This window comes from Halomonas sp. KAO, assembly GCF_015595025.1.
Lineage (GTDB): Bacteria > Pseudomonadota > Gammaproteobacteria > Pseudomonadales > Halomonadaceae > Halomonas.
This window is the reverse complement of sequence record NZ_JADNRL010000008.1, coordinates 1-55521: the sequence shown is the minus strand read 5'-3', so window position 1 is coordinate 55521 and position 55521 is coordinate 1. Positions and strand designations below refer to the sequence as shown.

General features: G+C 61.5%; 57 protein-coding genes and 3 tRNA genes (1 of these 60 only partly in view). 6 read left to right on the top strand and 54 right to left on the bottom strand.

Annotation, left to right across the window (positions count from 1 at the left end; all coding sequences use genetic code 11):
- From IOC61_RS03070 to IOC61_RS03035, 8 genes are all read right to left on the bottom strand, one after another.
- Positions 1-2016, bottom strand: the 5' portion of a protein-coding gene (locus IOC61_RS03070) for a site-specific DNA-methyltransferase (protein ID WP_195687398.1). It extends 1335 nt beyond the left edge of the window; only the first 2016 of its 3351 coding nucleotides appear in the window; the start codon lies at positions 2014-2016; its stop codon lies off the left edge, out of view.
- 166 nt (positions 2017-2182) lie between these two features.
- On the bottom strand, positions 2183-5062 hold the full coding sequence (locus IOC61_RS03065; protein WP_195687397.1) for an SNF2-related protein: 2880 nt from the start codon (positions 5060-5062) through the stop codon (positions 2183-2185).
- Positions 5063-5227: 165 nt separating this feature from the next.
- Complete coding sequence (locus IOC61_RS03060) at positions 5228-5893, bottom strand: HAD family hydrolase (RefSeq protein WP_229332890.1); 666 nt, start codon at positions 5891-5893, stop codon at positions 5228-5230.
- Positions 5894-5895: 2 nt separating this feature from the next.
- Positions 5896-7047 carry an ABC transporter ATP-binding protein gene (locus tag IOC61_RS03055; protein WP_195687396.1) on the bottom strand — a complete coding sequence of 384 codons (1152 nt, stop codon included), beginning with the start codon at positions 7045-7047 and terminating at the stop codon, positions 5896-5898.
- Entirely contained in the window at positions 7044-7904 is an 861-nt protein-coding gene (locus tag IOC61_RS03050) for an ABC transporter permease (protein WP_195687395.1), read from the bottom strand. Before IOC61_RS03050 ends, IOC61_RS03055 begins: the two co-directional genes overlap by 4 nt.
- Positions 7888-8721 (bottom strand): ABC transporter permease, encoded by an 834-nt coding sequence (locus IOC61_RS03045; RefSeq protein ID WP_023006926.1) that lies wholly within the window; start codon positions 8719-8721, stop codon positions 7888-7890. The genes IOC61_RS03050 and IOC61_RS03045 overlap by 17 nt, the downstream gene beginning before the upstream one ends.
- On the bottom strand, positions 8718-9542 hold the full coding sequence (locus tag IOC61_RS03040) for an alkaline phosphatase family protein (protein ID WP_161423996.1): 825 nt from the start codon (positions 9540-9542) through the stop codon (positions 8718-8720). The genes IOC61_RS03045 and IOC61_RS03040 overlap by 4 nt, the downstream gene beginning before the upstream one ends.
- Positions 9543-9597: 55 nt before the next feature.
- Entirely contained in the window at positions 9598-10677 is a 1080-nt protein-coding gene (locus tag IOC61_RS03035; RefSeq protein WP_324254675.1) for an extracellular solute-binding protein, read from the bottom strand.
- Positions 10678-10957: 280 nt separating this feature from the next.
- Here IOC61_RS03035 and IOC61_RS03030 point away from each other — a divergent pair, with 280 nt between their 5' ends.
- From IOC61_RS03030 to IOC61_RS03010, 5 genes are all read left to right on the top strand, one after another.
- A complete protein-coding gene (locus tag IOC61_RS03030; RefSeq protein ID WP_195687425.1) occupies positions 10958-11725 on the top strand; it encodes a UTRA domain-containing protein in 768 nt (255 codons plus the stop codon).
- Positions 11726-11954: 229 nt separating this feature from the next.
- The gene (locus tag IOC61_RS03025; protein ID WP_195687394.1) at positions 11955-12386 is read left to right on the top strand and encodes a hypothetical protein; all 432 of its coding nucleotides are present in this window, start codon (positions 11955-11957) and stop codon (positions 12384-12386) included.
- A gap of 242 nt (positions 12387-12628) precedes the next feature.
- Positions 12629-13387, top strand: coding sequence for a hypothetical protein (locus IOC61_RS03020; RefSeq protein ID WP_195687393.1), 759 nt, complete (start codon positions 12629-12631; stop codon positions 13385-13387).
- Positions 13388-14062: 675 nt separating this feature from the next.
- A complete protein-coding gene (locus IOC61_RS03015) occupies positions 14063-14743 on the top strand; it encodes a hypothetical protein (RefSeq protein ID WP_195687392.1) in 681 nt (226 codons plus the stop codon).
- Complete coding sequence (locus IOC61_RS03010; RefSeq protein ID WP_195687391.1) at positions 14727-15146, top strand: DUF5615 family PIN-like protein; 420 nt, start codon at positions 14727-14729, stop codon at positions 15144-15146. Before IOC61_RS03015 ends, IOC61_RS03010 begins: the two co-directional genes overlap by 17 nt.
- 17 nt (positions 15147-15163) lie before the next feature.
- Here the strand turns inward: IOC61_RS03010 and IOC61_RS03005 are convergent, their stop codons facing one another.
- From IOC61_RS03005 to IOC61_RS02985, 5 genes are read right to left on the bottom strand one after another with little or no spacing between them, the layout of a single operon-like run.
- Entirely contained in the window at positions 15164-16711 is a 1548-nt protein-coding gene (locus IOC61_RS03005; protein ID WP_195687390.1) for a conjugal transfer protein TraG N-terminal domain-containing protein, read from the bottom strand.
- The gene (locus tag IOC61_RS03000) at positions 16711-17091 is read right to left on the bottom strand and encodes a hypothetical protein (protein WP_195687389.1); all 381 of its coding nucleotides are present in this window, start codon (positions 17089-17091) and stop codon (positions 16711-16713) included. The genes IOC61_RS03005 and IOC61_RS03000 overlap by 1 nt, the downstream gene beginning before the upstream one ends.
- Positions 17091-18590 carry an integrating conjugative element protein gene (locus IOC61_RS02995; protein ID WP_195687388.1) on the bottom strand — a complete coding sequence of 500 codons (1500 nt, stop codon included), beginning with the start codon at positions 18588-18590 and terminating at the stop codon, positions 17091-17093. The genes IOC61_RS03000 and IOC61_RS02995 overlap by 1 nt, the downstream gene beginning before the upstream one ends.
- A 12-nt stretch (positions 18591-18602) precedes the next feature.
- Positions 18603-19553 carry a TIGR03756 family integrating conjugative element protein gene (locus tag IOC61_RS02990; protein WP_229332889.1) on the bottom strand — a complete coding sequence of 317 codons (951 nt, stop codon included), beginning with the start codon at positions 19551-19553 and terminating at the stop codon, positions 18603-18605.
- Positions 19550-19984, bottom strand: coding sequence for a TIGR03757 family integrating conjugative element protein (locus IOC61_RS02985; protein WP_195687387.1), 435 nt, complete (start codon positions 19982-19984; stop codon positions 19550-19552). The genes IOC61_RS02990 and IOC61_RS02985 overlap by 4 nt, the downstream gene beginning before the upstream one ends.
- Positions 19985-20219: 235 nt before the next feature.
- On the opposite strand from IOC61_RS02985, the gene IOC61_RS02980 reads away from it, so the two are divergent.
- Complete coding sequence (locus tag IOC61_RS02980) at positions 20220-20591, top strand: histone-like nucleoid-structuring protein, MvaT/MvaU family (RefSeq protein ID WP_195687386.1); 372 nt, start codon at positions 20220-20222, stop codon at positions 20589-20591.
- A gap of 82 nt (positions 20592-20673) precedes the next feature.
- On the opposite strand, the gene IOC61_RS02975 is transcribed toward IOC61_RS02980, so the two are convergent.
- From IOC61_RS02975 to IOC61_RS02775, 41 genes are all read right to left on the bottom strand, one after another.
- Positions 20674-21186, bottom strand: a complete 513-nt coding sequence (locus tag IOC61_RS02975; RefSeq protein WP_195687385.1) for a hypothetical protein — start codon at positions 21184-21186, stop codon at positions 20674-20676.
- Positions 21179-22555 (bottom strand): NUDIX hydrolase, encoded by a 1377-nt coding sequence (locus IOC61_RS02970; protein ID WP_195687384.1) that lies wholly within the window; start codon positions 22553-22555, stop codon positions 21179-21181. Before IOC61_RS02970 ends, IOC61_RS02975 begins: the two co-directional genes overlap by 8 nt.
- Before the next feature lie 6 nt (positions 22556-22561).
- Positions 22562-23095 carry an ImmA/IrrE family metallo-endopeptidase gene (locus IOC61_RS02965; RefSeq protein WP_195687383.1) on the bottom strand — a complete coding sequence of 178 codons (534 nt, stop codon included), beginning with the start codon at positions 23093-23095 and terminating at the stop codon, positions 22562-22564.
- A 107-nt stretch (positions 23096-23202) separates the two neighbouring features.
- Entirely contained in the window at positions 23203-26091 is a 2889-nt protein-coding gene (locus tag IOC61_RS02960; protein ID WP_195687382.1) for a conjugative transfer ATPase, read from the bottom strand.
- A complete protein-coding gene (locus tag IOC61_RS02955; RefSeq protein ID WP_420706324.1) occupies positions 26091-26558 on the bottom strand; it encodes a TIGR03751 family conjugal transfer lipoprotein in 468 nt (155 codons plus the stop codon). Before IOC61_RS02955 ends, IOC61_RS02960 begins: the two co-directional genes overlap by 1 nt.
- The gene (locus IOC61_RS02950) at positions 26521-27963 is read right to left on the bottom strand and encodes a TIGR03752 family integrating conjugative element protein (protein ID WP_195687381.1); all 1443 of its coding nucleotides are present in this window, start codon (positions 27961-27963) and stop codon (positions 26521-26523) included. The genes IOC61_RS02955 and IOC61_RS02950 overlap by 38 nt, the downstream gene beginning before the upstream one ends.
- Positions 27960-28832 carry a TIGR03749 family integrating conjugative element protein gene (locus IOC61_RS02945; RefSeq protein WP_195687380.1) on the bottom strand — a complete coding sequence of 291 codons (873 nt, stop codon included), beginning with the start codon at positions 28830-28832 and terminating at the stop codon, positions 27960-27962. The genes IOC61_RS02950 and IOC61_RS02945 overlap by 4 nt, the downstream gene beginning before the upstream one ends.
- Positions 28829-29476, bottom strand: a complete 648-nt coding sequence (locus IOC61_RS02940) for a PFL_4703 family integrating conjugative element protein (protein ID WP_195687379.1) — start codon at positions 29474-29476, stop codon at positions 28829-28831. The genes IOC61_RS02945 and IOC61_RS02940 overlap by 4 nt, the downstream gene beginning before the upstream one ends.
- Positions 29473-29856 carry a TIGR03750 family conjugal transfer protein gene (locus IOC61_RS02935; RefSeq protein WP_195687378.1) on the bottom strand — a complete coding sequence of 128 codons (384 nt, stop codon included), beginning with the start codon at positions 29854-29856 and terminating at the stop codon, positions 29473-29475. Before IOC61_RS02935 ends, IOC61_RS02940 begins: the two co-directional genes overlap by 4 nt.
- Positions 29856-30215: a TIGR03745 family integrating conjugative element membrane protein gene (locus IOC61_RS02930; RefSeq protein WP_229332888.1), complete on the bottom strand. Its 360-nt coding sequence runs from the start codon at positions 30213-30215 to the stop codon at positions 29856-29858. Before IOC61_RS02930 ends, IOC61_RS02935 begins: the two co-directional genes overlap by 1 nt.
- A 42-nt stretch (positions 30216-30257) precedes the next feature.
- Entirely contained in the window at positions 30258-30473 is a 216-nt protein-coding gene (locus IOC61_RS02925; RefSeq protein ID WP_195687377.1) for a TIGR03758 family integrating conjugative element protein, read from the bottom strand.
- Complete coding sequence (locus IOC61_RS02920; RefSeq protein ID WP_195687376.1) at positions 30473-30826, bottom strand: RAQPRD family integrative conjugative element protein; 354 nt, start codon at positions 30824-30826, stop codon at positions 30473-30475. The genes IOC61_RS02925 and IOC61_RS02920 overlap by 1 nt, the downstream gene beginning before the upstream one ends.
- 181 nt (positions 30827-31007) lie before the next feature.
- On the bottom strand, positions 31008-31700 hold the full coding sequence (locus tag IOC61_RS02915; RefSeq protein ID WP_324254674.1) for a TIGR03747 family integrating conjugative element membrane protein: 693 nt from the start codon (positions 31698-31700) through the stop codon (positions 31008-31010).
- Position 31701: 1 nt separating this feature from the next.
- A complete protein-coding gene (locus tag IOC61_RS02910) occupies positions 31702-31992 on the bottom strand; it encodes a hypothetical protein (RefSeq protein ID WP_156940892.1) in 291 nt (96 codons plus the stop codon).
- Positions 31961-34228: a type IV conjugative transfer system coupling protein TraD gene (gene traD / locus IOC61_RS02905; protein WP_195687375.1), complete on the bottom strand. Its 2268-nt coding sequence runs from the start codon at positions 34226-34228 to the stop codon at positions 31961-31963. The genes IOC61_RS02910 and traD overlap by 32 nt, the downstream gene beginning before the upstream one ends.
- 10 nt (positions 34229-34238) lie before the next feature.
- Positions 34239-34814, bottom strand: a complete 576-nt coding sequence (locus IOC61_RS02900; protein ID WP_229332887.1) for an integrating conjugative element protein — start codon at positions 34812-34814, stop codon at positions 34239-34241.
- Entirely contained in the window at positions 34801-34977 is a 177-nt protein-coding gene (locus IOC61_RS02895; protein ID WP_156940893.1) for a hypothetical protein, read from the bottom strand. Before IOC61_RS02895 ends, IOC61_RS02900 begins: the two co-directional genes overlap by 14 nt.
- 14 nt (positions 34978-34991) lie before the next feature.
- Positions 34992-35576, bottom strand: coding sequence for a transglycosylase SLT domain-containing protein (locus IOC61_RS02890; RefSeq protein WP_229332886.1), 585 nt, complete (start codon positions 35574-35576; stop codon positions 34992-34994).
- A 14-nt stretch (positions 35577-35590) separates the two neighbouring features.
- The gene (locus tag IOC61_RS02885) at positions 35591-36334 is read right to left on the bottom strand and encodes a TIGR03759 family integrating conjugative element protein (RefSeq protein ID WP_195687374.1); all 744 of its coding nucleotides are present in this window, start codon (positions 36332-36334) and stop codon (positions 35591-35593) included.
- A gap of 18 nt (positions 36335-36352) precedes the next feature.
- Entirely contained in the window at positions 36353-37111 is a 759-nt protein-coding gene (locus tag IOC61_RS02880; RefSeq protein ID WP_195687373.1) for a hypothetical protein, read from the bottom strand.
- A complete protein-coding gene (locus tag IOC61_RS02875; protein ID WP_051530316.1) occupies positions 37104-37748 on the bottom strand; it encodes a PilL N-terminal domain-containing protein in 645 nt (214 codons plus the stop codon). Before IOC61_RS02875 ends, IOC61_RS02880 begins: the two co-directional genes overlap by 8 nt.
- A gap of 141 nt (positions 37749-37889) precedes the next feature.
- Positions 37890-38426, bottom strand: a complete 537-nt coding sequence (locus IOC61_RS02870; protein WP_027962005.1) for a hypothetical protein — start codon at positions 38424-38426, stop codon at positions 37890-37892.
- A 92-nt stretch (positions 38427-38518) separates the two neighbouring features.
- Complete coding sequence (locus IOC61_RS02865) at positions 38519-39052, bottom strand: STY4534 family ICE replication protein (RefSeq protein ID WP_027962006.1); 534 nt, start codon at positions 39050-39052, stop codon at positions 38519-38521.
- Between the two features lie 106 nt (positions 39053-39158).
- Positions 39159-39434, bottom strand: a complete 276-nt coding sequence (locus IOC61_RS02860) for a hypothetical protein (RefSeq protein ID WP_043488123.1) — start codon at positions 39432-39434, stop codon at positions 39159-39161.
- Between the two features lie 812 nt (positions 39435-40246).
- A complete protein-coding gene (locus IOC61_RS02855; protein WP_195687372.1) occupies positions 40247-42244 on the bottom strand; it encodes a DNA topoisomerase III in 1998 nt (665 codons plus the stop codon).
- Positions 42245-42318: 74 nt separating this feature from the next.
- A complete protein-coding gene (locus tag IOC61_RS02850) occupies positions 42319-42735 on the bottom strand; it encodes a single-stranded DNA-binding protein (RefSeq protein ID WP_027962008.1) in 417 nt (138 codons plus the stop codon).
- An 18-nt stretch (positions 42736-42753) separates the two neighbouring features.
- A complete protein-coding gene (locus IOC61_RS02845; protein ID WP_195687371.1) occupies positions 42754-43212 on the bottom strand; it encodes a DUF3158 family protein in 459 nt (152 codons plus the stop codon).
- Between the two features lie 249 nt (positions 43213-43461).
- Positions 43462-44190: a PFL_4669 family integrating conjugative element protein gene (locus IOC61_RS02840; RefSeq protein ID WP_195687370.1), complete on the bottom strand. Its 729-nt coding sequence runs from the start codon at positions 44188-44190 to the stop codon at positions 43462-43464.
- A gap of 82 nt (positions 44191-44272) precedes the next feature.
- Positions 44273-45640, bottom strand: a complete 1368-nt coding sequence (locus tag IOC61_RS02835) for an STY4528 family pathogenicity island replication protein (protein ID WP_195687369.1) — start codon at positions 45638-45640, stop codon at positions 44273-44275.
- Positions 45640-46242: a DUF2857 domain-containing protein gene (locus IOC61_RS02830; RefSeq protein WP_051530318.1), complete on the bottom strand. Its 603-nt coding sequence runs from the start codon at positions 46240-46242 to the stop codon at positions 45640-45642. The genes IOC61_RS02835 and IOC61_RS02830 overlap by 1 nt, the downstream gene beginning before the upstream one ends.
- A complete protein-coding gene (locus tag IOC61_RS02825; RefSeq protein ID WP_195687368.1) occupies positions 46239-48125 on the bottom strand; it encodes a ParB family protein in 1887 nt (628 codons plus the stop codon). The genes IOC61_RS02830 and IOC61_RS02825 overlap by 4 nt, the downstream gene beginning before the upstream one ends.
- A gap of 75 nt (positions 48126-48200) precedes the next feature.
- Positions 48201-48437 carry a hypothetical protein gene (locus IOC61_RS02820; protein ID WP_027962012.1) on the bottom strand — a complete coding sequence of 79 codons (237 nt, stop codon included), beginning with the start codon at positions 48435-48437 and terminating at the stop codon, positions 48201-48203.
- The gene (locus IOC61_RS02815) at positions 48430-48810 is read right to left on the bottom strand and encodes a DUF7673 family protein (RefSeq protein ID WP_051530319.1); all 381 of its coding nucleotides are present in this window, start codon (positions 48808-48810) and stop codon (positions 48430-48432) included. Before IOC61_RS02815 ends, IOC61_RS02820 begins: the two co-directional genes overlap by 8 nt.
- A complete protein-coding gene (dnaB, locus tag IOC61_RS02810) occupies positions 48807-50210 on the bottom strand; it encodes a replicative DNA helicase (RefSeq protein ID WP_195687367.1) in 1404 nt (467 codons plus the stop codon). Before dnaB ends, IOC61_RS02815 begins: the two co-directional genes overlap by 4 nt.
- A complete protein-coding gene (locus IOC61_RS02805) occupies positions 50197-51063 on the bottom strand; it encodes a ParA family protein (protein WP_195687366.1) in 867 nt (288 codons plus the stop codon). Before IOC61_RS02805 ends, dnaB begins: the two co-directional genes overlap by 14 nt.
- A gap of 137 nt (positions 51064-51200) precedes the next feature.
- Positions 51201-51276 (bottom strand) — tRNA-Thr (locus IOC61_RS02800).
- 94 nt (positions 51277-51370) lie between these two features.
- Positions 51371-51445: transfer RNA gene (locus IOC61_RS02795), tRNA-Gln, on the bottom strand.
- 6 nt (positions 51446-51451) lie between these two features.
- Positions 51452-51527: transfer RNA gene (locus IOC61_RS02790), tRNA-Phe, on the bottom strand.
- Positions 51528-51587: 60 nt separating this feature from the next.
- Positions 51588-51860: an oxidative damage protection protein gene (locus IOC61_RS02785; RefSeq protein WP_195687365.1), complete on the bottom strand. Its 273-nt coding sequence runs from the start codon at positions 51858-51860 to the stop codon at positions 51588-51590.
- Positions 51861-51886: 26 nt separating this feature from the next.
- Positions 51887-52978 (bottom strand): A/G-specific adenine glycosylase, encoded by a 1092-nt coding sequence (gene mutY, locus IOC61_RS02780; RefSeq protein WP_195687364.1) that lies wholly within the window; start codon positions 52976-52978, stop codon positions 51887-51889.
- Positions 52979-53030: 52 nt separating this feature from the next.
- A complete protein-coding gene (locus IOC61_RS02775; RefSeq protein ID WP_195687363.1) occupies positions 53031-55373 on the bottom strand; it encodes an AsmA family protein in 2343 nt (780 codons plus the stop codon).
- Between the last annotated feature and the right edge of the window lie 148 nt (positions 55374-55521).

Below are 55521 nucleotides of genomic sequence, written 5' to 3'. Positions count from 1 at the left end.
TGTTTCCGGGTCTTTAATCGACGAAACGAACAACTTCCATTCTTCATGGATACCCCCCAAGTTATTCCCAACCCTTTTTTTTATTCTCTCAAACTCGACTTTCGCCTCATCCACCCCCGTCTTAAGCTCTCTGAGTTTTTTTCCTGATTTATCCAAAGCTTCCTTATCTAAGCAGTAAACCGCCATATATTCATGGCCAACCGAAAAATACTTTGCATCATTTTTCCTGTTTCTGTCCCAAACCAACCTAGCAAGGCGGTTGCTTGAGCCAAAAATCTCATCTGCCAAGAGACCAAAATTCTGAATCTCTACATCATCAAAGCTAACAACGACAAAAGCATCTTTAGTCATCAAGTGCAAGCTAGACGAAATCCTGTTATAAAGCATCGTGAGCCAGCTTGAATCTTTATAGCTATCCTTGTAAACAAACCCGTCATCGCCAGTATTGTAAGGCGGGTCGATATAGCACATCGGAAAAGATTTCTCGAATGTTCTTTCCGCCATCCTTATTGCCTGAAAGTTATCGGACTGAACGAGTATGCCATCCAAGCTGGAAAATGAAATACCAGAACGAGACAGTACGTCCATTTTGAGTTCTTTCGAAAGAAGCCCCGTATCTACCATCAGGAACTTTAACTTACTACTCAGCAAGACTCCTGCGGGGCCTTCACAATCTAAAATCTCATCCAGCTCATTTAAATCAACAGAACAGTACTCTTCCCATTGCCTCCTTTGCACCTCATTATTTACAATATCGGAGACAAGATCTTCGCAACCATTTAAATGATCTAAAGAAACACAATAATCAGAGCTTAAAACAAATTTCTTCTTAAGCCAAAGATTTCGCTGAAAATTCTCTAGCTGCGCCAAGAAAGCGATAACTTGCTTGGCAATTTTACGCAGCACCTGAATTTTCTTTAGCTGCTGCTCAACGATCAGAACATCGGCATTATCGATATCATCTAGTCGCAGGATTTCATTCTTGATATAGAAATCCAGCTCGCGGGAGAGAAAGCCGCCCAAGTCCTTGTGGATAAAGTAGTCCATAGTGTTGCGGGCGGTGTACTGCTGCAGATACTTTCCCAGCAGGGTGCGCTCTTTCTGCTTGTCTGTCGGCGCCCGGGTAGCCAGCCCATCTCGGTAGGCGGCGACGCCATCGGTGGTACGAAGCGCCGTCATAATGACATCTTCCGCTTCCTCGAGGCGCTTCTTTTGCCAGGTGCCGCTCTGACCGGTCTTGTCGGGGTCGGGACGATACTCGAACTGCAGCACCAGGTCGGCACCTTCCAGGCGCGCCGGCTCGTCGTGGTGGATGATGAAGAAGCGCTCGGTACTCTCCTTCACATCGTTATGCTCGCCTTCGGTAGCGTCGACCACGCGGCAGTGAACCTTGAGCGCTGCATCCACCGAGTCGAAACCCAGGCCACCCTGGGCAGCCGAGCCCTGCAGCTTCTTCAGGGCCTCGTTGAGGTTGAAGGTGAAGTTGGCTAGTGTTTCGGAGGACTTGACGTAGTACTGGTCCTTGTTGGCCCAGTGGAGGTAGACCTCGCGCCCATCATAGGGTACCGCATAGGGGGCGGCGCGGCTGTCGTTCTCGGCAACGTGGTGGCGGCGACTCATGAAGTCGCCCTTGTCGTAGTAACGGGAGAAGAAACGGTAGAGGTGGTCGTAGATGTCTGCCGATGCGCTCTGCTCCCGCTTGGCGACATCGTAGGCGGCCCGCGCCTGCTTCACCGCCGGGGCGCTCTCCGGGTCCGGGGCTCCCAGTTCTTCGGCCTGCCGGCGCTTCTCCTCGATCTCCTGGCGCATTGCTGCCAGCTGCTGCTCACCCTGCTCGGCAAAGGCTTCCTCAATGGCATGAGCCAGGTCTTCACGGATAAACCGGGAGAGCTGGTCGCTCTTGGCGTGCATGATGCGGTAGAGCCCGAAATCCAGCTCTGGCTTGTCGAGCTGGAAGAGCTCGTGAAGCAGCTTGATAAAGCGTTCCTTGCGATCGTCCGCGGTGCTAGCAGCCATTGACCCGTTCCCATCAGCTCATGCAATTGGCGAGAAAGGCCCGCCAATTCAGATAATTAGAAAACAATGCGACCAGGCAAGGAGGCCTGGCCGATGGTGATTTGTATGGTGATGATGATACCCGGTGGCTAGGCCGGGCGGCCACACCAATGCGCCGCCGGCCCTTTCATGCCAGCTCCCAGCGGATCCGAAACAGCAGATGGGTCTGGCTCTTGCGATGCATCTGCCGCTCCAGGGCATCGATGAGCGCATCGCGCTTCTCCTCGATCTCATCCTGGACGTCGAAGATCGACTGACGGTCGCGGCGCTGCTGACGCTCAAGCGTCTTGAGCGCTTCCTGCGCGGCCTTCTGCTCCTCAAGGGTCTCGGCGGTGCGTGATCGGCGCTTGGCATCCTTGATCTTGGCTCGGGTGTCCTCCAGTTGCGCTTCACTGGAAGCCACCTGATCATCGGCCCAGGCCTCCAGCTTGTCGCGCTCGCGCTGGAAGTAGCTGTGATTCTCCTCAAGCACACGGCTGAGGGTCGCTTCCAGCTGCCGCTTGGCCAACGCAGGGAGCTCCTGAGAGGGTTCAGGGGCTCTATCCGATACTACCAACGCCGTCACATTGAAGAGCCGCTCACAGGCCTCCTGGTCGAGGTGTGTGCCATCGTCAGCCAGGGCAGTGAAGACCAGGTGCTCCTCGTGCTGAAAGCTGTCCAGCTCTAGCAGATTCAGCTCCAGCCACCCACAGCGGGTAGTGAGCTGTTCGAGTACCGAGATTCGCAGCGGGTGATCGGATAGCTGGAAGCGCAGGGTGGCGACCGGCGTCTCTCGGCGGCGGCCACTATCGAGAACATGCTCGCCCAGCGGATGGGTCAGCCGATAGACATGAGCATGTTCAGGTGGCTTGATGCCCTTCCCCTTACGAATCAGCCAGTAGTCACCGGCAGGCACGCTCTGCACCGGAGAAGCCTCCAAGTGAAAGGTCAAGCTGCTGTCGTTGAACTTGGCCTGCTCGGCCAGGCAGTGTCGGGTCAACTTCCAGAACAACTTGCCGGTGCGGTCGAGCTGCGCCTCGGCCTTGTCACGCTGGATGCGCAGCAGATCGTGGATCTGCTCATCAAAATGCTCGAGTAGCTTGCTCTCGGTCTCCTGCATGCGAGCATCGATATCGGCCTCCAGCTGCGCACGCAGCTCGGCAAAGGCCGCTTCGATGGCATCAGGAGTGCGACAGGTAGCGTAAATATCGGCGATGCGCTTTTCCACATCCACGCCCGATTCCAGCCGCCCGAGAATTTCATCGGAGGCACCGAACAGGCCATCGAACAGCTGGAACTTCTCGCTCAGCAGCTCGAGAACCCGCTTGTCGGCCTCATTGCGCTGATTGAGGAAGTTGACCACCACCACGTCAAACTGTTGGCCATAGCGGTGACAGCGACCGATACGCTGCTCCACACGCTGGGGGTTCCATGGAAGGTCATAGTTCACCACCAGGTTACAGAACTGCAGGTTGACCCCTTCGGCCGCGGCCTCGGTAGCTACCAGGATCTGCGCCTTGTCTCGGAAGTGGTCGATGATGGCGGTGCGTCGGTCGATGGCGGGACTGCCGGTCACCCGGTCACTGCCAGCATGCTCCGCAAGCCAGCGCTGATAGATACCCGTCACGCTCGGGCTGTTGTTGGTGCCACTGAAGGTGACGACCTGATCGGCAAAGCCGTGACGCTCCAGGAACCGACTGAGGTATTCCAGGGTTCGCCGCGACTCGGTGAACACTACCGCTTTCCGCGGGGCGCCCATCTCATCCATGCGGGCGAAGCCGGTTTCCAGCGCGGTGACCAGCGCATGGGACTTGGCATCCTCATGGATACCCCGAGCAAGGCTCAGGTACTGCTCGATCTCGGCGATTTCACCCTGCAAACGGGTGGGATTGATCTCCTGTTCCGCATACCGGGGATCGGCCTCCTCGACTTCATCGGCTTCAGCTGCTTCCAACAGCTCCTCATCGACTGACTCATCGGCCAGCAGTCGCTCCAACCAGTCCTGCTCGACCTGGTGCCGGTCATGCAGTGCCTCGAGTCGCTCCTTGAGGGTCTCCAACGTCTGGATAATGGCAGTGGTGGAGGAGGCCAGCAGCTTGCGTATGACTAGTGACACCAGGTGGCGTTGGCGAGTGGGCACGCCATAGCTGTCTTCGCGCTCCAGGTAGCCCGAGACCAAATGGTAGAGCCGCTGTTCATCCTGGGAGGGGGTGAAGGGGATCGTCAGCGCCTTGCGCTCGGTGTACTGCACATACTCCAGCACCTGGCGGCGGAGGGTGCGTTTGGCGAATTCATCTAGCCGGCGTCGCAGCCCCTCTATGTCGTTGCCGCCACGCATAAACTGCCGGCGAAAGCTGATGGCATCACCGAACAGCTGGTCATCAATCACCGTCGACAGACCGTAGAGTTCGAGCAGCGAGTTTTGCAATGGTGTAGCGGTGAGCAGCAGCTTGCGACTGCCAGCAAAGGTGCGTTTGATGGCCTGCCCAGTGCGATGGCTCTCACGGTGAGCATTACGCAGTTTGTGAGCCTCGTCGATCACCACCAGGTCCCAGGGGATGGTGCGCAGCTGGGGTTCCAGCTTGGCCGCGAAGTGGTAGGACATCACGCTGATGACATCCTGGTCCAACGGATCGTAGATTCCCTGAGCACGCTGCTGTTTGTAGGTGCGGGCATCCAGCACTTGAGTGGGCAGGTGGAATTTCTCAGCCAGCTCGCTCGCCCACTGCTTGCGCAGGGCTGCTGGAGCAATCACCACCAGCCGACGCCGACGCTCTGCCCAGTACTGGCAGATGACCAGCGCAGCTTCGATCGTCTTGCCAAGCCCCACCTCGTCGGCCAGCAGTACCCCCTTAGTCAGCGGGTTCTGCAGGGCGAACAGGGCCGCATCGATCTGATGCGGATTGAGATCAACCGAGGCGTCGAACAACGAAGCAGCCAGGCGGTCAACGTCTCCCCCCCTGCGCTGGCGGGTCAGCTCATAGGCGAAGTACTTGGCGTGGTAGTCCGTGATGCGCTCTGTGGTCATCCCTGAAGCCTGTCCGGTTGCGATAGGAGCAGCTACCCACTCTCTCCCGTGCCGGAACGATGATCAAGGCGACTTAGGGTGTTGACTACACCAGCTTGAACGGCTCGATATGGCCGAAGGTGCCGGTCTTGGTCATCGCGGCGAGGGGTGCTACATCGCGCGTCCTCACCGCCACGTGGGCATCGCCCAGCCCCGCTCACGCGCGATGCCGGCGAGCACCGGGTCCGGATGGATGGCGTGGGGTTTCTCCACCGCCTCGAGAAGCGGAAGATCGTTGCGGGAATCAGAGTAGCCCCAGGTCTCCGCTGGCTGCGCCTCTCCCAGCCATTCCCGGAGTGCGTGAAGCTTCCCTTCCTTGAAGGTGCGGATACCGCGCGCCTGGCCGGTATAGCGACCGGCTTGCTCCTCGAGCTCCGTCGCCAGTGCCGCATCGCAGCCCAAGCGCCTGGCGAGTGGCGCCACCAGCTGAGCGGTCGAGGCGGAGATGACGACGGCGGTATGCCCCCGCTCGCGATGCCATGCCACCTGCGCAAGGCCTCCCGGGAATAGCCGCGGCATGATGCGACTATCGAGGAAGACCTCGACCTGCTCGGCCACTTCCCGGACCTTGCGTCCTGCCAAGGGGGCGAGGAGAAAGGTCAGATGTGCCTCCATATCCAGGGTGCCTGCCGCGTAGTCGGCCATATGGCTCTCCCAGGTGCGGCGATACTCGGCGGCATCCGGGATCCAGCCCTGCTCGATCAGCCACTCGTTCCAGTACCCGGTGATGTCCCCGTCGAGCAGGGTGTCATCCAGATCGAACAGCGCCAGGCGCATTGCCCTGCAAGACATACTCACTCCTCAATCTCCTGAACCTCATCGAGGTCGACAAACACCAGCACCTCGCACTCTTCCGCCAGCAGATGGCAGCTGCCTCGATTGAGGGCATCGACAGAGAGCTCAATCCCGGAACACTCCACCGCATAGCGTACGACGTTGCCCAGCAGCTGACGACGACGGATCACGCCACGACACCCGGGGCCCGCGTGAGTCGGCAACTCGCCACCTGGCGTGGTATCTGACACCAGCTGCAGGTAGATGGCCTCGGGTCTAAGCGCCACGCGTGCCGCCCTGCTCACCTCGCCAAGCAACGCATGCGCCTGATGGCCCGACAGCACGTTGTAGTGCCCCATGAAGCCAGCGGCCTGATGGCTGCAGGGCCGTGTGTACAGTGCTTCGGCATCCCCTTGCTGCAGGATACGTCCGTCATGCATCAGGAAGATGCGGTCGGACATCATCAGTGCCTCTTCCTGGTCGTGGGTCACGAACAGCGTCGTCAGGCCCAGCGTCTTCTGAATGTCGCGCAGCTGCTGACGCAGGTGACGGCGGATGCGCGCATCCAGCGCCGACAGCGGTTCATCCATCAGCAGGATACGGGGCTCCACGACCAACGCACGTGCCAGCGCCACCCGCTGGCACTGCCCTCCGGAGAGTTGATGCGGAAACTTGTCGGCATGCTCGCGCAGCTCGACCAGGCGCAGCACCTCGTCCACGCGGCGGCGGCGCTCCTCCTGGGGCACCTTCTGCATGCGAAGCCCGAAGGCGACGTTATCGGTGACCCGCATATTGGGGAACAGCGCATAGTGCTGGAACACCATGCCGACGCCGCGCTGCTGGGGAGGGAGTGCTGTGATCTCTTCGCCACTCACCACGATGCGACCTTCATCGAGCGAGTTCAGCCCGGCGATGGCCCTCAGCAGGGTCGATTTCCCGCAGCCGGAGGGGCCCAGCAGCGTGACGAACTCGCCCTTGGCGATCACGGCATCGATCTGGGAAAACACCTGAGTCTCGCCGAAGCGCTTGGCCAGGCTCTCGAGGCGCAGATAGTCGGGCGACGCAGTGGTTGTGGTGCCCTGCTGCCTTGCCGGCGCATCGGCCACGGTGTCGCGGCGATCGAGGGTCGGGAGATGGTCGCGGGCATAGGGAGCGGCGGTCAAGGTTATCATGCGTTGGCATCCTTGGCGATGGCGTGGCCGGACTGGCGGTTCCCCAGCCAGGTCAGCAACAGGGTGAACAGGAAGAGCGTGATCACCAGCGCGCTGGTGAAGTGGCCGCTGGCCCCACGCATGTTGTTGAGATAGACCTGCAGGGTCTCGAAGCGGGTCCCCACCAGCATGTTGGCGAAGACGAACTCGCCCACCAGGAAGGAGAAGGAGAGGAAGACGGCGACCTGCACACCGATACGGATATTGGGCAGGATCACCAGGAAGAAGGCACTGAACGGCGTCGCGCCCAGCAGCTGAGCAGCATCCATCAATGACTTCACATCGATGGTACGCAGGCTGTTGGCGACGGCCCGATAGACGAAGGGAAGCGCGATCGTCACGTAGGTGAAGATCAGGATCCAGGGGGAGCCCACCAGCGGCAGTGGGCCACCGGCATAGAGCTGCAGTAGCCCCACCGAGGAGACCACCGGCGGCACGGCAAAGGGCACCAACACCAGCCCGTTCATCCAGGTATCCAGCCGCGGATAACGGGTATGGGCCAGGAGGGCCACCGGCACGACCAGTACCAGGCTCAGCACAAGGGCTCCCAGGGTCACCAGCATGGAGCGAGCGAACGCCAGCTGGAAGCGCGGCGTGCTCCACAGCTCCAGGAACCACTTGAGGGTCAGCCCGTCCGGCAGCAGCGTGGCACCCCAGCTGGTCGCCAGCGCATACCCCAGAGTCGCCACCAGAGGCAGTGCCAGCAGGGTAAAGACGCCCCCCACCACCAGGGTATGAATAGATAGACGCGGTAAGCGAAGCGTCGGCAGGGCCGGTGCCTTGGGCCGCGACAGGGTGAGATCAGCGTTCTGCGACATGATGGCTCCTGCGTAACAGCCACTGCTGAATCAGGGTGACCATGGCCAGCAGGCCCACCAGGATCAGCGCCAGGGCGCTGGCCAGGTTGGGCTGCAGGAAGAGGTCGCCCGACACCAGGTTGGCGATACGGATGGTCATGAGGTTGTAGCTGGTGTTGACCAGGGCGTAGACGGTGGCATAGGCGCCCATGGCATTGGCGATCAGGATGGTGAAGGTCCCCGCCAACGCCGGACGGAGCACCGGCAGGCCGATGTGGCACCAGTAGGCGACTCGCCCAGCGCCCAGCAGGCTGGCGGCGTCACGCCAGTCGGCGCGCAGCCCCGCGAAGGCGGGAAACAGCAGCAGCATGCCCAGCGGGATCTGGAACCAGGTGTAGATGACGATCAGGCCGGTGCGTGAGTAGAGCGAGAAGTCATCGATCAGCCCGACACGCTGCAGGGCCAGGGTCAGCACTCCGTTGGCTCCCATCAGGATGATGAACGCGAAGGCCAGCGGCACCCCGGCAAAGTTGCTGGTCATGTTGGTGAAGGCGATCATCCAGCGACGCAGCGGGCCACTGGTACGGGTCAGGCTATGGCACGCCAGAACGGCGATGATAAGCCCCAGCAGACTGGAGACCAGGGAGATCTCGAGGCTGCGCCAGATCGCCTGGCGAAAAAAGGGCGACGTGGCGATCTCCTGAAAGTGCCCCAGCCCCCAGCTTCCCTCGACCTGAAAGGCGCTGACGGCGATCCAGCCCAGAGGCGCCATCTGGAAGGCGACGAAGACCAGCGCGAATGGCATCAGCCACAGCCAGGCAGGCAGCAGGCGCTTCACGACGCGTCCCTCCCCTTGACCAGCAGCTCGGGATGAGATGGCTTGTCGTGCTGCAGGCCCAGCAAGCTGGCAAGCGTGCCGCACAGCCGGGGCTGCTGGACGGTGGTTGCTGCGTCATGGGCAAACGCCTCGCCGAACAGCCACAGAGGCACCCGACGCTCCTCTTCCAGCAGGCCCGAATGGGAGCCGTCGGCATTCATCCCATGGTCGGCGGTGACCATGACGTGGTAACCCTCAGCCAGCCAGGTCGGCAGGTAATCGGCTAGGGCGATATCGGCTCGCCGCGCGGCGTTGCGGTACTGGGGCGACTCCCCGCCATGACGGTGGCCGGCATCATCGACATTCATGCTGTGCACCAGCAGGAAGTCAGGGTCGCTGAGGCGGCGCAGCGCCTCGGCATCGCTGAACAGGTGATCGTCAGGATAGTGGTCCTGCCAGTAGAACAGCCCGGCCTGAATGGCACTCTCGGGATCCTGATGGAAACGATGGCGTGCCGGCACGAAGGGGGCTTCCAGATAGAGCTCGCTGACCCAGTGATAGGCCGCCGCGGCGGTGCGTCGCCCCTGGCGAACCGCCAGATCGAACAGGCTGGTACCAGTCGAACGGCGCACCACCTGGTTATGCACCACACCGGAGTCCACCGGGCGGTCCCCCGTCAGCAGGCACTCATAGAGCGGGCGCGACATGGCGGGCAGCTCACAATCCAGTGTGTGGTAGCTGCCACGGCCCGCCTCACACAGCGCATGCAGGTGGCCCATGGCGTGCTGACCCACGGCATGGTTGAGGCCATCAAGCACCACGAGGATGACGCGATGAGACATGCAATCCTCCTTACCGCCTCACGGGGAGGCGGCAATTGATGAGAGAGCGGAAGGGTTACTGCTGGTGAATCAGTACCTGGGACTGCCACTGGCGCGGCAGCTGGCGGGCGCTCTGCTCCCAGGCCTCGAAGTCCTCTACCGGCCGGGCGTTGGCGTATTGCTCGTTAGGCAGCAGCTTGGCGGCGATCTCCTCGGGGAGGGTCAGGTGCTGGGCGCGGATCGGCCGGGCATAGCCCTCTGCCAGGTTGAACTGGCCCTCATCGGAAAGGATGAACTCGCGTGCCAACTTGGCGGCGTTGGGGTTCGGGGCATGCTTGTTGATGATGGTGGCATAGCCCGAGGTGACCGAGGCATCGGAGGGGATCACCACCTCGAAGGCATCACGATCGATCTGGTCACGGTAGTTGAGGGCGTTGAAGTCCCACAGCAGGGCCACCTCGACCTCACCTTTCTCGAGATTCGCGATGCTGGGATCCGCCAGCGAAAGACGCCCCTGGCGAGCCAGCTCGGCAAACAGCTCCAGCCCCGGGGCCAGGTCGCTTTCATCTCCACCGCTGGCAAAGGCCGCCGCCAGCACGGAGCTGTTGGCCTGAGCCGCCTGGCCCACGGCGCCTAATGACACGCTGTACTCTCCCTCGGCCAGGTCGGCGAAGCTGCGCGGACGCTCCTCTTCCGGCACCAGCTGCTTGTTGGTCATGAAGGCGATGGTGCCGGTATAGCCGAGCATCCAGTGGCCGTCGTCGTCCTTGGCCCAGTCCGGAATCTCGTCCCAGGTGGTCGGCTTGTAGGGCTGGGTGACGCTCTCCGCCACAGCGATCGGGCCGAAGCTGATGCCCACGTCACCGATGTCGGCAGTCGCGTTCTCGCCTTCCGCCTTGAACTTGGCGATCTCCTCAGCGGAGCTCATGTCCGTATCCATGTGCTCCAGGCCGTAATGCTCCTTGAGGTCCGCCCAGGTGTCTTTCCAGTTGGCCCAGGTATCCGGCATGCCGACACTGTCGACACGTCCCTCCTCCTGGGCGGCAGCGATCAGATCTGACAGCTCGGTGGAGGCCTGTGCCTGGCCGGCGAACAGCGTGGTGCCCAGGGCGGCGGTCAAGGTGAGGCGAAGCAGCGTCGAACGTGTCGGATTCACGGTGTGGCTCCATGCAGGTGGTCAGGGTGAAACCGCCATCTGGTCTAGTTCAGAAGCGGCTGACAGGAGGCACACTAGGCCAACAAGGTGACAGTGGCGTGTCGGTAACATGGCAATTGGATTGCCTGCCGCCGTTCTCGACACACATTGGCATCGTTGGTATTCCATGGAACTGCTGTCATCGTGACGACATGGAAGTTTCGCTAGGCTGACACGCAGCATGCCGTTTATAACGGAACGACAACTGAACTAGACCAGAAACGAGACACTCTTGACCACGATGCCACCGCCTTCTCCGACGTCAGCACCCAACCACCACCCATCCAGCCTGACGCCACCGGCGAATCGACTGCGCCATGCGCTGCTCGACATACTGGCCGACAAGGCTGTGGCTCACGGAAAGCGACTACCCTCGGAACGGCAGATGATGGCGAGCTTTGGCACAACACGCATTACCCTGCGAGAAGCGCTGACGCAGCTGGAAGCCGAAGGGCGCATCTATCGGGAGAATCGTCGTGGTTGGTTCGTCTCGCCACCACGCCTGCACTATGACCTGCTCGCCTGCCTGCCTTTCCGGGAGATGGTGGAGTCTCAGCAGCGCCGGGCAGACACCTACGTACTGGAGGCAACCCAGCGACCAGCGTCTGCCAGAATCGCTGCACGCCTGGAGATCATGGAGGGCACACCGGTCTACCATATCGTCAGAGCCCGTCACGTCGATGGTCGCCCCGTACTGTATGTGGAGCACCACCTGCGTACGGACTGCTTCCCGGGGATTCTCGACCACGACCTCGAGACTCGCTCACTGACCGAGCTCTATCGCAGTCACTACAGCATCCGCGTCAGTCGCGTGAGCTTCGAGCTCTGCTCCACGGTGCTGGATGAGCGAGCCGCTGATGCTCTTCGTGCCGCCTCGGGAGGACCTGCTCAGCGAGTCACTCGCATCAACTTCGACCAGAATGGACGAGCCATCGATTACGACGATGAGCTCTGGCGCCACGATGCGATTGCGCTGACCCTCTCAGCGGCACCTCAGAATGGTGGTTAACGCTATCGCCTTTCCACTGCAGCGAGGCGGGGCCCATAAGTCAGGAGCCTCATTCCCCGGCAGGCTTCAGATTCACCCTTTCGGGGCAAGCCCCTTCCCCTTGAGCTCCCTTCCCTTCCAGCCTTTCGTCTTTCATCCTTTTCCGTTGCGCCTTTGAGGGCTCCATCTGGTGGTGGCTCGCCATGCGAGCGCCTATGATAAAGGGCTGATGGACCAAGGGAGGAGCCCCATGGCACTGAAGTCACTGCTGACACAAGCCACCAGCGTTGGTCGCCAGGCAGCTCAAAAAGCTCGACATGGCGGAGGCCAGGACGGCTGGTCCGACGGATGGCACACCCAGGCGAGCACGACAGAGTCGCTGCGCATGCTGCGCGACTCCGCCACTGATGTGGTCAGGTCTACTGCAAAAGCAGCCACCACCCAGGAGGGGTGGCGGCGCATCGCTCGGGGAACCGGCAAGGTGGCCGGAGGAGCGGCTGTAGTGGCCGGTGGTATGGCTCAGGGCATCGTGAGCACTGGTTCAGAGGCAGAAGGCTCTCATATCAACGCCCCATGGAATGCCAATGCTAGCGACCCCCGCACGAATCGCAGTATAGGGCTCTATTTCGACCATACTGGCGCTCCCATTGATTGTCTCGGCAACCCTTTGTACGAAGACTAGATACCACCTCTCCTAACCGAGCAGGTGATCACCTTGATGGACTGCGGCGCCGATACCATCAGTGCGGCGCGCACCACATGCTCGCCTATCCCATCGAAACCTGCCCGGCTCATCTATAAGTTGCACATCAGCCGCTCAGGCGATAACGGCTATCAGCTGGCCATCGAGTGGAGAAGCCCGGACGAGATTATTCCGTAGCGGCCATACTGGCGTGAAGACGAATTGATCTAGGAGCGTTCAGGATGAGCAAGGTGAAACTTTTCGGGCACATGTGGATTGCCCGCAACCTCACCGAGGTCGAGATCAGGAAGTTATGCGGCTTTCTTACTCTCGGCCTCCGACACCTCGATGCCTACCAGTACAGCATGGAAGTCACGCCAATCTATGAGTCAGCCATCTCCCGTATGGAAGTGCCTAGCTTGCCTACCGTGAAGATGGCACGACAGGATCACGTCAACAGTTTTTTCGAGGAAGGCAAACTTCAACTCGGCTCATTCGAATACTACAGCTGCCATGACCACGGTGAAGTCGGCGACAAGCTGGAAGGGGACGTCGTCCTGCTCGCCGAAAGGGAAAACTTCACCACTGCTGGGCGGTTCGCCGGAGGCTTCGACCACTACCTACTGTGCACGTACCGAGGAGATCCGGATCCCGAAACGCTGGCGAAATTCGAGTATGACAGCGGCTTTATCATCCGAGACCCGGCGGGCTTCGCCACTGCGATACAGCGAGCTCTAGGTGCACATGGCCATGAATATGCCAGCTGCGTGTATAGCCCTCACAAAGCGCTGCGTGGGAAAGTACCGCCAGGCTTCAGCATCGACCGCATCGATCACCGCACCATCGAGATGATCAGCTCCGCGCGACACTTCATCAAACCAGATCGATTCGCTCACCAGCGAGAGTTTCGCTTCACCTGGAGGATGCCTTACGACGTCAGCGAGCCTTTCATCGTGACCTGTCCAGAAGCCGTCCAATATTGCGAGCGCCTGCCCTCATGAGTGACCGCTGGAGGCCCGGGAGCGATGGTTCGAGCCGCTGATTGAGAAGCACAGCCCCACCGAGCGCCGCCATCTCGCCCGCCTGGAGGCCCACGACCTGCGTATCAGTCAGTTGGAGCGCATTAAGGCCCTGCAAAATTCCGACGGTAACACCTCCCTACCCTGCCCCAAACCGCCCTTAGCGACCAGGCCCGAGCATCCGCCAGCGCGCCATGTTCGCCAAGCGCCCCACCGCATGCTCCCTAAAAATGGAGGCCGGCCCCAATGCCACTGCGGCCGGCCGCGTGACGCGCATCGCATGCGGCCATCAGCTCGACCTGCGCAATCGCGTCGAGCCCGGCGGCCCCATGCCCAACTGAAGTGGTCCCCGCCCCCTCTCCGGCTGGAAGCCCGAAATCAACACCACTTCCTGGCTGATTACCGAGATCACCCAAGATCTGGCCGACACCGCCATACTACCTCGCTGCGGCTTTACGTTGTGATGGGATGAAAGGAGGCGGCAACCTCATGAAACGCAAGGCTTAATCAAGAAACTGCGGCCAAAATAGCTGATCTCCAAAGTTGATCTGCCTATGCAGTGGGCCTATAGTCCACCACACTTGAAGACAGCATAAGACAGTAGAACGAACCGGCGATGCACCGGTCACAGGGCGAGAGGAACTCGGGGAGGGAGCCATGACGGCACTCGTTGGTATTGGGCTGTACAGCCCCAAGCAGGCAGAGAGGCTCATCGGAGTCGAAGCAGACAAGATCCGCCGCTGGCTGCTGCGCGATACCTCACCCCTCGGCCCGCTCTGGCACCCTGAGCCCGAAGCCCTGGGTGCCGAGGACACCCTCAGCTTCCGGGACCTTCTGGAAGTCCGAGCGGTGGCGCAGTTCCGCGAGTACGTCACCATGTCCGCGATTCGCGAAGCGCTCGCTAGCCTACGTGACTACCTCGAACGCGATTATCCGCTGACCCATCCTCGGCTTCTCACCGATGGCAAGGCGGTATTCCTGCGGCACCTTGAGGAGAACGGTATAGAAGCCCTGACCGACCTCGGCAAACGCCAGGCCGTCTTCCCCGACGTCATTTTCCCCTCTCTGCTGAAAGGTATCGAATTCGATGCCAGCGAGAATCCTATCCGCTGGCATCCCGACCCCCAAGACCCTAGCATCGTGATCGACCCGAAGCTCGCCTTCGGCAAGCCGATCGTCCTCCCTTGCCACATGTCGACCCATGCCATCTACAGCGCCTTCCAGGCGGAAGATGGCGATGCCGAGGCCGTGGCAAGGAACTTCGAGATCTCACTGGATGAGGTGAATCGCGCCGTTAACTTTGAAAAAAGGATAGCGGCAGGTGCACTTCTTCATTGACGAAAACCTAAGCCACCGCATCGCCAACGCCCTTCATCACCTCGCTCAGCTGCGCACTGAAAAGCACAGCGTTGTTCATGCCCGCGAGTTCAATGCCCGTCCTGGTGTTCCTGATCAGGAGTGGCTGGAGCGCCTTCAGCAGGAAGGCAACTGGGTGATTCTCTCAAAGGATCGGTTCAAGAAAGGCGACCCAGAGCGGCTGGCTTTTGAGAACGCCGGACTGACCATCATCAACCTGGGGAAGGACTGGAGCCGGCGCAAGGTGTGGGATACGGCTATCCAGTTGATCCGATGGTGGCCGACTATTTCCAAGGAAGTCACCCAGACGAACGGCCCCATGCTCTACGAGCTCCCCTGGGGGATGTCCGGCAAGCTCAAAGGCCGCAAGCTGCCAAAACCTTAGTAAAGCCCCGACCATTCCTACCCCAGTTTCCCACCAGAGCCGCTCGCTTGGGTTTGGCTGCCACCCTTCTGCCCGGCACTTTGAGATGGAGATGTGGACTGGGTCACGCTCCGCCCCAAGGAGTCACCAACTTTCATCCCTGACCACCCCAGCACCGCCACCCACAGCGTCGGCAGCACCAGAAACATCATCCCCTCCACAAACTGCAGCACCATGCGGTCGTAGAGGTTGTTGGCGGCAGAAAGCCAGCTGAGCTTAGCGGCGTCGCTGCGGTAGAGCAGGTCCACCAGGTTCGAATTGATCCAGCGAGCAAGCTCCCACCAGAAGGTCAAAAACCACATGGCGAAGAGCCCGAAGGTGGCCATGCCGGCAACCTTGAAGCTGTAGCTGGAGATAACCATCACGAACGGCAAACAGATGATGATCGCCATCACCAGGATGCCCTGCACCATGGGCAACGCCTGCTTGAGCATGTCCATGCCGGCCTGGAAGGGCAGGACCGACAGGGTGCCGCCGATGGCGGAGCCGGCGGTAACGGTGGCATCCCAGAAGCTGCTGCCACCATCCAGCCCGCGGAAGCCCACCACTGCCTGGTCTAAGTTGCCACTGGCCGCCCCCGAGCGGGGGCTGACCAGGCGCCGGATCACATAGTCCTCGGCGTCGCTGTCGGTGAAGACGCTACGGAAGTCATCCCAGAACCCCGTGCTCACCTCATCATGCAGCCGGGCCCTCAAGCCAACGCTTTCGGCTGACCACCACTCCTGACAGGAGGGATAGCCGGGCAGGCCGGGGCCGGTGTTGGGCCGGGAAACGTCTCGGCCAGCATCATAGGGGAAGCCGGCAATGGGCCGTCCCGCGAAGAAGCTGTCGTAGTAACCGGGTGTGGCCTGGAAGTAGGTCGAACCGATCCAGTCCACATCCATGGCGCGAGTCGCCTCGATGCTCCCGCCCTCCTGCAGCAGCCGATTGCGTGCCGGGCCGAAGCACTGGCGCTGGAACTCGCCTACCTCCTGTTGCAGCCCTGGGTCTTCGATGCTGTGCAGATCCAGCTCCATGCGAATGGATTCGAAGTCCGTCGCGCAGGGAATGGCGTGGATCGCTGCCGCTGTGACCCCATGGGATACCGCATGCACCCCCGCCCACCACAGCGGCATCCTGGCCTGTTGGCCACCGATGGCGCTCTCGGTGGCCCCGAATGCCCCCTCGGACCAGCCACCGGAGGCGAACTGGCGGATGCCGCACTCCAGTGATCGGCTCTCATCGATATCGGCAGTAGCCAGCTGGACCTGCAGCAACGGCAGGCAGGTGAAGACGTAGGCCAGGAGCATGGCATAGAGTCGGGTCTCGATACGGTTAACTGTCAGGATGCCCTTGGTCCCCGCTTCATCGCCCTCCTGCCGGGCCTTGAACCACTCGGAGAGTATCAGGGTGATGAACGGTACCGCGGCGATTCCGGTGCTCACCATGACGTTCCAGATGGCGTTGTTGATGATCCAGCCCAGCAACGTCATGGCATTGGCGAAGTAATCGAACACTACCAGCGGAGCGGTAAGCAGGCCTCCCATCAGACACCTCCCAGCCGGTTGATCAGGTTGGTGGTCTCGAGAAGGCCGAGGATGCCCAGGGCCATCAGTTCGAGGCGCCTAAGCTTGGCCAGCGCCTGCCGGCCGTTGTCATGATCTCTCCGCAGCCGAGCCACCGCCCGGGGGCGCACCTTGTACCACCAGACCAGAATCAGCGTGGCGTAGAGACTCAGCCGCCAGACCAGCAACCACGGCCAGGCGGTCTGCCAAGCACTATGGTAGGCCTCGAGCCCACCCAGCAGCCTTACGCTCACGGCCAGAATGGCACCGCTCAGCAGGAACATGACGACCAGCACTGCGATGGCCACCAGCAATGACGGCCAGCGCCGTGGGCTTATCCAGAAGAGAGAGCGTCGTGCCATCAGTCGCCACCCTCCTCGTCTGCGGGGCGGCCACGACCATCCAGAGCCGCATCCGGCCGGAAGGTCTCGCCCTGAGAGGCTCCCTGGCTTCGCCGAGAGGCCCGCTCAAGGGCGATGCCGGCGGCACTGTTACCCAAGGCCTGGCGAACCTCCATCTCGGAGCGCAGGGACTCGATATCCCGATCCAGGGCCACCAACTTGCGATCCAGTGCCGACATACCCTGCTCGTTGTCGGCGATGCCCGGGTCGCTGCTACCCGCCAGCAGCAGCCGACGCGCCCATAACGCCTTGGTCAGGGTCCTGGCCAGGGCCATCTCGCCACTCAGGCGATGAGCCAGCAACGATGCCTCGGGATCGCTGCGCAGCGATTCGACGACGCCTCGGGAAACGGTCAGTCCATCTCCGGCGGAGATCTCGCGCAGGTTCTCCGGCGTCATAGGGTCGCTGCCATCGATAAGCCTCAGCAGCTTGCCGTAGACCTTCTGCTGCTCGCGCTCCAACTCGCGCACCAGGCCGCTGCCGGCCTGGGTCTCGCTGCGCTCGCAGCCGTCGCAGGTACGAATCGACTGCTCGCCGATCACCGTCTGGGTCCACTCGGCGGCTTCCTCCGTGCTCTGCCAGACCGTGCACATGCCGCCCAGGCAGGTTCCTGTCCCTGTCACAGTTCCACTGCCTGACCCCGGGCTACCGGAGCCGCCAGTGCCGCCCCCAGCGGAGGAGCCGGATAATCCACCGCCACCGATCCAAGTTCCCTCATTGGTGGCCACTGATCCCCAGCCACCACCGCCACCGGCGATGGTGGCCGTGCTGGTGGTATCGCTTCGGCCATGCAGGAGGTTATAGCCGGCGCGTGCGGTGTCTTCGACCACGCGGATTGGCGCCTGACCACTGCCGCCGCGACGCTGGCCACCCACCCAGGTCACGCCCTGATTACCACCCGACTGGTCGACCTGCTCCTGGGCCGCAACGACATCGGCGTTGGACTGAGCCGCACTCTGCCAGCTTTCGGCTGCTGCCATCTGCTGCCACCCCTGACCGGAGACCATATCGGCCATTTTTTCGGACATCTGGCGGCACGACATCGAGGCGCGATCGAAGTCGACCCGCCCCTGCAGCACGCCGTTGCTCAAGAGATCATAGAGTCCCGGGTTGGCCCTCTGAATGATCATCGCGGGCAGCGAAGCCACTGCGCCCTGGGCATTCTGGACGACCGTGCCCATCAGGTTCTGAAAGCCATTGGTAAGGCCGTTGAGCTGATTGGAGACCGTGGCACCGATATCGAAGTTGCCGCAGCTGGCATTCATGTTCCAGCTGATGCCAAGCCCGCGGCTGTTGGGGTTATAGCCCCGACCGGCGGAGACGCTGAAGGGCGAGGCACCCCCAATCTGGTAATAGAGAGCGTCCGCCGACTGCGCCTGAGCCTGGGTAGAGAGCAGCCCCACCACCAGGGCACCGACCAGCGGCGTGAGGGGGAAGCGTCGCGTACGAGATCCTTTCATATCATCTCTCCTTCAGGGGGCGGCGTAGAGCAGTTTCTGGCCACGGCGCCGGCAGCAGCGAAAGGGGCGCCACAGCGACCAGGCGTAGTCACCGTCCGCATCGAGGCGCTCGGCATACGGGTCAGTGATGCCGCGATCCGGCCATACCCGGCAGGATTTGCTCATATTGGGCGTCAGGCGCTGCCAGCGATGGGTCGAGGCATCGCCCTCCTTTACTGGCCCGGGCGGCCAGTAGCCATCACGGCTGGAGGCAACCAGCGGGGTGTAGACATGAGGTTGCCCCGTACGGGTAACGATATCGGCAGAGCGCTGGGCAGTGGTCGCCGCGGTCTTGTAGTCATGCACCTGGGTCAGGAAGCCGCTGCGCGGGTAGATGTTGCCCCACAGATCACCCGACTGGCCTAGCTCACGCATGCCAGGCGTCAGCGCCTCGGGGTAGAACGACTCGGGAATACCGCTGCGCCACGCCAGGGCATCCAGGGTCGAAAGGTGGTAGGGCTGGAAAGGTGTCGCTGCCCCAGCGCAGGTCATGCCGAAGGCATCGGCGAAGTTGCTAAAAGCACTACCGGCTGGGTGGCCGATAGCGTCGACGTTCTTGAAGCGCAGGTGCTCATGATGGGCCCAGTTGGCATCGGAGGTGCTCTGCCCACCGGCCAGCGCCTCGCCCAGAGGCGGCGACAACGTCGCTATCTCCCACCAGGGGTTGTCGCCGGTGTTCTCATAACTGGAGACCACCAGCTCGGGAATATAGTGACGCACCTGCACCGAGGTGCGGATCGAGCACCCCGACCAGGAGCAATGGAGCCAGACGCAGATGCCGATGACCTGATAGTCCAGGCACTGGGGTGAGAGTGATGAGGCGACGATCTGCGGCGTGGTCAGGGCATGAGCGGGCTTCTCCGCCACCCCCAGACTCAGCAGCGCACCGCCCAGCATGGCCACCAGAGTCTTGAAGGGGATCATCGGCGCCCCTCCTGGTCAAGGAGACGGTCGGCCTCATTCATCGCCGCGGCCACATCCAGCTCGCCGTAGATCACATAGCGGCCATCGACCACTACCGCGGGGACTTTCTCGACACCCAACTGCCAGGCCCTGGCCAGCCCGAGGTAGCTATCGGCATAGCGGTCGGCGGCCTCCTGCCACTCGGGAGTCGCCATGCGTTCGCGCATAATGGCTTCAGCCATATCAGGATCAGCAGGAAGGTCACGCGATAACCTGGCATCCAATCGACCGGGAGCATCGAGTTCCAACACTGCTACGCCCGACGGCACATTGATGGCCGGCTGCCCTGCCGTGGTAAAAACTTCGATAACTGGCTCAGCGAGTGCAGAACCTGCCAGGCAGGCAGATAGCCCGAAAGCCACTAGCCAGCGGCGTGGGTGGTGTCTCTCCATGCTTGCCACTCCAGAAGATCAAGGAACTGACACAGCATTACCGGACACATCGAAACAGGCAGCAGGAAATGTTAATTCGCTTGCGAGATTTTTTCTGCAGCTGCCATCAAGGGCAAGCCCATCAATTCCCCCCACCACGACCCAATTCAATGAGCTTTATATTTCGAGATACATTGAGACTTGCTGTAACTGCCCCCATAATAGGGACAAACATTCACTCACCGTGAGGAAACGCATGTCCATTCTTAATACCTACATGCAGAAGGAACAGCAGCTGAAGCAGCTCCAGGAAGAGCTGGATAGGCTGAAGAATGACGACCGCCTGAAGACCGAGCTGGATTTCAAGAACCACCTCGAAGAACTGATGCACGAATACAACAAGTCAGCCGCCGACGTCATCAAGCTACTAGATCCGAAGCCCGCTTCTACCAAGGCTGCCAGCACCACGCCCACTGGCCGTGCCAGGCGTAAGCTGAAGATCTACGAGAACCCGCATACTGGCGAAGTCGTCAAGACCCGCGGCGGCAACCAGAAGACGCTGAAGGCGTGGAAGGATGAGTACGGTGCTGAGGCAGTGGAGGGGTGGCTCGTTAGGACTGAAGATTAAACCACTGCTGACCATACTACTGCATGGCTGCCAAGTCTCTTGGCAGCCATTACAAAATAGCTACCTCATAAGGAACCAAAAATTAAAAAAAGAAACTGTACACATAAAACATCACTCCAAACAGGAGCTGAAAAATCGCACACCCTATAGATTTTTTATGACAGTTAAACTTTCGACTAGCCAAACTACTTAGGTCAACATACTGCTCATAGATAAGTCTGAGCTCGTCCTCCTCCGGCATTTCCAAGAATTCATCTAGCGTGCGCGCTCCTTCCCCCCTCTGCATACCTGGAAAGTAGTATATAGAGCCAGAAACCCTCCTCCCAGTCCGGGGATAAACCGCTAAAAGACCCCAAAGACCAGTACCCAACACACTTATAAAAAAAGCCGTCAATAAGAAATAAAACCCCAAACCAATATCTATCTCCCCTCCACCTCCAAGAACACTTTCCCAACGTCCATATAAGGAAGCAGTAAGCGCAAAGGTGAAGGTGAAAATAAGCGCCGTTTTAAAGTTAGATGCATTAAGGTAAGCGTCAACCCTCTTGACGCACTCCCAAATATCAGCCTTCTTACGCTTGATAGTCTCATCCATGTACCCACACCTCATATTCTCTCTCTGCTAGCTCTAGATTCTCTCTGAAGTTAGGCACACAATCTTCATCACGAAGATCAATGCTATCCAGGTCAAACCAACCAACCTCCTGGTGCTTATTTTTTATTGGTTCAGCACCACTTCCTACTCTGGCCAAAAAAATCACACCTTGCTCATCTTTTCCCTCGACGGTATAGGTAGATATCGGCCTTGGGTGAAAGCTATGAATCTCAATGCCAAAATCATACAAATAGTCTTGACGAAGGGCACTCTCAAATGTCATACCGTCTTGCAGCTGGGCACAACCAAATTCCCATTTCTCAGATAGAGGGCTTCCTTTTTTAAACTGACGCCTACCCAGAAGAACCTGAGATTTATTATTAAAGCAGATCGCCACACAATGGACTACCACCTTCCTTTCAGCAAATCCTGAAGGCTTTGCATTATCCTCCAACAACCTTTCGTCACCAACAGAAACTCTATCCCTAAAATCATTCAAAAGCTTTCCAACTTGCTCGCCAAGACCTAGCGCTTTGAGAGTTTTTTCGCAAAGTTCATTATCAAAAGCCCTCCCCTCTATTAACGCCGCAGCCTCGTAAGAGCTTAGTCTAAACTGCTGCCTCCAGTGCTGCTCAAGCCTACACCAATTTGGACTATACCAAAGCACAGGGTATGGAAAAAAAGAGTCCACCCCTTTCAACTCCCGATACCCAACAGACCGAACCTCATCAGATCCATGTATTAAAGAAACTATTGATGCAAGCTCCACACTTACAGCAACAACTTCCGGATGTGAAATCTCAGCAACTCTGAAACCCGCATCAATATTTAGCCCCAAAAACTCAAGATAGCTCTCCCCTTGACCATCTCCCAAAGAAACTGCGACACCTCCCCTCTTCCTCTCAATTTCATTCACGACATGCTCAACACTCGAGTCTCTATAATCCCCTCTAGGCAGCCTACTAACATTTGAAATCCACATAGCTGCCTTTACTTTTGGAGAATCCTTACCCGCTTGATAAAGAAACTCATAGTCTTTGTTAACTCTTTCTGCAACAGAGTACACAGAGTAGAGCTCTTGAGCGACATCGCTGCCCCTTACAACCTCCTTATAAAAAAGCGCCTCATCACCGCGATACTTCCAAAGTTTATATCCATCTTTCCTCGCATAAGTAGTAGATGCCTCAAAAAGATGGCGAAGAATCTCAATCCATCCACCTGCTTCTTTCTTGATCCCGGTAGACCCAACAAGATCTATCGAGAAAAAAATAAAGACAGACTCAGTAACCTGGCCTGCCTTTCCTATGTCAGTCACACTCTTTAAATTTTTATTTAAAAAAGCTAGCTTTAGCTTTACTCTTTCATCCATGAGGAACTATTCCCAGCTAAAAACACCCAGCCAGCAGCCACGCACCTTCACCGCCTTGCTAGACACATCAAAATACTCTGCAATCTTTTCTAGCGGATAGAGGCCATCCGCGAAAAACTGATTAGCCACAATACGAAACTCATCAGCCGGCATCAAAAGAGAACCAGCAAACTCATGAGCCTCAAACTCTTCTTCATTATAACCCATCCGATGACGCACAGAATCAATATAGGAGTCAACTGACCCCCATAAATCATCATCAATCAAATATCCAAGGTGGAGAAAGAGATGCCCTAACTCATGCGCAATGGAAAAGCGGCGTCGCGCGTGACCCACACAGTCATTGACAGCAATAGCAAAGCTATCACCAGATTTGCGAACATATGCTTCAGCATCTTGACCATAATACGGATCAAAATCTTCAATTGACCCACCAAGCCTATCAATAACCTCTTCAACATCTATAGGGGTCGTCAGCCCAAGAGACTCCCTAACTGTTACCGCCAATTCATTTATTTGCTTTCTGCGGCTAGCATCCATGACGCCACCTCCATGGAAATTTTTATAATACTAGCACGCAATTATCAAATATTCAATAAAACATCAACCGATATTTTTTATTTGAATAGGAAAAATTAGAGCTCAATTCAAATCCCTCTCAGCTTATCCATTCTGTTCGATATATATAGTGCCGCATCTATCTCACTTAAATTCTGCTCTCGCATCACCCGCATGCGCTCTGCCTTCTCCTCGCCCTCGGTGCCGGCCAGGGCCAGATAGAGGCTGGGAGGCACCACCCGGAATAGCGCTTCCAGACGCCCTGACAGCAGAACTCCCTCGGTGTACTTCTTCGACACCTTGGTGGCGGAGGCCATCAGCTTGCGCTGGGTGCTGGTGAGCTCCTTGAAGCGGCTAACCTGCTCGATCTCGTCCGGCGGCATGTAGAGACACAGCCAGAACTCGATCATGTTGAGTAGCTTGCGGGCAGCGTCTGGGAAGTCCTCGAGGTTCTGGGTGGCCATCCAGATCCAGTGGGAGAGCTTGCGACCCATCTTGCCCACCTTGACCAGGTAGGGGCTCAGCAGCGGGTTGACGGTGAGCAGATGGCACTCGTCGATGACCTGGACGATGGGGCGCCCGCTGTACTGGTCGCGCTCGGCCAGGTTGGTGATCATATTGGTTACGCTGATCACCGACAGGGCGAGCTGGGCCTCATAGCCCTCCCGAGCGAAGTGGGCCAGGTCAATGATGGTCACGTCGCATTCGGGCCAGGCGGCGCCGGGACGGTTGAATACTTCGCCGTCGAAGCCATCACAGAACAGCCCCATGGCCTCGCCCATATCATAGGCGCGGCGCTGCCGCTCATCGGGGATACCGGACTTCCGTGAGATGGCATAGAGCGCCTCGCGCACGTCCTGGGTCATGCAGTCGCGACCTTCATCTCGGCAGCGCTCCGCCGCCCGGTAGATCGCATCGCGGACCATGCGCCGGTCGGCACGACGAAACTCCCGCTCCTCCTTGGGATCACCGCCGGTGATCATCAGCCGAGCGGTGATCTCCATCTCCCCAAGCAGATCGCGCTCCTCGTCAGGCTGCCCCTCTTCCTCCTCCAGGGGCGCTTCCTCGAAGGGGTTGGCATCCTCAGCGTCTCGGGCCAGGCGCCTCTCTTCCACCTCGTTCTGCAGCAGCCGCGAGGCTGCCGCGAAGGGCGGCAGCCTCGCCCCGCAGCCCGGCGACAGCTTGACCTGATTGACGCTCATGCCCTTGCGCTCGAAATACTGGCCCAGCAACCCGAAGCTGTTGCCTACCTCAATGATAAAGAGCCGCGGACGGTGTATGGCCATGACCTGGCTCAGCACGCCGTTCAGAGTGGCCGACTTGCCCGCCCCGGTGGGACCGAACACCAGCATATGGGCGTTGGCCGAGCGGTCCTCGAGATTCAGTGGGTCGAAGCTGAAGGTTTCGCCGCCGCGATTGAAGAATGTCATGCCGGGGTGACCGGTGCCGCGGCCGCGCCCGAACACCGGCGCCAGGTTGGCCAGGTGGTGGGCGTAATTGAACTGGGTGTACCAGCGATTCTTGCGATCCTGCTCCGGATCGAAGTTCATCGGCAGCCAGCGCAGATAAGTGTTGAGGCCGGCGACCTCATCCTCCGGATCCACCGGTGAGAGGTTTACCTGCAGCAGCTGGGTAGCCAGCTCCATGCTGCGCTGCTGGAGATCCTGCTCATTCTCGCCCATCAGGTAAAACGCCAGTGTGCTCTGGTAGAGCTTGTGGTTTTGCCCCAGATAGAGGCGGGCAGTCTCGCAGTCTTCACGCACCTGGCGAGCCAGCACGCTATCGCCCACTGCCTTGTTGTGCAGGCGATTGATGTGGTCCTCCAGAGGCTCCTGGGGCGTGGCGACGATGGTCAGTACCGCCTCGGTGCCCTCGGGTAGCTTGTCCATCAGGGCGTTGCTCGCCTGGCCGTCGGAACGACGCACTTCGCCGGTGAGATGCCCCACCACCGGCACCCGGCGCATCTCCTCCACCACCACGCAGCACTGCGGTAGTCCGTCGAACCACCAGAGCCCGGTCTCTACATCGCCCTGGGGCGAGTTGAAGAGCATTCCCTCGGCCAGATCGTAGTTCCAGGCCACCTCATCGGCTTCCTCGGGATAGTCGCACAGGGTATAGAAGCGCGACGGATCCTCTGGTGCCAGCCGCGGTCGCGGATTGAAGCGCGGCAGCAACCAGCGGTGAAAGGCGCGCCCGTCATAGCGCTTCAGGCGCAGGCCCGCGCCGTGCAGCGCAGCAGCCAACCGATCATAGACCTGATTGGCGGCCTGTTCGGGCGAAAGCCCCCGCTGGCGTTCTCCCGTCTGGCGTTTCTTGCCGAGCCAGCGGTAGAGCACCAGGCGCGTGCGGCGGGTCTGGCCTCGCCACTGGGTCTGGGTCACGCCGTCATCCTGAAATAATCCGCCTGGCTTGGAGATGGCCCTGAGATGAGCGCCCATGCTCGTCAGCCAGTCCTGGGTAAACTCGGTCTCTCGAGCCCGAGGCCGCACATAATCACGCATGCGCTCCAGGTCGGGACGGGCATCGACTTCATCCCTGACGAAGAGCTGTACCACCCAGGGGTGCTGATCATACTCCGGCAGGCTGTCCTGGAAGGCGGCTTCAATCTGGTCACGAATCGCCTCAAGCGACTCCGGGGCACGGCCCTCGGTGGCGATGGGGAAGACCTCGGCCACCACGCCTACCGACACTCCATCCTCCAGGAGGAAGCAGCCCGACTCCGGCAGGTACTCCACCCAGGGCAGATAGTTGCTGAACGACGGCGCCCGACGGAAATGCGAGCAAAGCTCGGCCACGGAAGGCGCCTTGCCTCGCGGTAGGCTCAGAGGCCTACCATGCATATCGTTGCTCAGCGCCGCCGCCTCTGTGGGCAACGACGGCTCCGCAGGAGATATCGGCAGTGCCTCATCCAGGGGCTTCCCCTGGCCAGCCTTGGCGCTGCCAAACAGCCGATTCATCAGATTATCGAACTGGGACATCAGAGTGCCCTCCCGTCGACCCACTCTGCAGTGGTTCGGGCGCTCTCCCCGGGCATCGCGTACTGGGTGCGCTGATAGAAGGGGAACACCGTCGAGTAGCCGGGCACCGGCACCTGCTCTGTCCCGGCCAAGTGCGGGAAGACGTACATCACCAGATCCGGGTTGGGCAGACGGCGGAACTGGCTGTAGATCTCGTTGCCCACATCACGGCTGTAACGCAGCTGCTCAGTGATCATGTCGTCACCCTGCAGCGGACGGCGCAGTGCGCTGCGCGCGTCCAGCAGGCGACGCTCGTCGGTGCTGTAGCCGGCCTGGCTCTGCCAGATTTCCATCATGGTGGACTCACCCACTGGCATCAGCTCCTCCTGGGAAGTGGCGCAGCCCGCCACTGCCAGAGTGGTCATCAGGGCCATCAGTGGCCTGGCGGCGCTACGGCAGACCGAGGTTGTCCGCACCAGAACGGTCATATCGCACCCTCCTTCCTTGTGTCTCATAGTCGATGGGCAGCTCGCGTTCGATATGGATGGCGACCGGCTGACCCGGGGGAACATAGACGGCGTCGAAAGTCTGGCCGAAGCGCTCCTGCACCCACTGGCGCACGTCGGAGACGCCGCCGGCCAGGGCCTGGCTGGCGGCATAGCGTCCAGAGTCGCCGGTCAGACCGCTGACCACGCCGCCGCTGTCCACACTGGTGGTGACCTCGTTCATCGCCATGGCATCGGCACCGACCTCGGCGGCGCCCAGAATGAAGCTGGTCAGCAGGAACTGTTGGGCGTTGGTCTTGCGATCTCCGGGAATGCAGGGCAGTCCGCGCGGATCGGAGAGCCAGCCGAGGGTGGTGCGGTTCGAGCCATCACCGGAATTGACGTCATCGGGAGTTGGCAGGGTGCGCACGGTGCCGTCCTTAAAGACGAAGGTCATCGAGTTGACCTGGCCACGCACGCAGGAGAGCGTCCAGTCGCCTGTCGCCGTGCCGCTGACAATGGCGCTCTCCACCTCGGGCAGGGTGACGCCGTTGGCGGTGAGGTTCTCGCGGCCGATCACTACCTTGAACGGATAGGGGTCATTGACGGTGCCGTCGATAGGTACCCGGCCCAGCAACGCCGTCATGGCCACCGAGCCCATCAGAGTGGAGTTCTCCGGCAGGGTATAGACAGGCTCCACGGGGGACTCATCGGGGCGACCGGTCACCCGACTCTCCACTGCGCTGGTGGCATGCTGGGCCGCTTCGCCAAACTGACCTGCCGCCTCGCCGAAGCGGGTGGGGAAGGTCGTTTCGCCACTCCCTCGCTCATCCTCCTGAGCGTCCAGCGGCTCGACCCAGGTCAGTGAATGCGTCGATCCAGGGCCTGAGTAGATCGTTCCGTTGGGACCGCCACCACCTTCCAGACCGAGGCCAATGGGGAGATCCTCACTTCCCGTGTCATCCACCTGCTGACGCAGCTGATCCAATTGACGCTGAAGGGTGTTCAACAGTGGATTGCTCTGTTGTGTCTGCTCAACCTCCTGACGCAACTGCTCACGCTCGCGGCGCAGCGCCTCTTCGATGGCCCCATCCACATCCTGATCGCGACTCATCAGCCGTTCGTTCTGGTCGCGTAGCGCCTGAGTTTCCGCCTGGGCCTGCTCCAGATCGCGACGCATGGCCTGCACATGCCCAACGAGAGTGGCCACGGTATCCCGCGGGGTGTCCCCCTCGATGCCAAGTGCCTGCAGCTCATCGTCATTCAGGGTCAGGGTCGGGTCTGTCTCCGCAGTTTCAGCATCTGTACCAGCATCGCCACCCCCCAGGCTGCGCACCACGATCAGCAGGACGATCACCAACAGCGCAGGAACCAGCACCTTCAGCAGGGTATTGCTGCGTAGCGTCATAAGGAGCCCTCCTCAGCGTCAGGCGCTTCCCTCAGCAAGCTCAGCGCCCTGTCCAGGCCACCGCTCCGGGTGACCAGAAAGACCGTAGTGGTATCCTCCATCGAGCCCCGCGGAGCCAGGTAGGGGTGCATGAACGTCGCGGAGTAGAAGTCTCCCTGCAGCCAGCGCGGATCGAGTTCGAAAGCGCGCTGCCGGTCGTTGTTCTCCAGTTTCACCGCCGTCACCGTCCAGCCATCGAACCGCCAGGCTCCCAGGGGCGTGGCAGTCACCGGCAGCGTTGGTAGCAGAGTGCTCAGAGACTCGGGTAACCGCATGGGCACACGGGTGGCCCCTCGCAGAGGCTCGATGGTCCGCTGCGGCGCGTAGAGAGACTGGGCCGCATACTGGGTCAGCCGCACGGGTATCGGCGTGGAAGCCGAGTGCTGGGCGTCCCTGGGTAAAGCGCCCTTCGACGATGACGAGGTCTTCGTTACCTCCGCACCGCTGCTTCCTGAGGTGGTGCTGTCTGAAGATGCCTCGCGGCTGTCCACCACCAGGACCTCCTCGCTGCTGGCTCCCTCACGGGCCAGAAGATCCAGCAGCAGCACATCCCCACTCTCCACATCCTGCACTCGCACCCGCTGAGTCTCGAAGGCCTCAAAGGCTTTCAAGTAAAGCACGCCCCCAGCACTCTGGACGCGCAGCACTTCGGGGTTAGCCAGAGCCGATGGCAACCCTACCCGCACATTGCGCTCCAGGATAACGATACGCTCCTTATCCACCGGCAGCGGTATCTCCAGGGGACGGCGTTCCCAGTGCATGACCTCTACCGCCATGGCATCGCCGATCAACACCGCACTCGTCAGGCAAGCCAGTATCACGCGCTTCATAGGGGATCTCCTTCATCCTCGCGGCCGGGCACGGCCAGGCGCTGCGGGGTGCCCTCGAAGCAATCCACTTGAAGCCCCCAGGGGTTACGCTCGGGATCCACATCGGCCCGCACTACGCGCAGCGGGTAGCGAACGAACAGGTCGCGTACCGGCGTGCCGGCGTACTGCTCGTCGATGGCCATATCCAGGGTCACAATCCAGGCATCGCGACTCAGAACCTCGACGGCACTGGCGCGATACCCGCGACCGGGGATCTCGTAGATGCCACGTACGCGCCCGGAGAGCTCCTGACGATGGTTGCGAGCCTCATAGTCGTTGCTCAGGTAGCGCTGACAAGAGGGGGTGAGAAAGGGTGAGTAAGACTGTAGATTGCGCTGGTAGTCGATCTGGCCATCGGCAGGCCAGCGGTTGATCTGCTGCCAGACATAAAACCCGAAGGCATAGACGCTCGACGGATCGACCTCCCACCAGGCGCGGGTGCTGCCGGAGCGCAGGTCTGGCGGATTGTGGATGGTCAGGTTCTCCGGGGCCGACTTCCAGCCCCACCACAGACCGGCGCTCAACAGTGTCAGCATCACAATGACCAGGCGCAGGGTGGTGATATGGGCATCCCGGGCGCTGAGTGCGTGACGAAAGCGACTCATGGCCGTCCCCCCGGTTGGTGGTGCAACCGCCGCCGCGAGTAGGGGCCGGAGCGGGTAATCAGGGTCTCGCCGCCCCACAGCCGAATACCCTGCCGAGCCATGCGAAACTGCAGACTGCGATAGATCCAGGAGGCAGGACGACCGCGGCGCAACCGCCGCATGACGGCCCCGCCGAAGTAGAGCGCCACACCAGCAGAGGCGAAGGCCACAGTGGGCACCATGGCGATGGCCCCCAGCAGCCAGGCACTTATCGCGCCCGGCAGCAGGCCTGCGGCCAGGCCGCTCAGGACCATCATCCCAACCTCGTGTCCGGTCATCCCTCGAAACACCACCGGTGCGGTATTCAGACGGGTCGGCAAAAAGTCGAGACGGCTTGCCATCAGAGGATCTCCGCCGCCTTGGTCGCCAGCCAGATGATGGCGATGATCAGCACTACCCCAACAACTACTACCACGCCAAACTTCGACCACTCGCCTCGTACCCGGGCCTCGTTGAAGGTGGCGATAGAGGCGATGGCGACGATCAAGAAGGCCACTGTGGCCAGGATCAGGCCTCCCAGTGCGCCGAAGTCGAACAGATAGTTCTGGAGAGTGGTCAGCAGACCACCCCCCTCCCCTCGCGATGGCGCCTCCATGGTGGGTAGCCCCTGTGCCACGGCCTGCGGTACCAGTCCCACTGCGGCCAGGGCGGCAAAGCTTCGGGTACGGGCACGAGAAAAGCGTGAACGCACGGTAGTCATAACGAGCTCCTTTTGCATGACAGAGGTGCGAGGCCAGTGGCCTCAGAGGAAAATCCAGAACATCACCACGACCAGGAAGACGGCACGCAGGGCGGCAAAGCCGAAGTCGTCGCCGCTAACACGCCTCTTGGCGTAGCCTCGATAGGAGGAAATGGCGCTCCAGCACGCCCAGAGCAGCACCACGGTGCAGCCCACTCCGGCGATCAGGACACCCAAGGGAGACGCCTCGAAGCCGGCACCGGCGGCAAAGGCCTCCATCAGTGCAGCTCCCGCAGGTAATCACCGGCGAGCGGTGCCGGCTGGCGAGGCGGCAAGCGAGGGGGAGCCAGTACCTCATCGATCCCCTCGGCGACGGACTCGATATCACGACGCAGACGCGGCACATCCAAAAAGACGCGAGTGGTATCAGGATCAAATTCGCCGACACGATTCTCGAGCCGATCCACAATGCGTTGGGTCTGAGTCAGCTGATCCTGGATCAAGGCCAGGTCCTGGCGGGCAATCTCATCGCGGATCCCATCACGCTCGGCGGCATGGACAGAGCCAGGTTGTGTGTCCAACAGTGTCAGAAGCAGGAGCGACAGGGCTTGTGGCAAGCGGCGAAGTGTCATGGCAAGACAGTCCATCCGTTGGCTGGGTTTTCCTCCATCCTGTCGCCCGCCTGGGTGCAGCGCAGCAGGAAACCATAAGCGCCACACACGTTGTTTATCTGAGCCAGCTCAACCCCATAGATAGGCAAGCGCCGGTGCCCGTCCAGGCTCCGGTGGGTGACGTCTGGAAAGCGGGTATACCTCAGAGGTACTTCTTGAAGCTCCCCGTGGCGATGCTGACCAGCAGACCGAAGAGTGCCGCACAAGGGAGAAGGAAGGCATTGGGATGGATGGCAAAGGGCACGCTCAGATAGAGCAGCCAGCCCACCACGAAGACCGGCGTGATGGCTCGTTTGGCATGGTGATAGATGAAGGCGGACTCGCGTCCCGCGCCGAAACGACGCAAGTCACGGCGTACCAGGCCGTCGACGAAACCCACCAGGGCCGCCAGGGCGAAGAGCGGCGAGGTCAGCAACAGGATGACCACCCGGGTCAGGGTCATCAACGTGACGTAGAGCGCCGCCTGCACGTAGATATGCAGGGTACCGAGCCAGCCGCCATGATGGGCGCTGTTCTCGAGCCATGCCGATATTCCACTCTTCACGAACAGCCACTCATGGGTATTGGTAACCGCCCGGGTTGCCAGGGCGACCGGGTCCGAGACCAGCAGCGAGCGGGTAAAGGTGGTATCCAGCCGGGCCACCTCCGCTTCCAGAGTCTCCAAGGCATGTTGCGCTCCGGGCTCTCCCCACCACTGCCAGTAAATCCCCGCCCACTCGACCAGCACGGACATCAGCAGCGACACCACCAGCACCGCCATGATCTGGAACGGCAGGCCGAACAGCATGGACAGCCAGCCGCGGCGTGTTTCCTGAGCTCGCTCAGCCGTGGCCACCTCAGTGCACCCTCACCGGCGTCAGCGAACAGAGTAGTGACCAGCGACGATCCTGGTAGTGCAGAATCAACCGCCCCTCATGAGGATGCTCGCCCTGCTCCCACACCGGCGAGAGCCCCTTGCGATAGGCGCGCTGAGTCAGCTCGATGCGGTCGATGCCGATGATCACGTAGTCGAGCAGCCCGAACAGGGTCTGAGGCAGCTCACTCAACGAGCCACTCTCCAGAGCGACGCTGGAGACAATGGCGGTTGCTGCGGTATCACTCGTCATGGGCGTTGTCTCGATGCTCATCATGGTTCTCCATCTCTTGAGCCAGCGGCCACTCGTCGAGCAGCTTATATTCGGCCTCCTCCCTGGAGGGCGCCTCAGCTCGAGATACTGTCTGAGTACGCGGCGCCTCCTGGGCATCATTGCGCTGTACCGCAAGCTCAGCCCCCAGATCCCCCAGTTCCAGGTTTACCGGCGGCGGCATCACCGCGGTCCACCACTGCTCGCCGGTGGTGTAGTCACGCTTCATCCGCTCGGCGAGCTCGGCGATGCTGCCGGGAATATCCTCGTGCTTGTCGGGCAGCGGTAGCGGCATACGTACCTTCCAGAGCTGGCCGCCCTCCAGCAGGGCGAAGGCTTGCCCCTTGGGCAGCGAGACCACGTCTGCCGGCTCGATCATCGGCACCTGTACGGTGCTGATGCGATCTCCGCCGGAGCTGGTGAAGTCGATATCGTTGGCGATATCACTGGAATCGGAGGCCATGCTGACCAGCATGCGCGTGGCCACATTGACCTGACGCAGCTGCCGAGTCAGTAACTCGGCGGTCTTCTCCTCGCGCACCCGCAGCATCACCAGGTTGTTGAAGTTGCCGACCACCTGGCCGGCCTTGGCGGCATTGCCGATGCGCGCCTCGATGTCGGAAAGGGTCTGGGTGTAGGCGGTCACCTGAATCCCCGCGCCGCCCCCCTTGTTGATGAGCGGTATGAACTCGTCGCCCATCAACTCGTTGAACTCGTCGCAGTGCAGATTGATCGGCATCTTGCCCATGCGCTTGCCATTCACCGCCGGCAAACCGTCGTCGATGCCGTGCTTGTAGATATGGCCGGCCACAGAGACCAGATCAGCGAACATGGAATTGCCTACCGCCTGGGCTACCTCGAAGTCGCTCATGGCATCCAGCCCCACGTAGACGATGCCGCGCTTGCGGATGATCTGCTGCCAATCGATGATCGGCCGAGGATCCTCGATGTCGTCATAGTCCGGCGAAAGCAGCTCGGCGATGCGCCCGGTGGTCAGCTTCTCCAGCAGCGGTAGCAGAGAGGCCACGATCTTGTCGAAGTAGGTCTTGTCGTAGCGCACGGCGCTGCGAAGACCCTCGAGCACGGCGTCCACCACCTTGATCTGCTGCAGGTACTGCTCGATGGCCACCACTCGCTTGTCGCGCCCTTGAAACTGGCGTGGGATGTTCTTGTCGTTGAGCTTGCCCTCGATGGTGGTAATGCGCTCCCAGGCGTGCTGGTCATGGCGGGTCAGGGTCTGCTGGGCGTACTCGATCATCAGGCCATCGATGTTCACCACGTCCGAGAGAATCTGCTCGTAGGTGGGGCGCTGTCCCAGGGCATGACGGGCCCGGGCCACGATGTTGACGAAGCGCCAGGCGAACTCGCGGAAGGCGGCGCTGTTGCCCTCCCCGGAGAGCTGACCGGCGAGCCGGGTCGCCACTTCGGAGATGCGCCCGAAACGGCCCACGGCGTTGTAGCGCGCCGAAATATCTGGCCAGCCCAGGTGGAAGACATAGAACTCGTCGCCCCGGCCCGCCCGCTGGGCCTCGGCATACATGCGAATCATCAGATCGGCGTCGCCCTTGGGATCGAAGGCGATCACCACGTCGCCGCGGTGAATATCCTGAGTGATCAGGATCTCGGCGAGCCGGGTCTTGCCGACCCGGGTGGTGCCCTCCACCAAGGTATGGCCGACCCTCTCCCCGAGGGGCAGATAGACATCGCGCTCCCTCCACTCAACGGCATGCAGCGCCGGCATGCCGCCCACCGGCGGCAGCGGGCGTACCGGATTCCAGGTCACATCCGCGGCGAGCAGCTTCACCAGCGGCCGACTGGTCCCATAGCGTTCCAGCCGATTCTCCAGCTCACGGGCCCAGCGGTAGGCTGGCCCCGGACGCAGATAGCGTTGCACGTGAGGCTGCTGGCTCTCATGGAGCCGTTGGGTGTGGCGCGCCTCCCACTTGAAGCCCTTGCCCATCCACAGCAGTCGCTGGCTGACCGGAATCTGCCGACTGCGCAGCGCGAAGCGCGGCAGGCGCTTCATGTTGCGACGGTAGCGAAGTACCAACCAGGCCTGTCGAACACGCCAAAGCCCGAAGGCGGCAAAGCCTGCCGCCATGCCATAGCCCACGCTGGGCGACAAGGCCAGCGACCAGGGCGCCATGACGCAGAGCACCGCACAGGCCAGGCAGACCAGGGCAGTATTGAGCTCTACCGCTGGGCGCAGTAGCGCCTCCAGGGGGTGTGTCTGGTTCATCGCGCGTCCTCTACTGCTCCAGCCCTTGAGACGTCACCAGCACCGGGTAGTGAGCAAGTCCCAGCCGGCCGGCCAGGTCGTCCCCTGGCGTGGACCGCAGCTCGAGCCCCGGCGCCGTCTCGCGCAAGCGCTGTAGCCCCTCGGGCGTGGCCACCTGAACGATCAGACCCACGGCGTTAAGCTCGCTCAGGATCTCCCCGCGAGCCTCCAGCCAGCGCAGCGACAGCGGATCGTCTCCGACCAGGAAGAAAGGCGTCATGCGGCCGGGCAGCTCAAGCGGGCGAAAGCCCACCTCCCCGGGGGATAGCCGCTCGCTGCTCACCGGCAGCATATCTGTCTCGCTGAACGCCACCGGCACACTGGGGGTCGGCACATAGCCCTCCGCCTCCGGCACATTAGCCATGCCGATGGCAACAAAGTAGGGACGGGCCGGTTCACCGCCATGATCGGCGAGCACCTCCAGCACAGGACGCCCAGACGATGACATTCGGGCCATGGTTTCTGCCTGGGCACTGGCGACAAGTAGCCCGAAGAGCCCAACCATCAGCAGAGATAACGCCCGGCAGCGACAGTCACGCATCAGCATCAAGATCTTCCTCCAGCGCAACCTCACTGCTCTCCTCCCGATACTCTTCAGGGGAGCCATGGGCATCTCCGTGGCAGTAGTCGACGGGCGGCTCGATTTCGCGGGGCTCCCGCCAGGCCAATGCCCCGCAGTAGGGGCAGCGATAGGGGGCAGAACAGGTCATTGATGGCATCTCCTTCAGTTGGCTGCCAGCTGCCGCTGGCGAGACGTGCTCAAGCGCTCGAGCTCTGCGGCAACGATGCAGCGATAGCGGGCCGCTGGCTCCCCGCCGGCGGGTCGGTGGTAGCGCCCGGCCGCCTGAACCCAGTCACCGGTGGCCTCGAAGTGGCCGCGCAGCAGCCGTGCCGCCTCCTCCAGGTTGGCGTAGGGGTTGAGGGCATCGCAGGGATTCGAGAAGCGCTTGCCGGCGCCGAATAGCTGCGGCTGCCAGCGCACGTTAAGCTGGGCAATGCCCACGTCCACCAGGCGGGTCTCCTGGAGGGCCTGCATCAGGGCGCTGCAGGCCGCCCGGCGGGTTGCGAAGCGGAAGCCCTCCCCCGCCACGTTCAGCGTCCATGGCCAGGGACGGCGACCCGCCTTCAGGCTGACCACCGACTCAGTTGTCGCCACCGCATAGAGCACTTCAGGCGGGACTTGATGCAGGCTTGCTGCATCGAAATAGGCCGGAGGCACCGCTGCCGCCTTGGCCAGCGATGCCAGCACTGCCAGGCAACAACCTAGTGCCAGGCCCATCACCAGATGTGGACATGCTTTCCGCCCCATACTGACCGCCTCCCTCACCTGGGATAGACCTGGGGCAGCGACCCGACGGTGATACCCTGCTCTAGGTTCGGTTCGCCGTGGTTGAGGGTGATATCTCTTGCCCGCACGCGGGCAGCCGGCACATCCACGCGACGCGCCCAGTCGCGTATCACCGCATCGTCACCGCCGGTGTCGAGAACAAAGATATCCATCTGGGCCCCCTGGGCGATCAGCTCGCTGACGGTGCTGTCGCATCGCTCGCAGGCTTCGACCGCCACGTACACTGTCAATCGAGCCTGCAGTGAGCCCTCATCGGCGAAGTGAAAGGCTGATCGTGGCCGCAGGGTGAACTCGTTCACGGGCATCTCATCGGAGTAGAGGCGCTGCCAGGCTTTATCGTAGGCACGCTGGAATGCCAGCTCTCGCTCGGTGCGGGCGCGCTCCACCTCAACCAGCAGTTCTGCATAGCGGCGGCGCTCCTCGGGGCTGCGCGCCTCGACACCAAGGGCGGTAATGGGATCAAGGTTGGGCGACCAGATCCCTCGCGGCCCCTCCATCAGCGTCTCGTAGCGCTCCCAGTCTCGCTCGTTCAGCTTCCAGGCCTCGGCCTGCTCCGTCCGGGTACGGATGCGCTCACTCTCGAGCATCTGCTGCGCCTCTTGAATCACGGCGGAGGCATCGGACCGTCTCTCCAGGGTGGGCTCGGCACCGCTCTGGCTTCCCAGCAGTGCCATGGCGACGGTCACCACGGACACAACAGAACGCTTCAGGTTTCTCATCTCAAGCTCTCCGGGGCCTCAGGGAATCTGGACGTCGACCGCGCGGCCGTTACGGTTGAAGACGGCGTGACTGCCGCGAATCCTGGTCAGCTCCCAGCCACCCTGGCGATCCCCGATGCCTAGCAGCCGGATATCGAGCAGGTTCGACAGGCCATTGGGTGACACGCCGACGTAGAGGCGGCCACCGCGGGACTCGATGCCGGTAACCTGGAACGGAGGAGACGGCGGAGCCGCTGACCGCGGCATCTTGCGGGCAGGTGTTGGGCGTGGCTCGGCCTGCTGACGCTTGCTCTGCTCAAGGCGCTCGCTCAGCGTCTGGATCTGCTCGTTCTGGGCGGTGACGCGCAGGTTGAGCTCGCTATCCAGGCGGCTCAGTTCCTCGGCCAGCCCAGCGAAGCGGGGCTCAATCTGCTTCAGCTGAGCTTGATTGGCAGCGCTTTCCTTAACTCGCTGCTCGGCCTGTTCGAGGCGCTGTCCCAGGTCCGTAAGGCGCTGCTCCAGAGTGGCCTGCTGGGACTCTACTCGAGCCAGTACCTCCTCCAGGGGCACCACCGCCCGCTGCACCTGGGACTGCACCAGGGATTCCACCGGCACCTCGTCGGGAGCCGCTCTCAACAGCAGGGCCCCTGACACCACAGCGCCGGCCAGGCTTACCGCCAGCAGGCCATATAGAGCCTTCCTGCTGCCCTTCCTGCTGCCTTTCCCTGCTCCTCGCTTGTCGCGATGCGGCGGCTCCATAGACTTGTGGTTGGGCGGCAGCTCGGTGGGCTCACTCATTGCTCACCTCCGCCACCGCTGCAGGGCTCTTATCGCGACTGTCGTCACCATGCTCCGGCATGTAGCGGATATCTCGCACCTGGTAGCAGACCTCTCTGGCTACGGGATCGACCTCCAGCTCCCAGGCATCGCCTCCCAGTACCTGCAGGGCCTCACGTAACGGCATGGGGCCCAGCCGATAGTGAGCCGCCGGTAGCGGCTTGCGATAGAGAGTTCGCTGAGGTGGACCCAGGGTGGGACAGAGGGAGTAACCGGTATGGCGAAGGGTGTACTGCAGCGCATCCCCCACGCTGGCAGTCATCGACGCTGGAATGCGCACGTCGATAATCTGCTCCAGGAGATAGCGCTGACCCAGCGAGGCCCGAGTGGCAACAAGCTGGTAGCGCCCGGTACGAATCACCTCAACGGCAGGCAGATGGTCGCTGTAGATATCCGGTGCTACACCCCCGATCGTCGGGGGATTGGGGCCGGTGATCACGGCTTGATGCTTCTCTCCCTCGACGTCGGAGTCTGGCAACGAGAGCACCAGTGAATCGGTACTCGAGGATTCAGAAATCTGTGGTGGCTGATGGGCACAGCCCGCCAGCAGCGTGGCAGCGATCAGCGCAGCGGTCGAAAGGGTGGGAAGGTAGAGCATGCGTTGCCTCAAGGGAGTCCATTCAATGGCGTTGAGGCAGGAGGTTCTCGGGTTTGCGGTGGCGGGTCGATTGAAAAGCGTAATCAGGCGGGGAGAGGAAAAACGCCCCAGGTCGGGGCGTTCTCCGCATTCAGAAGATCGTCAATGTAGGGACATGACGTTGAGTGCCTCGAATTCTCGGCGCACATAGGGTCGATAGTAATGGTCCAGAGCCAGCTGCAGCCTTAGGCGTTCTGCTTGCTTGCGAAGCCAGCGCGCTGAACTGAAATTATCGGCCAGGGCAATCTCTTCCCTGGCCTGCTGCTCCAGTGCTTGCTCACGCTCATGTAGCACACTCTCTTCCTGAGCGGTCGGAGGCATAAGCCAAGCGAAGGCGCCCAGCGCAAAGCGCGCTGCTGCCGCAAGGCGCCCATGACGGTCCCGTACCTCAGCGTGAGAAGGTGTCACCTCGGGACCGATATGGGCAAGGAGCTCGGGCTCCCTGTGGACGATCTCGGTTACGGTCGAAAAACAACCGGCATTGATGATTGTCGTCACCTCGAACCAGGGGTTTGAGGGGTCGGTATCATCGTACTCCCAGCGTGTCCCGTGGATCGTTAGACGAAACTGCTCTCGCAGTGCCGCTTCCCGAATCAGAGCACCAGTGACCGCATAGGGATGAGGGACAAAGCGTTCCATTGAGGCTCTCCAAGTCATTGGCAATCCAGGGAGAACCTCTCCCGGCGGGGAGGTGGCTCCCCGGCTGGGTGGTTTGATGAAAACGTTACTGATCAGTGCATGGCCGGCGAATCGAACGAACCAGCCGCTTCTCCTGAGTGGGCAGTGGCATAACCACTACCGGTCTCGGACTGCCCTGCTGAGCCAGCGGAGCTGAGGTTGCCGACACCCTGCCCATCGCGACGAGGGGCCTGATAAACCATCTCGCCGTTCACCTTGATCCAGCTGATGAACAGCAGACGTGCCTTGAGACTGACGCCGGTCTGGCCGGCCTTGTCACCCTTCGAGTAGATGAAAGTATCCGTCCAGAGGTCGCCTAGCTTGAAGCCGATCAGCACCTTGCGACCCTCGTACACCGCCTGGCGGCAGCGTTTGACGAGCACTTCGGCATCACGGCCGCTGATCCGACAGTCGAAGCGGGTATAACCCACATCGTCTGCGGGACCATTCAGGGCCGCAATATCGCATGCCCAGAACGCTTCTCCGCGCTTCGGCTTCACCTCCCGAATCCGGTTGAGATAGCCAAGGCCGGTGATATGGAGGTCGAAAAAGCCAGTGGTGGCACTCTGGTGAGTAGTGATTGTCATGGTGTATCTCCTCGGTGATTTCAGGCTGCGCCCGGGAGACACTCGCCCCCTATGGGAAGTCGAGCAGCTTCCCGGGTGAGCAAGGGGGGTGAGTTCAGACGCTGACTCAGCTCATCAACACGCAGTGGTGCCGAGAGCCTGCCAGGGTGCTGTTGCAGCAATCGCAGGGCGATGTCGAGAACACTTCATCCTGCTCGCTATCGCCGGCGACGAGGTAGTCCCCATCGCGCTGCACTGCGGCGATGGAGTCACGCACATTTCGCTCGCGAACGGCGGCGTTCTCTTCATCCAGGAAGTAATCCAGCCCGGTGGCATCGTCATTGGCGATGATCATCAGGCAGTCAGCACAGACCATGACATGGTCGTCGACAATCGTGGCCATGGGGCATTCCTCCAGATTTCCAGGGGGTCCGCCCCCTGGGGAGGCATCTCCCCGAATGGGTGGTAGCAGTGGCATCCTGCCCTGATGGGCGGCCTCGTCTCGGGATGCGCGAGGCCTTTGGAGGTGGCGTACCGCCAAGCGGTGCACCCTTGAAACGCCAGGATGCCAGGGTGTCTCGGTTGGAGCCGGTCGAGACCACCGGGCCGCCAGCGGCGGCACTTGCTCACTGGGAAGCTGCCTGTCATCCCGGCAGCATCTCCTCGCTATCTCCACTCGCAAGACGCGGCACGCCACGCCTTGGGATTGAAGACCATAGAGGGCATTAACAGGGTCGTCGCCGTACCGACAAATACCAGGGTGTCCGCCATGCAACTAGAGCCAAGACATGCCCCTCGTTGTCATGCTTCGCTCACGGTAGCACCCGAATCTCTTCGCGGACGCATTCGGTCGATCAAGCACAGATCCCTGTACAAAGGGCTCCCGTTGGTGATGCGGCGGGCTCCGCAGAAGGGCAGGTGTTTCCAGCGTGGAGACGTCAACCGGCCTGCCGGCTACCCTGGTTCAAGGTAGCTGGCAGGCCGGTCGTCGTATGAGACAGGTGGCCAACTAACCAAGCTGGCCTGGGACTAATGAACCTCGAACCCCGACTGTTGATGATGCAGTGTGAGCCGTATAGGCGGGATGGGGCGTATTCGTCTCGCGAGGTGCGAATACTTTGGGGGATTGAGCGTTGATGCTCAAAGGGCGTTGCGTGATGACCGTCAGCAACCAACGGGGTACATGTTCCATTATTGAGCCTACCCCTTTCACGGTCAAGGCGATGGAGCCTTACGCCGGCTGCCAGCGCCTTTCCTGGGCGCCCTGTCGCGCAACAGGCCACGGCACTCCGGATAGCGCGAGCATCCCCAGAAAGCACCGTACTGGCCCTGACGCTTGCGCATGGGCGCCTGGCACTCCGGGCACGCCTTGCTCTCTTGCTGAGGCATCGTCACCGTGGACTCCCTCGCATGATGCACCAGCTTCTCCACCATGCTGGTCTGACGTGTCATAAAGTCCTCTAGTGCCAGGCGTCCTGCCGCAACATCATCCAGCGCCTGCTCCCAGAGCGCCGTCATCCCGGGGTTGGTGATGACGGAAGGCAACGCATCGATCAGCTGCTGGCCGGTCGGTGTCGAGACCAGGGCACGCTTCTGCCGTTTCATGAAGCCACGCTTCAACAGCGTTTCGATGATGCCGGCCCGCGTTGCCTCGGTACCGATTCCGGCAGTCTCCTTGAGGCGAGCCTTCAGGCGCTCATCTGTCACGAAGCGAGCTGCATGCTTCATGGCGGCGATCAGCGTGCCCTCGGTGAAGGCCTTGGGCGGTGTGGTCCGCTTGGACAGCACCTCGAGGTGCCGGGCCTGACAGGGTTCGCCCTCGCTGACCGGCGGCAGCGGTGGCACTCCCTGCTCCTTCTCACTGCTCTCTTCTGCCGCCATCCGGGTAAAGAGTACGCGCCATCCCTCCACAAGCACCTGGCGCCCCGAGGCTACAAACACTTCCCCCTCCAAGCCTACCCGCACCTCGGTCTGATCATACGCGTGAGCCGGCAGAAACTGGGTCAGGTAGTGGCGACGGATCAAGTCATAGACATTGTGTTCGGCATCGCTCAGCTTGGTCATATCGCATGTTGCCGTCGGGATGATGCCGTGGTGGGCGGTGATCTTGCTATCGTTCCAGACACGGCTCTTGCGATTCGTGTCCAGAAGCTGGCGAAGCGGCGACAGCGCCTCGTCCGAGTGCAGCAGCATCGTCACGATGCGGTCGGCATCCTCAAGCTGCGACTCCGGCAGATACCGACAGTCGGTGCGCGGGTAGCTTGTGGCCTTGTGAACTTCATAGAGTGACTGGGCAATATCCAGTACCTGCTGGGCGCCGTAACCAAAGCGTCGTGAGGCTTCCTGTTGCAGTGATGACAGATCCATCACCAGCGGCGCGGTCTCCTTCTTGCGGCTCGTTTCAAGATGGTTGACACTCCCCTGCTGCCCGGTAACTCGCTGAGCCAGCGACCGGGCGGCTGCCTCGCTGATACAGCGCCCTGCGACATCCTGGATCGAGGCGTCATGCGGCTGCCACTTAGCCTGAAAGGTCCCACCAGCCACCTGCAAGTGAGCCACGACTTCCCAGAAGGGTTGGGGCACGAAGTTCGCAATCTCACGGTCGCGATCCACGACCAGTCGTAGTGCAGGCGTCTGCACACGCCCCACCGAGAGTACACCCTGATACCCCTGCCGCTGGGCCAGCAGCGTATAGGCCCGGGTCAGATTCATCCCGACCAGCCAGTCGGCCCGGCTACGCCCAAGCCCAGCCAGATATAGCGGGTAGGTCACCTCTCCCGGTCTGATACTGGTCAACGCCTTGCGAATCGAGGCGTCGTCCAGGGCCGAGAGCCACAGGCGGGCAACCCTTCCCCTATAACCACAGTAATCCAGCAGCTCACGGGCAATGGTTTCCCCTTCCCGGTCGGCGTCGGTGGCCACCACCACCTCGGTCGCCTGGCCCAGCAGCTTCTTCACCACGCCGAACTGCTTGCGGCTGCTCTTCTTGATTTCCATCTTCCAGGTCGAAGGCAGAATCGGCAGTGTTTCCAGGGACCAACGCTTTAGCGCCGGCTCGTACTGCTCCGGTGGGGCCTGCTCGAGCAAATGTCCGAATCCCCAGGTCACGACACTGCCTTCCCCCTTCAGGAAGCCCTCACTGCGCTTCCCGGCGCCTATCACACGAGCGATATCTCGAGCCTGTGAGGGCTTCTCGCACAGAAACAAACGCATTGGCTCACCTCTCTCATGAACATAGCGAGCAGCTTGGCAAGTTCATCAAAGAGACCGAACAAAGAAGCAAGACGTCAATCCTGGTTGTTTACAACACTCTCGTTCTCTTCAGGATGCTGGATGCCCTGGGGAGAATTCATGCTTACCTGAGCCACTCGGTGAGGCAAGATAGCCACCCGTTCTGCCTGCACCTTGAACGCCGTGCGCGTCTCGCCATTCTGCTCCCAGCTGTCCTGAACCATCTTGCCTACCACCACGATCCGCATACCTCGCTGATACAGTCGAGACCAGCGCTCGGCGTCGCGGTGCCACCACTCCACATCTGCCCAGAAACCGCCACGATCCACGACCTCTCCGTCCTTGGGGACGAGGTTATCGAATCGCACATTGAGCCTGAGCAACGTGCGGGGTGGCTGATTATCACGCACTGGGAAAGTCCGAACCTCCGGATCGCTGCCGATATTTCCCTCGCCGTAGAAGCGCGTGCCCATGAGAATTCTCCTTGATCGTTATCGCTGAAAAGAGACCGCATACTCGATATCCGATAGTGCCTTGCCAATTCGCTTGATCGCCCCGTTGATGGTGGCCGCCTTGGCATTGAACACGCAGCGCCTGACCTCCAGGTCAATGATCGACTGCCGTATCGACTCGGGGATATCGTCTCGCGAAAGAAAGGCCTCCAGCAGCCAAAGCCCCATGCTCTTCTGCTTGTTATCACGCCACTGCAGGGTTCTGGCAGGAATGCCTGACTTACCCCATGGGGTCAGCCAAAGACCACTCGACCGCAGCAAGCCGCCATTCGCTTGCGATGCCATATCGATCGCCTCTTGCCGTGCTGCTCTTGCCGATACTTCCAGCTCATCACGGAGTCGAATCAGCTCCCCCTTACCCTTAAAGGGTTTTAAAAAACCCTTTGCGTAACTATTGAATGCGTCATTGCCGTAGCTATTCGATGCGCTGCTCACCATGCCCCCATGCTCTCTGTGATTACAGTGGAATCACCCCGAGAGGCTCCCTCGGCACGCCACCCAGGTGATTACAGTGGAATCACCTCCAGGAGACTCCCCCGGCATGGCCCCCAGGTGATTACAGTGGAATCACTTCCGGGAGACTCCCTCGGCATCGCACCCAGGTGATTACAGTGGAATCACTCCTGGGAGACTCCTCGGCACCTCGCCCATGTGATTCCAGTGGAATCACCATGAAAGAATTTTTCGCTACTCTTCAGCGGAAGCCGGCGGGGTACCTTTCGGCCCGTCTTCGCTAGTGGGCGCCCTGGACTCCGCCGTCCTGGCAATCGGCGGTGCAAATTCGCTGCGTCTCTTGCCGGAGAGCACATCATCAGGCAGTACACCGAATTTCTCGATGGCATCTCGGGCCTTGGCATTGTTGGCAGCGAAATCGTCCCGGGTGGCACCGCTGAAGCCTGGGTACTTCTGGGTGCTCGCGCACAGGCTGCGCAGAAGATGACCGCCCAGCCGGACGTACTCTTCCATCTGCCGCCGGCCAATCAGGGCAATATGGTGAGCAAGCATGACGCGCCTGACGAAGCGATCGAAGTCGATCAGCAGGCGCAGAGCGAGCCAGCCATGCTGCCCGCCGGTATAGACGGGGAGCTTCAAGGGCTGCTGGTTGAGGTTCTCTTCTACATTCAGCTCCGGTGGCAGCTGTGCCATCAGGCTATCCAGCTCCTGGAGACGTTGATCCAGTTGAGTACGCGTGTCGGCAAGCTTGTCATCCAGCTGCAACAGCCAATGATCTGCATAGGGGTCGTCCTTGGCTGCGTTCTGCTTGATCGCGCCGCAGATCAGCAGGAACTGCCGCATGCCGATGATCTGTGGGCGACCCGTCTCGACTCCTCGGCCCTTCCAGATTCGTGCTGCATGGTGGGTATGAAGCGTCAGCTCGACCTTGCTGCGTAGTGCTCCCAGACGATCAACGGCCATGTCGCGTTGTCCTCATGCTGATGTGTGCCCGCGGTATGGCAGACACTGTCAATCAGTTGATGCCGGGAGAATAGGAGAATCGTTAATGGCTGCTGAGTGGTTTTTCCCCGCCTGAAGGCCATAAGCCCAGCGAGCGTAGGCACTGTTCTCGCGCTGCTTGGGCTTCCTCAGGTGAGGTGGTACCCACCTCGGTGCTCGATGGCGCCGAGGCCTGTGGGGATGGCGATACAATCCTTTGAACCGCCGGCTGCTTTACGGCGGCAGCAGGGCTCTGCTGCGCCATCCCCGTCCGGCGCTCCGCCTGCGCCTGGGCATAACCGGTCACCACGAACTCGCCGCTGATGGCCCGCTTGATCAGCCCTCGCAGGAAGCCCTTGGGGTTTCGCACCGAGCCACCGCTCACACGTCCTGCCGCCTCATCGAGAATCGCCTGTTGGGTGTCGCCGGCCAGATCCGCCATCAGAAGCTGGGTCGCCTGACGTTCGCTCCCATCCATCGAGAGACATGCCGGCCAGTGCAGGCTCACGGCTGAGGTACTTGTAGGTTTTACACAGTGTGAAGTACGTACTGTACGGGAAGAACTATCCGAGTTTTCGTCGAGAACTGTCCCGATAGCCAGGTAAGCCTTTGATTCTAGACTTGGTTCTCTCTGAAAACCCGGGGGACTCTCTCTGCTGACCCGGCCTGGTTCTTGCTGAGAGCTTGGCACCGGGACTTGGTTTCCTCCCTGGTTCTTCTGCTCACTCGCGCTGGAGAACTGTGTGTCCTGACGCTTAACCGATGAAGTGTCCCTGGTATTTTGGGAACGAGATACCAGGGTCTCGAGACGCGTTGGCAGCTCATGCAGGGCCCCGGCCTCCTGGAGCTCCTCGAACACCATGGCAGCGACGGTCTTGACCACCTTGTTCTGGTGATCCAGGCAGCGGCAGACATACTCCACGTAGTCGGCATCCAGCACCGAAGCTTCCGCGGGCGATAGCGGTTCGTCGTGCAGGATATAGACGTTGCCGATGATGCGACCGTTCTGGGTGTTGCGCGCCCGATGGCCGAGACTGACCCAGCGAGTCAGGCGCAGAACAGCGATAACGCGGGCGACCGTGGCCCTCGAAGCCTTCTGGCCCGGAGCTCCCCGCAGCAAGGGCTGCAGCTCATCATAGGTCGGCACCGCGGTGGTTCGGTCCGGATTGACCAGCATCCGCATCATCTGCCAGCCCAGCTTGTCGACGTGCCCCAGGCGAGGGTCCAGCAGCAGCGCCCGTGGTACGGCCTCATGAGGGTTTCCGAAGAACAGCAGGCCATCAAGATCTGATGCTGACGCTCCAGACCTCCCCGTCTCACTGTTCACAATGTCAGACGCCGGGGGCTCGCCCCGGCGCAGGGTCATCTCGGAGGCCGCATGGCCAATCAGGCGGTCCAGCCCCTTCCGAGTGGCATCACGCAGCTGCACCATCACCGCCCTCCCTCAGGAGACGTCCACTCTTCGGTCGGAGGCGCCGTGCGCGGCTGGCCGGGGTCGCCCCACTGCTTGATCAGATGCCACACCACCGCCAGCGGGATCTCGGTTTCCTCGGCCAGGGTGACCATGCCCTGCAGATCGTCTTCCGCCTTGGGGTCCAGGGCAATGTGCTGCCAGCGCTCCCAGGCATCATGCTCTACCTGCTCCGATGGCATCGCCAGACGACCCTGGCGCGGTGCTATGCCCAGCAGCTGGCGACGAGTCGAGCAGTCGTTGCCGGTCAGGCCGAAGAAGGCTCCCATCATGCTGACACTGGCCCCCAGCCTCAGGCAGCGATCAATCAAGGTCTCACGATCCTGGTCACGATCGATGCGTGCCAGAACACCACGCAGAGCGGCATGGTCCACCGAAAAACGTGCCACCACCGGCCCTGCGCAGGCCAGCGAGTCGATATCGCTCGCTCTCAGCCGTCGCAAGGTGCGTAGCTCATCCTCGCTGAAACCGAGGGCCAGCGCTCGGCGCATATTGCCCTCCCGAAGAAACCCCATGACCTGGCTGAGCAGCGCCTGATTCAAGTTTGCGGATGAAGAGCTCATGACTGGGTCTCCTGCTGTCCCGGAAGATGTTCACGAAGGCGGCGGATCAACCGCACCAGACGAAAGAAACGAAGCAGTACCGAGTCGTCCCAGGCACTCTCATCGCCCTCTTCCCGATGGGTGCCAAGCAGCGCTCCCCATAGGGTGGCATCCGCGGGATACTCGGGATTGAGCTCACCGCGAAGGCTCGCCAGCGCCTGCCAGGCGATGCGTGAACGACGGTCGGCGGAATCCGGCAACGGGTTGAGGTCGAAGCCGATACTCTCGTCATCGGCGACCACCACATCGCTGCCGCCGAAGCCACCCCAACGCGCAATCACCTGCACCAGTTCACGGATACGAATACGCAAAGAGCGCGGCTCATCCTCTACCCCCTCGATAAACCAGACGTCGGCAATGGGTGGGGTAATCTCGCCGGAGAGTACCGGTGCCGCCAGAGGGGCCAGCTGCTCGAAGTCGAAGCTCGGCACCCCGAGCTCGCTGGCCAGATGGTGGCGATAGCCGCGCTTTCCCGGGCTCTCTTCCCAGCTGGACTGAGTCAGCCCCTCCAGACGGGCGCCCCGTTCAACTTCTGTCCGAGCGGCCCCCTCTGGCCAGTCGACCGCCTCCTCTGCGGCCGTGGCCATGAGTACAGGCCCAGGTTCCGAGACTGGCTCACCAAACTCAGGCATTACAGCGGACTGCGATTCGCTCAGCCGCTTCTTTTCACGCTCCAGCGCGGCAACCTGCTCACGAAGTCGGAGCAACTCGGCACTCTCCACCCTCTCGCCATCGGCAGGCGCCTCTCTACCAAGAGTTCGCGGCGATGGCAGCTGCTCTACTTGTGGTTCAGAGCCAGGCACGGGGTTCTGTGCCTTCGACGCACTATCTGCAGAGGAATCGGCAGCGCTATCAGGTAGCGGTGGATAGAGTGAGGGCGGCTGGGCATCAGGATCGCGCATCTGCTGTAATTCAACGTCCAGGGCCTCGAAAGCTTGGTGCTCTTCCAGGTCCCAGCGGCGCTTGCGATAGGTGACGATATTGTCGAGCGTCAGTTCGCAGATGTTGAAATGGACCCCGGTATCATCCGACAACATTCCGCACAGCCGATCCACCACGATGCTCCAGTTCATCTCGGTCTGGCCCTCGTCATCGAACCAGGCCATGGTCTGGTGCCAAGCTTCGGCAAAGCCTTCGGGTGCGACTTCTTCGGTACAGCGCTCCCAGATCAGCCGGCAGGCTTCCCGGTAGCTGATCAGTTTCTCGACCTGTGGCCGCCCCAGGCCGCTGTAAAGGGTATTGGGCAGTGTGGGCAGCAAGTGCTCGACGGTGTAGAGCATCTTGCTGATGTGACTCTGGGCAACCTGATAGCCATCCTCGGCAAGGCGCTTGACCAGCTCACGCTGCGAGAGCGTGTCACTGCTCTCTTCCTCATACATCACCTTGGCATCCACCACGCCCTTGGCACGCTCGATCCAGAGTAGCTGGCCACGATTGTCGTTCTCGCTGAGATGCCCCGTCAGCATCTTCACTTCCGACTGCCAGGGTCTGTAGAGGGCATAGAAGGCATGGAAACGCGAGTCACCGGTCTCCTCATAGAGCTCGCGCAGGATCTGCAGGCGGGTATTGCCTCCATCACAGATCGTGTATTGCTTCTCGCCCGGTCGCTGGGTGACAGGTGGCTTATGCTTGAGACCCGCAGCGCGGATCGATGCCTTGATCTCCTCGTACTTGGGGTTCTGAACCTGCCGGGGGTTGTGCTCGTAGGGCTTGAGCATATCCAGCGTGACCCAGACGGCCATCTCCTGATCGGGTGGTGTCACGGCTTCCACGGGCTGCCCCTGACGCCTGGGGCCCGGCTGCATCAAGCGTTCGCGGAGCTGCTGGTCGGTAGGACGTTTCATTGACTGATTTCCTTGGTGACGGTGCTGACAGAAGCGATGCCGGCGGCCGGCATCTGACTGCTGATGACAGTGGAATCACTCGTCATGACGGCACCTCTGCTGCCACTCCGCCCGGCGCAGCTGGGAACGTGCATTCAGCTCGGCCCGGCGATCCTTGGTGGTGAAGGAGGTGAAGACCGGGGCACAGCCCGGCTTGCTGAATCTCAGGTGCCCACCGCTGGTACGCTGCACTTCCCAGCCACGAGTTGCGGCATAGCGCACCAGACGCTGCATCCCCTTGCACCCACGTGCTGCTGAGAGCGACTTATTCATCGTTGGCCTCCTCGATCTCCCAGAAGCGCTTCAACAAGGCATCACCGTCCTCGACGAAGGTGTGGATCTCATGGCCGCTATAGGTAGCCATCTGAATCACCGCGAGGGCAGCCTCCTGCAGGTCCACATCGAGCCCACGCAGGCGTTGCATCTCGAAGGGCCAGCGGTAGCCGTTGTAGAGTCCGAGGAGGAGGCGTCGCAGGTGATGAGACTGGCCGCTATGGCCCTGTGCCGCATGGATCAAGTGCTCAAGAGCGGCAAGGCCTTGCTGCTCGGCCTCGAGCTGACGCAGACGGGTCTCATTCATGACCTGAGCCAGTGCCTGTGAAAGACGGGAGCGATGCTCGGGTGTACGCACGCGATACTGGCTCATGAGGCTACCTCCTGATGCTGCCAGGCTAACGGCTTGAAGCACGCCGACTCCCCTTGGAACGTCAGGTGAACGGTTCCAGTAGGCCCGTTGCGCTGCTTACCCAGAATCAGCTCGGCCAGGCCGTGACTCTCCTCGTTGTCGGGGTGATAGACCTCGTCGCGGTATATGAAAGCGATGACATCGGCGTCCTGCTCCAGCGCACCGCTGTCACGCAGGTCGGCCATGCAGGGACGCTTGTTGGGGCGGGCTTCCAGGGAGCGGTTGAGCTGCGACAAGGCAATCACCGGGGCGCGCAGCTCCTTGGCGGTCTCCTTGAGAATGCGACTTATCTTGCCCACCTCGAGAGTGCGGTTTTCGCTGCCCGGCTCCTGAAGCAGTTGCAGGTAGTCCACCAGGATCATGGAGGGCCGCCCGAAGCGCCTCGTCATGCGGCGAGCACGAGCCTTCAGGCTGGAGGCGGTGATCCCGGAGGCATCATCGATCAGCAGCTTCCCGTCCAGCTGGGTGAGCCGACTGACCGCAGCGGTTACCTTGGGCCAGTCCTCGTCTACCATCTTTCCGGTACGCAGCTTCTGCAAGGAGACATCCCCGAGGCTGGCGATCAGCCGCAGCATCAGCTGCGATTCGGGCATCTCCAGAGAGAAGATAAAGACCGGACCTGCTACCTGCTCTGCCGTCAGCGCATGCTCCGCGAAGCCGAGCCCCATGGCGGTCTTGCCCATGGAGGGGCGGCCGGCCAGGATGATGAGGTCTCCCGGCTGCCAGCCCGCTGTCATGGCATCCAGCTCACCAAGTCCGCTCGGAAGGCCCGTCACTCCACCCTGGGCATTGAAGGCCTGGTCGATGACGTTGATGGCCTCCCCCAACATCTCCTTCATGGAGCTCAGCCGCTCATGGCGCTCCTCCGTCAATGCGAAGAGCTTCTGCTCCGCTTCCTCGATCAGCTCGGCGGCCGAGCGGCCTTGGGCACTAAGGGCCTTCTGGTTAAGCGTGAAGCAGGTGTGAACCAGCTGACGCAGTGCATGGCGGTCACGCACGATCTCTGCATAGGTCGTTACATTGGCCGCGCTGGGCGTATTGCGGGCCAGCTCTGCCAGAAAGGCGAGCCCTCCCACCTGCTCCAGCTGCTGTGTCTCCTCCAGTGCTTCGGAGACGGTCACCACATCCATGGGCTGGTCCCGCTCGGCCAGCGTCTTGATTGCCTGAAACACCAGGCGATGGTCCTGCTGATAGAACATCGCCGGCGCCAGGCGGTCGGCGATTTCATCCCACATGGCGTTATCCAGCAGCAGGCCGCCCAGCACTGACTGTTCGGCTTCCAGGCTGTGGGGAGGCAGGTAGCCGGTTTCGGGTCGCTCTTCGGCTATCCGAAGGTCGACCAGGTTCTCAATGGCACTCATCGTGGCAGCCCCCCAGCATGGTGGTGGTACTGACCATGGCGTCGATCAGCCGCTGCCAGTCGGCGTTGAGCTCACAGGCCATCAGCTTGACCTGATCGGCAGCGGCGGGCGACTTGCGGCCGGCAGGTTTGCGCGGTTCGAACTGGTGAGCCGGCAGCCCGGCGCTGGCCGCCTGTCGGAAGGCGACTCCTGCGCGGATGGTGCTCTGCATGACGGTGACGCCCTGATCGCCGGCGGCGAACATCTCCGCCAGCGTCTGGTGGATGCCCCGCGCATCGGCGGTTTCATCCAGGCGGTTCACAAGCACGGAAATGGGGGGAACAGAAAGGTGGGTGAACTGGCTGAGCGCCTCGAGATCGCGTAGCAGACCAACGGTGCCGCGCACGAACTCACGGGCGGAAAGCAGCTCGGGGGTGATGGGAGAGAGGGCATGATCGGAGGCCAGGACCGCCATCTCAAGGGTGATCGAACGTGCCCCCTGGGTGTCGATCAAGATGAGGTCATAGTCCGACATGCTGGAGAGCAGCTGGGCGAGTCGGAAGCGCCCATCCGGGGCGTTGAGCAGCAGTTGGGGGAGCTGACCGGCATGATCGTTGGAGATCACTACATCCAGGTTGGGATGAGCCGTCTGCGATATGACGCGGTCAGGAGCCGTATCGCTGAGTGCGATCAGCTCGTAGGTGCCGCCAGGGGCTTCGGTACGAAGGGGATAGTAACTGGAGAGCGTGGGCTGGCTGTCCAGGTCGATGAACAGGACCTTGAGGCCCGCATCGGCCAACAGGCCACCCAGGTTGGCGGTGACGGTGGTCTTGCCGACCCCACCCTTGGTCGAAACAACGGATACAACACGCATAACCTCACCTCGGTTCCAGATGGAAACAAGTGTGAGGCTGATGATCTGTCTCTATTTCACGAAGCTGCCGGCGCTAAGCCACCCTGACAGAGCTTCCTTATCGTGCTGCCAAGCCGATGATTTTCAAGGCTTTCAATTGGTGCCGACACCAGGAGTCGAACCCGGGACCTACTGATTACAAGTCAGTTGCTCTACCAACTGAGCTATGTCGGCAATAATCGCACTGAATGCGACATGGAGGACCATTCCTCCTGGCGAGGAAAACCGTGAACTTGGGTCCACGGTCTTTCGAAAACGAGGTTGGCGATGGCTGGGGTACCAGGATTCGAACCTGGGAATGCCGATACCAAAAACCGGTGCCTTACCACTTGGCTATACCCCAGCAGCTTGGTGGCCAGAGAGGGAATCGAACCCCCGACACGGGGATTTTCAATCCCCTGCTCTACCGACTGAGCTATCTGGCCCCTTGCCAACGGTGCGTATTAAACCCCAACCAGCTTTTCGCGTCAACCCCTTTCTTATCATCAAGATGAGGGCGGCATGTAACCCTCGGCCTGATCGGTCTCCCGGTTGTCGAGGAAGCGCTCCATCTGCTCCATCAGGTACTCGCGGGAAGAAGGTTCGAGCATATTGAGATGCTTCTCGTTGATCAGGCGCGTCTGCAGGGCCTGCCACTCTTCCCATGCCCGGCGCGAAACACTGGCCTGGATCTCCTGGCCCTTCTTTCCAGGCAGAGGGGGGAATGGCAGGGCGTCGAGCTCCTGCTGATACTTGCGGCAGAACACGGTCTGACTCATGAGACGTCTCCTTGGCAGATGGAAGCTCAGGGCCCTGGCGGCATGTCCAGGGTGAAGGTCGCCAGGCTCGCCAGCAGGGCCTTCACTGGGGCCGCCAGGCCCACGGCATCGGGATTATCGGGATCGTACCAGCGGCGCGCCTCTCCGATCGAATCGAGGCTCCCGATCCACGCCGGCTGGGGCGTGATCTCCAGACGGAAGTGGCTGAAGACATGGGTGAAGGAGGCGCCCGGGGCATCGAGCCGGCTGCCTGGGGCATGGGTATCGAGCCAGGCCTGCAGTGCCGACGCGTCATCGAACTGCGGCAGGCTCCAGAGCCCACCCCACAGGCCACTGGAGGGTCGCTGTTCCAGCAACACCCTTCCACGCGCATCGCGCAGCAGCAGCATGCGAGTGGTGCGCGTGGGCAGCGCCTTCTTCGGTTTGGATTCCGGGAAGCGGCGCTCCTCACCTCGTGCATGGGCCACACAGACATCGCTGAAGGGGCAGCGGCCACACTCGGGGGTGCCGCGCCGACACAGCGTGGCGCCCAGGTCCATCATCGCCTGGGTGTAGTCGGCCAGGCGATGGTCCGGCGTATAGTGATCGGCCAGCGCCCATAGCCTGCGCTCCACCGCCGGACGCCCCGGCCACCCCGCCACGGCATGCAGCCGGGTGAGGCTGCGCTTGACGTTGCCATCGAGGATCACCGCCCGCCGCCCCTGGCTCTGAGCGATGATGGCGCCGGCGGTGGAGCGGCCGATACCCGGCAGGGCCGCCATCTCGTCGAGGCTGTGGAGTGGAAACTCTCCGCCATGCTCCTCCACCACCACCCGGGCGGCCTTGTGCAGGTTGCGGCCCCTGGCGTAATAGCCGAGCCCGGTCCACAGATGCAGCACCTCATCCTGCTCCGCCGCCGCCAGGCGGCGCAGGTCGGGAAAGCGCGCCATGAAGCGCTCGAAGTAGGGGATCACGGTGGCCACCTGGGTCTGCTGCAGCATGATCTCAGAGACCCACACCCGATAGGGCGTGCGATCTTGTTGCCAGGGCAGGTCATGGCGGCCGTGCTGATCGAACCAGTCGAGCAGACGCCGCTGAAAGGTGGCGGGCGCGAGTACGGGTGTCGGTGTATCGGTCATTGAAGCTCAAAAAAAGGCGCCGGCACGAGGCCGACGCAGGGACTGACTTTGCTCACTCGAAGAGACCCCTCAAGGAGTCACGAAGTTCCTTGCCGGCACCCTCGCCGAGGCGCTCCTCGAGCTTGTCGAGGGCCCCCTCCAGCTGCTGCTCCACGGCATCGCCGGCACGCTCGCCAAGCTCATCGCGCAGTGCCTCGCCGACGGCCGCCTGGAAGCCGGTGCTGTCGAAGCGACACCATTCGGCGCTATCGCCGTCGAGGCTGCCCTCGCAGCGTACCGGAAGGGGCAGGCGCTCGAGGCGGCGATTGACCTTGCAGGCCATATCGGCGGTATCCACCACTCGCGCCGCGGCACGCAGATCGAAGCGCTCGCTGGTCAGGTCGAGCCAGCCCTCGCCGCCCACATCGATCCCCGGCAGGGTAACGACGAGGTCATCGCTCTCCACGACGCCGTCGCGCACCTCGAGGGTGGCCTCGGCGCGCTCGAAGCGCGTATCAGGCGCCCACTCGCGCTGGGTCGACTCCCCCTGCAGGGTCGCCACGGCGCTGCACAGCTCCCGGGAAATATTGATGTCGAGGATCGCGCCATCGCCCAGTCGCGTGGCGAGGCGCCCATTGAGACCGCGCTTCATCACCGGCCAGGCATTGCCATGGGTGGTCAGCTCGCCGTCGACAAAGGCTTGGCCCCGCAGCGGCGCCCGCTCATCTCCCTCGCCCAGCGCCTCCAGCAGAGCGTCGACACGCACCCGCTCCAGGCGCGGCGCCAAACGCCAGGCGATGGGGTCACGCGTCAGATCAAGCTCGCCCGTGGCGGCCAGGCTCCCTTCGTAGAAGGCCGACTCCAGCGACGCCAGCCGCAGTCGGCCATCCTCACCCTCGAGCGCCAGCGAGGCGTCCTGAAACTCCAGGCCACCCAGCCGCAGCTGGCTCAGGGTCAGGCTGGCGTCCAGCGACAGTTCACGCAGCCAGTCGACGGGCAACATATCGCCCTCCTGGGCATAGGCGCGACCGATGCCGGGCGACCAAAGACCCGCGCCGTCCGGGGCGGCCCCCGAAGCGGCCGGCAGATAGGCATCCAGGTTCAGGCTATCTCCCTGCAACTCGGCCTCCAGGCGGCGTCCATCGAGACCCGCCGTCAGCCGCCCGGTGAAGGTGCTGTCATCGAGCACCAGGGTCATGCCGGTGAGGTCCACTCGCTGGAGGTCGCCCTCCAGGGGTGTCGTCAGCGCCACGTCGGTGAGGGCCTCGGGGTCGGCCGTGGCCGGCAGGCTGCCGAACCGTTCGAGCCATGGCCGCAGCGAGGTCGGCGCCAGGCGCAGCTGACCGTCGTAGCGTGGTTCATCGTAGAGGGCGGCAAGATTGAGATTGCCGCTCAGGCGCAGGCCATCATTACCACTCAGCGTCAGGTCCCGCAGCTGGGCGCTGCCATCGGCGAGATCAGACTCCAGAACGAAGTCCATGACCAGCGAGAGAGGAGCCTCACCCAGCGCGGCATGCTCGAGCGTCGCATTCAGCGTGCCGCGCTCCAGGCGCAACTGACGCTCCCTCGCGTCGACCACCAGCCGCTGGCCACTCAGCTCCAGCTGCTGGGGGCTCTTCACGCCGGCCAGCTGGTTGTGGGTGACCAGGGAGAGATCCTCGAGACTATAGCGGCGCTCGGCCAGGGCCAGGGCGAGACGCCCCTGCAGGGTGACGTCACTGGCCAGCTTCGGCACGGTATCACCGGCACCCGTCGGGGTATCATGGCCAAGCAGCTGGAAGCTGGTCGTGAAGGGGAAGGGACGCCGCGGGTTGACGTTACGCCCGGTCACCGAGAGCCCCTTGAGATGCAGCGAGCGGCCGATGGCCCGATCGGTATAGTTCACCTCGCCGTCCTTGACCTCCACCCGGGCGATATTGAAGGCCACGGAGGGCCCACTGCCACCCGGTGTCGGCGCCGTGGAGGCAGTGGCCGGTGTCGGCAGCTCCTCGTCGTCATCGGCCAGGCGCTCGAGCAGCGTCTCCCAGTTGCCGCGGCCGCGCTCGTCACGCGCCAGGTTGAGGCGCAGGCCATCCAGGGCCATGCCGTCGATGGCCACCTCTCCGCGCAGCAGCGACGTGAAGGCCAGGCTCACCTCCGCGCGGCGAAAGGCCATGAAGGCCATGTCCTGCTCGATGGACTGCTCCGGCAGCCAGGCCTCGGCCAGTTCCACGCCGACCCCCAGTCGCGGGTAGAACGACCAGGAGAGGGGGCCCTTGAGGTCAAGGGTCAGGCCGGTGCGCTCCTTTACCACCTCCTCCAGTTCCGGCTTGAGGTCTTCAGGGTCGAGGAAGGTGGTAACGTAGATCACCGCCCCCACGGCCAGCACGGCGATGATACCGGTGGCGGCCAGCAGGGTGCTCAACAGACGCTTCATCGTGGCGACTCCTTGGAATGACGGCCCGGAAGAGCGAGTTCGTAATGGTCGCCACTGCGAGCGAGACGATAACCGAGCCGCGAGAGCATCAGCTGGTCGGCCATCTGCAGCTGGGCCACCTCGACACGCAGTGGCCTGCCCTCGGCAC

Bases quoted from the DNA above. Each gene is read 5' to 3' on its own strand.
- IOC61_RS03065 (WP_195687397.1), bottom strand. From the start codon at position 5,062: ATGACCACAGAGCGCATCACGGACTACCACGCCAAGTACTTCGCCTAT.
- IOC61_RS03060 (WP_229332890.1), bottom strand. From the start codon at position 5,893: ATGTCTTGCAGGGCAATGCGCCTGGCGCTGTTCGATCTGGATGACACC.
- IOC61_RS03055 (WP_195687396.1), bottom strand. From the start codon at position 7,047: ATGATAACCTTGACCGCCGCTCCCTATGCCCGCGACCATCTCCCGACC.
- IOC61_RS03050 (WP_195687395.1), bottom strand. From the start codon at position 7,904: ATGTCGCAGAACGCTGATCTCACCCTGTCGCGGCCCAAGGCACCGGCC.
- IOC61_RS03040 (WP_161423996.1), bottom strand. From the start codon at position 9,542: ATGTCTCATCGCGTCATCCTCGTGGTGCTTGATGGCCTCAACCATGCC.
- IOC61_RS03030 (WP_195687425.1), top strand. From the start codon at position 10,958: ATGCCACCGCCTTCTCCGACGTCAGCACCCAACCACCACCCATCCAGC.
- IOC61_RS03025 (WP_195687394.1), top strand. From the start codon at position 11,955: ATGGCACTGAAGTCACTGCTGACACAAGCCACCAGCGTTGGTCGCCAG.
- IOC61_RS03020 (WP_195687393.1), top strand. From the start codon at position 12,629: ATGAGCAAGGTGAAACTTTTCGGGCACATGTGGATTGCCCGCAACCTC.
- IOC61_RS03015 (WP_195687392.1), top strand. From the start codon at position 14,063: ATGACGGCACTCGTTGGTATTGGGCTGTACAGCCCCAAGCAGGCAGAG.
- IOC61_RS03005 (WP_195687390.1), bottom strand. From the start codon at position 16,711: ATGGGAGGCCTGCTTACCGCTCCGCTGGTAGTGTTCGATTACTTCGCC.
- IOC61_RS03000 (WP_195687389.1), bottom strand. From the start codon at position 17,091: ATGGCACGACGCTCTCTCTTCTGGATAAGCCCACGGCGCTGGCCGTCA.
- IOC61_RS02995 (WP_195687388.1), bottom strand. From the start codon at position 18,590: ATGAAAGGATCTCGTACGCGACGCTTCCCCCTCACGCCGCTGGTCGGT.
- IOC61_RS02990 (WP_229332889.1), bottom strand. From the start codon at position 19,553: ATGATCCCCTTCAAGACTCTGGTGGCCATGCTGGGCGGTGCGCTGCTG.
- IOC61_RS02985 (WP_195687387.1), bottom strand. From the start codon at position 19,984: ATGGAGAGACACCACCCACGCCGCTGGCTAGTGGCTTTCGGGCTATCT.
- IOC61_RS02980 (WP_195687386.1), top strand. From the start codon at position 20,220: ATGTCCATTCTTAATACCTACATGCAGAAGGAACAGCAGCTGAAGCAG.
- IOC61_RS02975 (WP_195687385.1), bottom strand. From the start codon at position 21,186: ATGGATGAGACTATCAAGCGTAAGAAGGCTGATATTTGGGAGTGCGTC.
- IOC61_RS02970 (WP_195687384.1), bottom strand. From the start codon at position 22,555: ATGGATGAAAGAGTAAAGCTAAAGCTAGCTTTTTTAAATAAAAATTTA.
- IOC61_RS02965 (WP_195687383.1), bottom strand. From the start codon at position 23,095: ATGGATGCTAGCCGCAGAAAGCAAATAAATGAATTGGCGGTAACAGTT.
- IOC61_RS02960 (WP_195687382.1), bottom strand. From the start codon at position 26,091: ATGTCCCAGTTCGATAATCTGATGAATCGGCTGTTTGGCAGCGCCAAG.
- IOC61_RS02955 (WP_420706324.1), bottom strand. From the start codon at position 26,558: ATGACCGTTCTGGTGCGGACAACCTCGGTCTGCCGTAGCGCCGCCAGG.
- IOC61_RS02950 (WP_195687381.1), bottom strand. From the start codon at position 27,963: ATGACGCTACGCAGCAATACCCTGCTGAAGGTGCTGGTTCCTGCGCTG.
- IOC61_RS02945 (WP_195687380.1), bottom strand. From the start codon at position 28,832: ATGAAGCGCGTGATACTGGCTTGCCTGACGAGTGCGGTGTTGATCGGC.
- IOC61_RS02940 (WP_195687379.1), bottom strand. From the start codon at position 29,476: ATGAGTCGCTTTCGTCACGCACTCAGCGCCCGGGATGCCCATATCACC.
- IOC61_RS02935 (WP_195687378.1), bottom strand. From the start codon at position 29,856: ATGGCAAGCCGTCTCGACTTTTTGCCGACCCGTCTGAATACCGCACCG.
- IOC61_RS02930 (WP_229332888.1), bottom strand. From the start codon at position 30,215: ATGACTACCGTGCGTTCACGCTTTTCTCGTGCCCGTACCCGAAGCTTT.
- IOC61_RS02925 (WP_195687377.1), bottom strand. From the start codon at position 30,473: ATGGAGGCCTTTGCCGCCGGTGCCGGCTTCGAGGCGTCTCCCTTGGGT.
- IOC61_RS02920 (WP_195687376.1), bottom strand. From the start codon at position 30,826: ATGACACTTCGCCGCTTGCCACAAGCCCTGTCGCTCCTGCTTCTGACA.
- IOC61_RS02910 (WP_156940892.1), bottom strand. From the start codon at position 31,992: ATGAGCATCGAGACAACGCCCATGACGAGTGATACCGCAGCAACCGCC.
- traD (WP_195687375.1), bottom strand. From the start codon at position 34,228: ATGAACCAGACACACCCCCTGGAGGCGCTACTGCGCCCAGCGGTAGAG.
- IOC61_RS02900 (WP_229332887.1), bottom strand. From the start codon at position 34,814: ATGCTGATGCGTGACTGTCGCTGCCGGGCGTTATCTCTGCTGATGGTT.
- IOC61_RS02895 (WP_156940893.1), bottom strand. From the start codon at position 34,977: ATGACCTGTTCTGCCCCCTATCGCTGCCCCTACTGCGGGGCATTGGCC.
- IOC61_RS02890 (WP_229332886.1), bottom strand. From the start codon at position 35,576: ATGGGGCGGAAAGCATGTCCACATCTGGTGATGGGCCTGGCACTAGGT.
- IOC61_RS02885 (WP_195687374.1), bottom strand. From the start codon at position 36,334: ATGAGAAACCTGAAGCGTTCTGTTGTGTCCGTGGTGACCGTCGCCATG.
- IOC61_RS02880 (WP_195687373.1), bottom strand. From the start codon at position 37,111: ATGAGTGAGCCCACCGAGCTGCCGCCCAACCACAAGTCTATGGAGCCG.
- IOC61_RS02875 (WP_051530316.1), bottom strand. From the start codon at position 37,748: ATGCTCTACCTTCCCACCCTTTCGACCGCTGCGCTGATCGCTGCCACG.
- IOC61_RS02870 (WP_027962005.1), bottom strand. From the start codon at position 38,426: ATGGAACGCTTTGTCCCTCATCCCTATGCGGTCACTGGTGCTCTGATT.
- IOC61_RS02865 (WP_027962006.1), bottom strand. From the start codon at position 39,052: ATGACAATCACTACTCACCAGAGTGCCACCACTGGCTTTTTCGACCTC.
- IOC61_RS02860 (WP_043488123.1), bottom strand. From the start codon at position 39,434: ATGGCCACGATTGTCGACGACCATGTCATGGTCTGTGCTGACTGCCTG.
- IOC61_RS02855 (WP_195687372.1), bottom strand. From the start codon at position 42,244: ATGCGTTTGTTTCTGTGCGAGAAGCCCTCACAGGCTCGAGATATCGCT.
- IOC61_RS02850 (WP_027962008.1), bottom strand. From the start codon at position 42,735: ATGGGCACGCGCTTCTACGGCGAGGGAAATATCGGCAGCGATCCGGAG.
- IOC61_RS02845 (WP_195687371.1), bottom strand. From the start codon at position 43,212: ATGGTGAGCAGCGCATCGAATAGCTACGGCAATGACGCATTCAATAGT.
- IOC61_RS02840 (WP_195687370.1), bottom strand. From the start codon at position 44,190: ATGGCCGTTGATCGTCTGGGAGCACTACGCAGCAAGGTCGAGCTGACG.
- IOC61_RS02835 (WP_195687369.1), bottom strand. From the start codon at position 45,640: ATGGTGCAGCTGCGTGATGCCACTCGGAAGGGGCTGGACCGCCTGATT.
- IOC61_RS02830 (WP_051530318.1), bottom strand. From the start codon at position 46,242: ATGAGCTCTTCATCCGCAAACTTGAATCAGGCGCTGCTCAGCCAGGTC.
- IOC61_RS02825 (WP_195687368.1), bottom strand. From the start codon at position 48,125: ATGAAACGTCCTACCGACCAGCAGCTCCGCGAACGCTTGATGCAGCCG.
- IOC61_RS02820 (WP_027962012.1), bottom strand. From the start codon at position 48,437: ATGAATAAGTCGCTCTCAGCAGCACGTGGGTGCAAGGGGATGCAGCGT.
- IOC61_RS02815 (WP_051530319.1), bottom strand. From the start codon at position 48,810: ATGAGCCAGTATCGCGTGCGTACACCCGAGCATCGCTCCCGTCTTTCA.
- dnaB (WP_195687367.1), bottom strand. From the start codon at position 50,210: ATGAGTGCCATTGAGAACCTGGTCGACCTTCGGATAGCCGAAGAGCGA.
- IOC61_RS02805 (WP_195687366.1), bottom strand. From the start codon at position 51,063: ATGCGTGTTGTATCCGTTGTTTCGACCAAGGGTGGGGTCGGCAAGACC.
- IOC61_RS02785 (WP_195687365.1), bottom strand. From the start codon at position 51,860: ATGAGTCAGACCGTGTTCTGCCGCAAGTATCAGCAGGAGCTCGACGCC.
- mutY (WP_195687364.1), bottom strand. From the start codon at position 52,978: ATGACCGATACACCGACACCCGTACTCGCGCCCGCCACCTTTCAGCGG.
- IOC61_RS02775 (WP_195687363.1), bottom strand. From the start codon at position 55,373: ATGAAGCGTCTGTTGAGCACCCTGCTGGCCGCCACCGGTATCATCGCC.